65 protein-coding genes (1 of these 65 cut by a window edge) are annotated in these 56489 nt (G+C 49.0%); 41 read left to right on the top strand and 24 right to left on the bottom strand.

Features of this window, described 5'->3' with window-relative positions:
- Positions 1–234, bottom strand: the start of a protein-coding gene (locus DHAF_RS24240) for a LysR family transcriptional regulator (protein WP_005815333.1). 681 nt of this gene lie to the left of the window's left edge; the window shows 234 of its 915 coding nt (coding positions 1–234); it begins with the start codon at positions 232–234; its stop codon lies beyond the left edge, outside the window.
- Between the two features lie 232 nt (positions 235–466).
- Here DHAF_RS24240 and DHAF_RS24235 point away from each other — a divergent pair, with 232 nt between their 5' ends.
- From DHAF_RS24235 to pylSn, 12 genes are all read left to right on the top strand, one after another.
- Complete coding sequence (locus tag DHAF_RS24235) at positions 467–910, top strand: EutP/PduV family microcompartment system protein (RefSeq protein ID WP_011462276.1); 444 nt, start codon at positions 467–469, stop codon at positions 908–910.
- 43 nt (positions 911–953) lie between these two features.
- Positions 954–1601 carry an ethanolamine utilization microcompartment protein EutL gene (gene eutL / locus DHAF_RS24230; RefSeq protein ID WP_011462275.1) on the top strand — a complete coding sequence of 216 codons (648 nt, stop codon included), beginning with the start codon at positions 954–956 and terminating at the stop codon, positions 1599–1601.
- 12 nt (positions 1602–1613) lie between these two features.
- Positions 1614–2315: an ATP-binding protein gene (locus DHAF_RS24225; protein ID WP_011462274.1), complete on the top strand. Its 702-nt coding sequence runs from the start codon at positions 1614–1616 to the stop codon at positions 2313–2315.
- A 15-nt stretch (positions 2316–2330) separates the two neighbouring features.
- Positions 2331–2624 carry a EutN/CcmL family microcompartment protein gene (locus DHAF_RS24220; RefSeq protein WP_005815339.1) on the top strand — a complete coding sequence of 98 codons (294 nt, stop codon included), beginning with the start codon at positions 2331–2333 and terminating at the stop codon, positions 2622–2624.
- Between the two features lie 64 nt (positions 2625–2688).
- Positions 2689–4053, top strand: a complete 1365-nt coding sequence (locus DHAF_RS24215; protein WP_011462273.1) for an ethanolamine ammonia-lyase subunit EutB — start codon at positions 2689–2691, stop codon at positions 4051–4053.
- A gap of 15 nt (positions 4054–4068) precedes the next feature.
- On the top strand, positions 4069–4995 hold the full coding sequence (eutC, locus tag DHAF_RS24210) for an ethanolamine ammonia-lyase subunit EutC (RefSeq protein WP_011462272.1): 927 nt from the start codon (positions 4069–4071) through the stop codon (positions 4993–4995).
- A 15-nt stretch (positions 4996–5010) separates the two neighbouring features.
- The gene (locus DHAF_RS24205) at positions 5011–6495 is read left to right on the top strand and encodes an ethanolamine ammonia-lyase reactivating factor EutA (protein ID WP_015945509.1); all 1485 of its coding nucleotides are present in this window, start codon (positions 5011–5013) and stop codon (positions 6493–6495) included.
- Between the two features lie 294 nt (positions 6496–6789).
- On the top strand, positions 6790–7728 hold the full coding sequence (gene pylSc / locus DHAF_RS24200) for a pyrrolysine--tRNA(Pyl) ligase large subunit (protein ID WP_011462270.1): 939 nt from the start codon (positions 6790–6792) through the stop codon (positions 7726–7728).
- Positions 7729–7830: 102 nt separating this feature from the next.
- Complete coding sequence (gene pylB / locus DHAF_RS24195) at positions 7831–8928, top strand: methylornithine synthase PylB (RefSeq protein ID WP_015945507.1); 1098 nt, start codon at positions 7831–7833, stop codon at positions 8926–8928.
- Positions 8919–10109: a 3-methylornithine--L-lysine ligase PylC gene (pylC, locus tag DHAF_RS24190; RefSeq protein ID WP_011462268.1), complete on the top strand. Its 1191-nt coding sequence runs from the start codon at positions 8919–8921 to the stop codon at positions 10107–10109. Before pylB ends, pylC begins: the two co-directional genes overlap by 10 nt.
- 2 nt (positions 10110–10111) lie before the next feature.
- Entirely contained in the window at positions 10112–10951 is an 840-nt protein-coding gene (pylD, locus tag DHAF_RS24185; protein WP_011462267.1) for a 3-methylornithyl-N6-L-lysine dehydrogenase PylD, read from the top strand.
- A gap of 30 nt (positions 10952–10981) precedes the next feature.
- A complete protein-coding gene (pylSn, locus tag DHAF_RS24180) occupies positions 10982–11314 on the top strand; it encodes a pyrrolysine--tRNA(Pyl) ligase small subunit (RefSeq protein WP_011462266.1) in 333 nt (110 codons plus the stop codon).
- A gap of 72 nt (positions 11315–11386) precedes the next feature.
- Here the strand turns inward: pylSn and DHAF_RS24175 are convergent, their stop codons facing one another.
- Together DHAF_RS24175 and gdhA are read right to left on the bottom strand one after the other, a co-directional pair.
- Positions 11387–12292 carry a DUF3102 domain-containing protein gene (locus DHAF_RS24175; RefSeq protein ID WP_015945506.1) on the bottom strand — a complete coding sequence of 302 codons (906 nt, stop codon included), beginning with the start codon at positions 12290–12292 and terminating at the stop codon, positions 11387–11389.
- Between the two features lie 220 nt (positions 12293–12512).
- Complete coding sequence (gene gdhA, locus DHAF_RS24170; RefSeq protein ID WP_015945505.1) at positions 12513–13847, bottom strand: NADP-specific glutamate dehydrogenase; 1335 nt, start codon at positions 13845–13847, stop codon at positions 12513–12515.
- Positions 13848–14061: 214 nt separating this feature from the next.
- Here gdhA and asnS point away from each other — a divergent pair, with 214 nt between their 5' ends.
- The 29 genes from asnS (at position 14062) to wecB (ending at position 41827) form a co-directional block, all read left to right on the top strand.
- Positions 14062–15453 (top strand): asparagine--tRNA ligase, encoded by a 1392-nt coding sequence (gene asnS, locus DHAF_RS24165; protein ID WP_011462263.1) that lies wholly within the window; start codon positions 14062–14064, stop codon positions 15451–15453.
- A gap of 329 nt (positions 15454–15782) precedes the next feature.
- Positions 15783–16955, top strand: coding sequence for a pyridoxal-phosphate-dependent aminotransferase family protein (locus DHAF_RS24160; RefSeq protein ID WP_005815362.1), 1173 nt, complete (start codon positions 15783–15785; stop codon positions 16953–16955).
- Positions 16956–17146: 191 nt separating this feature from the next.
- Positions 17147–17833, top strand: a complete 687-nt coding sequence (gene sleB / locus DHAF_RS24155; RefSeq protein WP_005815363.1) for a spore cortex-lytic enzyme — start codon at positions 17147–17149, stop codon at positions 17831–17833.
- A gap of 11 nt (positions 17834–17844) precedes the next feature.
- The gene (locus tag DHAF_RS24150) at positions 17845–19209 is read left to right on the top strand and encodes a PepSY1/2 domain-containing protein (RefSeq protein ID WP_011462261.1); all 1365 of its coding nucleotides are present in this window, start codon (positions 17845–17847) and stop codon (positions 19207–19209) included.
- Positions 19210–19880: 671 nt separating this feature from the next.
- On the top strand, positions 19881–20048 hold the full coding sequence (locus DHAF_RS26235; RefSeq protein ID WP_162839784.1) for a hypothetical protein: 168 nt from the start codon (positions 19881–19883) through the stop codon (positions 20046–20048).
- 135 nt (positions 20049–20183) lie between these two features.
- Positions 20184–20615 carry a YwiB family protein gene (locus tag DHAF_RS24145; protein WP_015945504.1) on the top strand — a complete coding sequence of 144 codons (432 nt, stop codon included), beginning with the start codon at positions 20184–20186 and terminating at the stop codon, positions 20613–20615.
- Entirely contained in the window at positions 20612–22297 is a 1686-nt protein-coding gene (argS, locus tag DHAF_RS24140) for an arginine--tRNA ligase (protein WP_011462258.1), read from the top strand. Before DHAF_RS24145 ends, argS begins: the two co-directional genes overlap by 4 nt.
- A gap of 95 nt (positions 22298–22392) precedes the next feature.
- A complete protein-coding gene (gene rpoE / locus DHAF_RS24135) occupies positions 22393–22830 on the top strand; it encodes a DNA-directed RNA polymerase subunit delta (protein WP_015945503.1) in 438 nt (145 codons plus the stop codon).
- A 228-nt stretch (positions 22831–23058) separates the two neighbouring features.
- Entirely contained in the window at positions 23059–24657 is a 1599-nt protein-coding gene (locus tag DHAF_RS24130) for a CTP synthase (RefSeq protein WP_011462257.1), read from the top strand.
- A gap of 132 nt (positions 24658–24789) precedes the next feature.
- A complete protein-coding gene (locus DHAF_RS24125) occupies positions 24790–25872 on the top strand; it encodes a lipid II:glycine glycyltransferase FemX (RefSeq protein WP_015945502.1) in 1083 nt (360 codons plus the stop codon).
- Positions 25873–25907: 35 nt separating this feature from the next.
- Positions 25908–27092: an alanine racemase gene (gene alr, locus DHAF_RS24120; RefSeq protein ID WP_015945501.1), complete on the top strand. Its 1185-nt coding sequence runs from the start codon at positions 25908–25910 to the stop codon at positions 27090–27092.
- 39 nt (positions 27093–27131) lie between these two features.
- The gene (locus tag DHAF_RS24115) at positions 27132–27488 is read left to right on the top strand and encodes a response regulator (RefSeq protein WP_015945500.1); all 357 of its coding nucleotides are present in this window, start codon (positions 27132–27134) and stop codon (positions 27486–27488) included.
- 134 nt (positions 27489–27622) lie between these two features.
- On the top strand, positions 27623–28294 hold the full coding sequence (locus tag DHAF_RS24110) for a hypothetical protein (protein WP_011462253.1): 672 nt from the start codon (positions 27623–27625) through the stop codon (positions 28292–28294).
- Between the two features lie 2 nt (positions 28295–28296).
- A complete protein-coding gene (locus tag DHAF_RS24105; RefSeq protein WP_015945499.1) occupies positions 28297–29151 on the top strand; it encodes a class II fructose-1,6-bisphosphate aldolase in 855 nt (284 codons plus the stop codon).
- 11 nt (positions 29152–29162) lie between these two features.
- Positions 29163–29804 carry a fructose-6-phosphate aldolase gene (gene fsa, locus DHAF_RS24100; protein ID WP_011462251.1) on the top strand — a complete coding sequence of 214 codons (642 nt, stop codon included), beginning with the start codon at positions 29163–29165 and terminating at the stop codon, positions 29802–29804.
- Between the two features lie 255 nt (positions 29805–30059).
- Positions 30060–31034: a class II fructose-bisphosphatase gene (gene glpX, locus DHAF_RS24095; RefSeq protein WP_035214469.1), complete on the top strand. Its 975-nt coding sequence runs from the start codon at positions 30060–30062 to the stop codon at positions 31032–31034.
- 73 nt (positions 31035–31107) lie between these two features.
- Positions 31108–31800 carry a M23 family metallopeptidase gene (locus tag DHAF_RS24090; RefSeq protein WP_005815389.1) on the top strand — a complete coding sequence of 231 codons (693 nt, stop codon included), beginning with the start codon at positions 31108–31110 and terminating at the stop codon, positions 31798–31800.
- 146 nt (positions 31801–31946) lie between these two features.
- Complete coding sequence (rpmE, locus tag DHAF_RS24085; RefSeq protein ID WP_011462249.1) at positions 31947–32144, top strand: 50S ribosomal protein L31; 198 nt, start codon at positions 31947–31949, stop codon at positions 32142–32144.
- Positions 32145–32516: 372 nt separating this feature from the next.
- Positions 32517–33584, top strand: a complete 1068-nt coding sequence (prfA, locus tag DHAF_RS24080; RefSeq protein ID WP_005815392.1) for a peptide chain release factor 1 — start codon at positions 32517–32519, stop codon at positions 33582–33584.
- Positions 33584–34441: a peptide chain release factor N(5)-glutamine methyltransferase gene (gene prmC, locus DHAF_RS24075; protein WP_005815394.1), complete on the top strand. Its 858-nt coding sequence runs from the start codon at positions 33584–33586 to the stop codon at positions 34439–34441. Before prfA ends, prmC begins: the two co-directional genes overlap by 1 nt.
- Before the next feature lie 5 nt (positions 34442–34446).
- A complete protein-coding gene (locus DHAF_RS24070) occupies positions 34447–35493 on the top strand; it encodes an L-threonylcarbamoyladenylate synthase (RefSeq protein WP_015945497.1) in 1047 nt (348 codons plus the stop codon).
- Between the two features lie 72 nt (positions 35494–35565).
- Complete coding sequence (locus DHAF_RS24065) at positions 35566–36153, top strand: manganese efflux pump MntP (protein ID WP_015945496.1); 588 nt, start codon at positions 35566–35568, stop codon at positions 36151–36153.
- 12 nt (positions 36154–36165) lie between these two features.
- On the top strand, positions 36166–36612 hold the full coding sequence (locus DHAF_RS24060; protein ID WP_015945495.1) for a low molecular weight protein arginine phosphatase: 447 nt from the start codon (positions 36166–36168) through the stop codon (positions 36610–36612).
- Between the two features lie 177 nt (positions 36613–36789).
- The gene (gene rpiB, locus DHAF_RS24055) at positions 36790–37239 is read left to right on the top strand and encodes a ribose 5-phosphate isomerase B (RefSeq protein ID WP_015945494.1); all 450 of its coding nucleotides are present in this window, start codon (positions 36790–36792) and stop codon (positions 37237–37239) included.
- 24 nt (positions 37240–37263) lie between these two features.
- Positions 37264–37812 (top strand): TIGR01440 family protein, encoded by a 549-nt coding sequence (locus tag DHAF_RS24050; protein WP_005815404.1) that lies wholly within the window; start codon positions 37264–37266, stop codon positions 37810–37812.
- Between the two features lie 50 nt (positions 37813–37862).
- Positions 37863–39116 (top strand): serine hydroxymethyltransferase, encoded by a 1254-nt coding sequence (locus DHAF_RS24045; RefSeq protein ID WP_015945493.1) that lies wholly within the window; start codon positions 37863–37865, stop codon positions 39114–39116.
- Positions 39117–39128: 12 nt separating this feature from the next.
- Positions 39129–39758 (top strand): uracil phosphoribosyltransferase, encoded by a 630-nt coding sequence (upp, locus tag DHAF_RS24040; protein ID WP_005815407.1) that lies wholly within the window; start codon positions 39129–39131, stop codon positions 39756–39758.
- A complete protein-coding gene (locus tag DHAF_RS24035) occupies positions 39755–40222 on the top strand; it encodes a deoxycytidylate deaminase (RefSeq protein WP_005815410.1) in 468 nt (155 codons plus the stop codon). Before upp ends, DHAF_RS24035 begins: the two co-directional genes overlap by 4 nt.
- Positions 40223–40636: 414 nt before the next feature.
- Entirely contained in the window at positions 40637–41827 is a 1191-nt protein-coding gene (gene wecB, locus DHAF_RS24030; RefSeq protein WP_005815411.1) for a non-hydrolyzing UDP-N-acetylglucosamine 2-epimerase, read from the top strand.
- A gap of 81 nt (positions 41828–41908) precedes the next feature.
- Here the strand turns inward: wecB and DHAF_RS24025 are convergent, their stop codons facing one another.
- The 21 genes from DHAF_RS24025 to DHAF_RS23930 all read right to left on the bottom strand — a co-directional run bounded on the left by DHAF_RS24025 (position 41909) and on the right by DHAF_RS23930 (position 56404).
- Positions 41909–42271 carry a hypothetical protein gene (locus DHAF_RS24025; RefSeq protein WP_015945490.1) on the bottom strand — a complete coding sequence of 121 codons (363 nt, stop codon included), beginning with the start codon at positions 42269–42271 and terminating at the stop codon, positions 41909–41911.
- A 13-nt stretch (positions 42272–42284) separates the two neighbouring features.
- Positions 42285–42995, bottom strand: a complete 711-nt coding sequence (locus tag DHAF_RS24020; RefSeq protein WP_015945489.1) for an N-acetylmuramoyl-L-alanine amidase — start codon at positions 42993–42995, stop codon at positions 42285–42287.
- 2 nt (positions 42996–42997) lie between these two features.
- On the bottom strand, positions 42998–43294 hold the full coding sequence (locus tag DHAF_RS24015) for a hypothetical protein (protein ID WP_015945488.1): 297 nt from the start codon (positions 43292–43294) through the stop codon (positions 42998–43000).
- A 100-nt stretch (positions 43295–43394) separates the two neighbouring features.
- A complete protein-coding gene (locus DHAF_RS26230) occupies positions 43395–43538 on the bottom strand; it encodes a hypothetical protein (protein ID WP_005817277.1) in 144 nt (47 codons plus the stop codon).
- A gap of 1 nt (position 43539) precedes the next feature.
- A complete protein-coding gene (locus tag DHAF_RS24010; protein ID WP_015943418.1) occupies positions 43540–43812 on the bottom strand; it encodes a hypothetical protein in 273 nt (90 codons plus the stop codon).
- A 16-nt stretch (positions 43813–43828) separates the two neighbouring features.
- The gene (locus DHAF_RS24005; RefSeq protein ID WP_015945487.1) at positions 43829–44782 is read right to left on the bottom strand and encodes a hypothetical protein; all 954 of its coding nucleotides are present in this window, start codon (positions 44780–44782) and stop codon (positions 43829–43831) included.
- 12 nt (positions 44783–44794) lie between these two features.
- Positions 44795–45553: a hypothetical protein gene (locus tag DHAF_RS24000; protein ID WP_015945486.1), complete on the bottom strand. Its 759-nt coding sequence runs from the start codon at positions 45551–45553 to the stop codon at positions 44795–44797.
- A gap of 23 nt (positions 45554–45576) precedes the next feature.
- Positions 45577–45978 carry a hypothetical protein gene (locus DHAF_RS23995; RefSeq protein WP_015945485.1) on the bottom strand — a complete coding sequence of 134 codons (402 nt, stop codon included), beginning with the start codon at positions 45976–45978 and terminating at the stop codon, positions 45577–45579.
- Entirely contained in the window at positions 45978–46523 is a 546-nt protein-coding gene (locus tag DHAF_RS23990; protein ID WP_015945484.1) for a putative phage tail protein, read from the bottom strand. The genes DHAF_RS23995 and DHAF_RS23990 overlap by 1 nt, the downstream gene beginning before the upstream one ends.
- Entirely contained in the window at positions 46523–47563 is a 1041-nt protein-coding gene (locus DHAF_RS23985) for a baseplate J/gp47 family protein (RefSeq protein ID WP_015945483.1), read from the bottom strand. The genes DHAF_RS23990 and DHAF_RS23985 overlap by 1 nt, the downstream gene beginning before the upstream one ends.
- The gene (locus tag DHAF_RS23980; protein ID WP_015945482.1) at positions 47556–47972 is read right to left on the bottom strand and encodes a DUF2634 domain-containing protein; all 417 of its coding nucleotides are present in this window, start codon (positions 47970–47972) and stop codon (positions 47556–47558) included. Before DHAF_RS23980 ends, DHAF_RS23985 begins: the two co-directional genes overlap by 8 nt.
- On the bottom strand, positions 47969–48349 hold the full coding sequence (locus tag DHAF_RS23975) for a DUF2577 domain-containing protein (RefSeq protein WP_015945481.1): 381 nt from the start codon (positions 48347–48349) through the stop codon (positions 47969–47971). The genes DHAF_RS23980 and DHAF_RS23975 overlap by 4 nt, the downstream gene beginning before the upstream one ends.
- A 54-nt stretch (positions 48350–48403) precedes the next feature.
- On the bottom strand, positions 48404–49411 hold the full coding sequence (locus tag DHAF_RS23970) for an XkdQ/YqbQ family protein (protein ID WP_015945480.1): 1008 nt from the start codon (positions 49409–49411) through the stop codon (positions 48404–48406).
- A 9-nt stretch (positions 49412–49420) separates the two neighbouring features.
- Positions 49421–50059 (bottom strand): LysM peptidoglycan-binding domain-containing protein, encoded by a 639-nt coding sequence (locus DHAF_RS23965; RefSeq protein ID WP_041272030.1) that lies wholly within the window; start codon positions 50057–50059, stop codon positions 49421–49423.
- A gap of 196 nt (positions 50060–50255) precedes the next feature.
- Entirely contained in the window at positions 50256–52340 is a 2085-nt protein-coding gene (locus DHAF_RS23960; protein WP_015945478.1) for a tape measure protein, read from the bottom strand.
- Between the two features lie 197 nt (positions 52341–52537).
- Positions 52538–52906 (bottom strand): phage tail assembly chaperone, encoded by a 369-nt coding sequence (locus DHAF_RS23955; RefSeq protein WP_015945477.1) that lies wholly within the window; start codon positions 52904–52906, stop codon positions 52538–52540.
- The gene (locus DHAF_RS23950) at positions 52906–53304 is read right to left on the bottom strand and encodes a phage tail tube protein (RefSeq protein WP_015945476.1); all 399 of its coding nucleotides are present in this window, start codon (positions 53302–53304) and stop codon (positions 52906–52908) included. The genes DHAF_RS23955 and DHAF_RS23950 overlap by 1 nt, the downstream gene beginning before the upstream one ends.
- Before the next feature lie 201 nt (positions 53305–53505).
- Entirely contained in the window at positions 53506–54429 is a 924-nt protein-coding gene (locus tag DHAF_RS23945; protein WP_015945475.1) for a zinc-ribbon domain-containing protein, read from the bottom strand.
- A 243-nt stretch (positions 54430–54672) separates the two neighbouring features.
- Positions 54673–55743 carry a phage tail sheath C-terminal domain-containing protein gene (locus DHAF_RS23940; RefSeq protein WP_015945474.1) on the bottom strand — a complete coding sequence of 357 codons (1071 nt, stop codon included), beginning with the start codon at positions 55741–55743 and terminating at the stop codon, positions 54673–54675.
- Positions 55653–56165, bottom strand: coding sequence for a phage tail terminator family protein (locus DHAF_RS23935; RefSeq protein WP_338009693.1), 513 nt, complete (start codon positions 56163–56165; stop codon positions 55653–55655). Before DHAF_RS23935 ends, DHAF_RS23940 begins: the two co-directional genes overlap by 91 nt.
- Positions 56166–56179: 14 nt before the next feature.
- The gene (locus tag DHAF_RS23930; RefSeq protein WP_015945473.1) at positions 56180–56404 is read right to left on the bottom strand and encodes a hypothetical protein; all 225 of its coding nucleotides are present in this window, start codon (positions 56402–56404) and stop codon (positions 56180–56182) included.
- Positions 56405–56489: the final 85 nt, after the last annotated feature.

Genomic DNA, 56489 nt, shown 5'->3' with positions numbered 1-56489 from the left:
AATAAAATCGACTTTTTGCAGTATTTCTTCGGCAGCTTCAATAATGGTTTGGCCAATGTCCGTTGGGTAGGCCCCCTTGGTGGTCCGCTTAAATAAGAGGACTCCCAATTCATCTTCAAGCTTGCTGATGGATGCACTAACCGCAGGCTGAGTGATATAGATGCGTTCTGCCGCTATGGATATGGAATTATATTTGGCAACTTCAACGAGATGATAGAGTTGTTCCAATCTCATATAATATCACACTACCTTAATGTATTGAGCTAAAAGCAATAGCATGCGCCAGTGGTCTGTAACACCTAAGAATTTGGTTCCCGCCGGATCACCTAAACCTTTAGATATTACAGACCACTAGTATATCAAAAATAATTATATCAGGACTAAAAGTGACTTGCAAGAATAGTTGTATATTTCAGTAATTTCCAAAAGATATGTTTAGAAATGCAGGGAAAGTGACGAGAAGCTAATGCATGATTCAAAAATATTGCTGATCGGCGGCGTTGGAACAGGCAAAACGACCCTTAAACAAGCTTTAAGCGATCTGCCCCTGATCTATCAAAAAACCCAAGCACTGAACTTTAGTGAAGTTTTTATCGATTGTCCTGGGGAGTATCTGGAGATTCCCCGTTACTATCATGTGATTATCGATCTCAGCCATCAAGTTTCGGAAATTTGGGCGCTGCAGGATGCTACGAAGACTTACTTAACTTATCCTCCGAAGTTTGTCCGCGTTTTTCGTAAACCGGTCATCGGCGTGATCACTAAGATCGATTTACCCCAGGCCAATTTAGAAGCTGCCCGCTCTTTCTTGAACAATGCAGGGATTGCTCAGCCCTTTTATGAGATCTCGGCTCTCCATAAAAAGAATATCCAGATCCTAAGAACTAGGATTGAGTGTTTAACTAAGTAATGCGAATGAGCGATTAAGCACTGTAGAGAAAGGAGGATTTTAGATGATAGAGGCTGTTAAACCCAAGGTATTAGCGACCCGTTTAATTCCCAATGTAGCACCGGAACTGGCCGGCCAGCTCGGTTTAGCTCAATATCAAAGATCCATAGGCATGATCACTTGCAACATAGACGATTCGACTTATGTTGCTTTGGATGAGGCCACGAAAAAGGCCGATGTCGCCGTGGTTTATGCCAAGAGCTTTTATGCGGGGGCGGCCCATGCCTCCGGACCCCGCTCCGGAGAAGTCATCGGCATCCTGGCAGCTGCCAATCCTGCCGATGTGCGGGCAGGGATTGACGCATGCATTGCTTATTTGGAAAATGAAGCTTTTTTCTATAGCCATGATGGGGGGAAAACCGCGTGGTTTCCTCATACAATCTCCAGTACGGGGAGCTATCTTTCCCAAATAGCCGGGATTCCTGAAGGTGAACCCCTTGCCTATTTGATCGCCCCTCCCCTGGAGGCTATCTATGGTATAGATGCCGCCCTCAAAGCGGCTGATGTGGCGATGAAGGTGCTTTATGGTCCGCCCACCGAAACGAACTTCGGCGGTGCCTTGCTGACGGGTACGCAAAGCGCCTGCCGGGCTGCCTGTGAGGATTTCCAACGAGCGGTCATCGATGTAGCCGAAAACGGAATGAAATATTAAAGGGGTGGCGGCATGATCATCACAGAAAGGGAGCTGCGGGAAATCTGGCAAAAGACCAAAGGGACAATCATCACACTTCCGGAGGGGAGTGTGCTCACACCTTTAGCACGGGATTTTGTCCGCTCCAAACAAATACAGATTCAACTGGAAGACAAGGCAGGAACAGCAGTTAAAAAGGCTTTACCCCAAAAAACTAATTTAAAAGGCGGCAAGCCGGAACAAATGACCCATTTATATCAAAATGAACTGGTCAGCAAAAATCATCCGGTCATTGCTCTGCGTGGACAACTGGATCTTTTTCAAACCCTGCTGATCGATACCCAAATAGGCCTTCAGGCCATGGGGGAGTTGGAATTGGTCAGAAAGTTAGAGGAAGTGGCAGTATTTGCCCGGAATATTATGGCGGCCGAAGTCAAAAGGCAGCCCTTTGAATTTAAAACCCTTTGGGGACTGACAGCAGACGAGATCAGGGAACGTTCTCATTATCCCCATCAATATTATGGCGTGTCACATTCCCCCCTGAGCTATAAGCAGGGCGGGACTGTCATCAAGCTCCACCAACTCAGGGCTAAAATCCGCGAAGTAGAACTGTACGCTAACCGGGCCTTTACGGATACGAATGGAGAGTGCAGCCGGGTTGATCTTGTTCAGGCGCTTAATCGCCTGTCAAGCGCATTCTATGTCTTGGCGTGTGAGCAACAAATTAAGGCGTAAGACGGAGGAGCAGTCATGATCTTGGCCTATGTTTTGGGGAATGTCTGGTCAACACGAAAAGAAGAAGCTTTAAAAGGGTTTAAATTCCTTGTAGTACAACCGGTGACCTTAACTTATGAAGAGAGCGGGAGACCCCGCTTTGAGAAATACGGAAATACCCTGATTGCAGCCGATCGCATCGGAGCAGGAGAAACGGAAATTGTCATGATCGCCAGCGGCTCATCGGCTCGGCAAAGCCTGGAGGATCAGCGCGCTCCCATCGATGCTGTGGTTATCGGGATCATTGACAAAGAAACGTTCCAAGGGTGAGCCGGCTGGATGACTGTTGGCTATATAATCCTGACGATTAAAGGAGAGATGGGAGGAAGGCTTCGTGATTTTGAAGGCGAAGGTATATCATAAGGTCTTTGCTTTTAAAGACCTTAAAGAAGTTCTGGCTAAAGCAAATGAGGAGAAATCCGGTGATGTTTTGGCTGGCATAGGAGCAACGTCCGCTTCGGAACGAGTGGCCGCTAAACTGGTCTTAAGCAACCTTACCCTCGAAGATCTTTATAACCATCCGGTTCTGCCTTATGAAGAGGATGAAGTAACCCGGGTGATTTATGATGGGCTTAACTTAAGGATCTATCAGGAAATGAAGGGTTGGACAGTGGGTCAGCTTCGGGAGTATATTCTCGATCATGGCACCACAGGCAGCCATCTCAATCACATCAGCCGCGGTTTAACCAGCGAAATGATTGCCGCCGTTGCCAAACTGATGTCCAACATGGATCTGGTCTATGGTTCGAAAAAAATGCGGCATCAGGCCCATTGCAATACCACCATCGGCATTCCGGGAACTTTAGCCTTCCGCTGCCAGCCCAATCATCCCACTGATTCAGTGGAAGGGGTGATGGCGTCCTTAAAAGAAGGGCTATCCTATGGCTCGGGGGATGCCGTAATTGGGATTAATCCTGTGGAAGATAATGTGGACACTCTGTCCCGGCTCCTGGAAACGGTCAAAGAATTTATGCAGCAATGGGAGATTCCAACTCAAAATTGTGTCCTTGCTCATATTACCACCCAAATGAAAGCGATCACTAAAGGGGTGCCCATTGATCTTGTTTTTCAGAGTATAGCAGGAACCCAAAAGGCCAATGAGGCTTTTGGAATCTCCAAGGAGCTTATTGATGAAGCCTTTGCCCTTATCCAGCGCAACGGAACAGCCACCGGGCCGAATTTAATGTACTTCGAGACAGGTCAGGGATCGGAGATTTCCCTGGCTGCCCACCATGGTGTGGATATGATGACCTTAGAGTCCAGAACCTATGGATTTGGGCGCCATTACCGGCCTTTCCTGCTCAATAATGTATCGGGATTTATCGGACCGGAGACGATTTACTCGGGCCGGGAAGTCATCCGGGCCGATCTGGAGGATTTGTTTATGGGTAAGCTCCATGGTTTGCCTATGGGGATCGCTCCCTGTTACACCAATCACATGAAAGCGGATCAAAATGATCAGGAAATTGCCACGCTGCTCTGCGCTATGGCGGGCGCTAATTATTTTATGGGTCTTCCCGGAGGGGACGATGTTATGCTCAGCTATCAGGATACAAGCTATCATGATGATGCCGCAACCCGTGAAATTCTTGGCCTGCGTCCCTTGCCTGAGTTCGAGAAGTGGCTGGAGAAGATGGGAATCATGGAGAATGGACAGCTTACAGAACGGGCGGGGGATCCGTCTGTTTTCGATAAGTAGAAGGGAGGTAGAATGATGCATACAGCTGAAAAGGAGTTAGAAAGAATACTACAAGGCATTCTGGATGAGTTGTTAAAAGAAGGGTCATCTTTTTCTGCAAAGAATCTTCCTGGGGAAAAGGAGACCCTGATATCCAAGGGCTTAAAGGATACTCCTGCCCATGAGCTTGGGCAGGAAGACATGGTCACGCTTATGTCGGCCGATGAAGTGTTGGTGTCTAAACCGGCTAATTTAGAGGCGATTAAGGCCATGAAAGCAACGACCCCGGCCCGGATTGGCATTGGCAGAGCAGGGGCGAGAATGAAAACCGCTTCCTTATTAAAATTTCTGGCCGACCATGCAGTTGCCCAGGATGCTGTGTTTGCGGATGTTTCTCCTGAATTTTTAAGCCGGATGAATCTCTTTGCCGTGCAAAGTTCAGCGCGGAATAAAGAAGAATTTCTTACCCACCCTGAATTGGGCAGACGGCTTTCCGAGGAATCGCTCCAAATCATCACCCAGAAGTGTGAAAAAAATATTCAGGTGCAGATTATTGTCGTTGACGGATTAAGTTCCAGCGCTATTGAAGCCAATATTCCCGACCTCCTGCCTGCCTTAACCCAAGGGCTTGCCGTCTCAGGCATAAAGACAGGCGACCCCTTTTTTGTCAGATATGGCCGGGTTTGGGTTGAAGATCAGGTGGCTAGCCTTGTGAATGCGGATGTGGTGGTTTCCCTAATCGGAGAACGCCCTGGTCTGGGAACAGCCGAGAGTCTCAGCGCTTACATGATCTATCGTCCTGATGAAACAACTGTGGAAGCGGACAGAACCGTAATATCCAACATTCATAAAGGTGGAATTCCGCCGGCCGAGGCCGGTGCCCATCTGGCGGATGTGATTAAGCAGATTCTTAAAGCAAGGGCAAGCGGGGTGCGTCTTAACAGGCAGATTGTTGTATCCTAAGGAGAACGTAGGTGTGTGCTGATGAGCCGGTCAGATAGTCAAATCATAACGAGTGTGGGAATCGATATTGGGACCACAACCACTCAATTGGTCTTAAGTCGCCTCACCATTGAAAATACCGCCAGCGTTACCCTGGTTCCACGTGTGTCGATCACCGCTAAAGAAGTGATTCATCGGAGTCGAATCCATTTAACGCCGCTTTTGGAGCATCACCTTATCAATGGGGAGGAGATTTCCCGCCTGGTTGAAGAGGAATATCGGTTAGCGGCCGTGACCCCCCGGGACATTGACAGCGGGGCGGTCATTATTACAGGGGAAACCGCCAAAAAGGAAAATGCCAAAGCGCTGTTAGACGTATTGGCTGGCTTTGCCGGAGATTTTGTGGTCGCTGCCGCCGGTCCCAACCTGGAGTCGATCTATGCGGGCAAAGGATCGGGTGCCGCGGCATATTCGGCTGAAAAGCATCAGGAGATTGTCAATATCGATGTGGGCGGCGGAACTTCGAATTTCGCCGTATTCCGGGAGGGCCAGGCGATTGATACCACGTGTCTGAATATAGGGGGCCGTCTGCTGGAAATTGAGCCTGGGGGAGATAGGGTTACTTATATTGCCCAGCCGATGCAAGCTGTACTCAAAGCTATGGGCCGCTGGATCAGGGTGGGGGAAGTTATTCAACTGGAGCATCTAAGGGAAATTGCTGCCTTGATGGCCCAGTCCATTGTCGAGGTTATCCTGAGCAAAAACCTTTCTTCATTAACGGGAGAACTTCTGATGGCACCTCCATTGTCTTTAAATTATCCCCTGAACAGCATCATGGTATCCGGGGGAGTGGCGGATTACGTCTACAAGGACTCACCGCCCTGTTCTGTGGAAGAGGTCAGTGCTTTCGGCGATATGGGTCCGTTACTGGGCTGGATGTTAAGAGAAAAAATAATTGCCGCAGGCTTCGCCCTGATAAAGCCCCTGGAAACGGTCAGAGCCACGGTGATTGGAACCGGTACACAGTCCATCAGCCTGAGTGGTAGTACGATCCATGTGCAAGGACAAACAAGTTTGCCCCTTAGAAATATCTTAGTGGCTAAGCCCTTTCCGGAGGGGTCTGCTGGAATCCCCGCTGCTGCTGAAGAAATAGGGGATTTTGTGAGAAAGAGCGTTTCCCTTCTCTACACGGAAGGACAAACGCAGCACCTTGCCCTGGCTTTTCAAGGCCCGAGAACCCTTTCCTTTCTGGACATCCAAACCTTAGCCAAAGGCATTGTGCTGGGGGTAGATGAATTTATCGCTGGGGATAAGCCTTTAATTCTGATTATTGAAAAGGACTGCGGCAAGATTCTTGGTCAATGTCTGACGGCCCTGTGCGGGAAACACAGAGAATTGATTTGTATCGACCAGCTCTGCCTGGAGAATTGCGATTATATTGATATTGGCAAACCCCTTATGGGAGGGCGCATTATCCCTGTGGTCATGAAGACCCTTGTCTTCGATACCAAGAAACTGTAAAGAGTGCATTGAGTCAATTATGCTTAGAGGAAGTAGTAGTGACTTAACGGATGTAAAAAATGACTCGTGGCGGCCTGGCTCTCCTGATGAGCCAGGCCTGCTGTGTTCCTTGGAGCCTTTGGCATAAAAATTGCAGTATTGTATAGAAAACCCGGTTTCGCTACGAAGACACTGTCTTCGCACTTGTTGCCTTAAACCGATGCTTGCAAATGAGGCGAAATCGCTGGTTGCACTTATGCTTAGAAAGTATATAGCGCAAGCTTATACTTTCTGTAGTATAAAAAGTCCTGGGGGGTGGATCGAATAGATCACACGGACTCTAAATTCGTGCAGGCGGGTGAAACTCCCGTACTCCCCGCCACATTTATGTTTTTAACAAGGAGGGACCCACCCTTGAGCAGCTTTTGGACAAAGGTTCAATATCAACGCCTGAAAGAACTCAATGCTTCCGGGGAGCAGCTGGAAATGGGTTTTTCCGATGCACTAAGCCGTGACCGCGCTTTTCAGGGGATTGAACATCAACTGATGAGCCAGGGAAAACGCCATTTGGAACAGCTGCGCACGGTGAAGCATCGTCCCGCCTTGCTCGAGCTTGAAGAGGGATTAGCGAAGGCATTGCACCAACAGGGATTTGTTCAGGTGGTGACCCCGACGATTATTACGAAGTCGGCCTTGGCTAAGATGACCATAGGGGAGGACCATCCTTTGTTTTCCCAGGTTTTTTGGTTGGATGGGAAGAAATGTTTGCGGCCGATGCTGGCTCCCAATCTATACACTTTGTGGAGAGAGCTTGAGCGCCTGTGGGATAAGCCGATCCGGATTTTCGAGATTGGAACCTGTTACCGGAAAGAGTCCCAGGGGGCACAACATCTCAATGAATTTACCATGCTGAATCTCACAGAACTGGGGACTCCGCTGGAAGAGCGGCATCAACGTCTTGAAGACATGGCCCGTTGGGTGCTGGAGGCTGCGGGAATAAGGGAGTTTGAGCTGGTTACGGAATCCTCGGTAGTTTACGGGGATACGGTAGATGTGATGAAGGGCGATCTGGAGCTGGCTTCGGGGGCCATGGGGCCCCACTTCCTTGATGAAAAATGGGAGATAGTTGATCCCTGGGTAGGCCTGGGCTTTGGTCTGGAAAGGCTTCTGATGATTCGCGAAGGAACACAACATGTTCAGAGTATGGCCAGAAGCCTGAGCTATCTTGATGGAGTACGCTTAAATATCAATTGATAATATAAACTGAAGCTTCTTCTTTCTTTAATAAAGCAATCAGGCGCAAAAAGATTCAAGAGATTTGGGAGGAGATTGCAGGGGCAGGAGGCAGAAAATGATATGCAGAATTTAAAGCTGGCAGAGATTTTAGAAAAGGCAAAAGCGGAGTCTATGCTTAGTCATGAAGATATTTTGAGGTTATTGGAAACAACTGAGGACCAATTCGGGTGTGTCGCTCAGGTTGCGCGGGAACTGCGTGAGAAGTACTTCCAGAACAAAATATTTCTTTATGGCTTTTTATATTTTTCCACGTTTTGCAAGAATGACTGTACCTTTTGTCTCTACCGCAAATCAAACCATAGCTATCGGCGCTATCGCAAAGACCGTGCTGAAATCATCGCGGCAGCCCGTGCGCTGGCGGATTCCGGGGTGCACCTTCTGGATCTGACCATGGGAGAAGATCCGTTGTACCATAATACTCCCCAAGGATTCAACGAACTTTTGCAGACAGTCCGGGAAATTAAGCGGGAAACCCAAACGCCGGTGATGCTATCGCCGGGGATCGTATCCCCAGATGTTCTGCAGAAATTCAAAGCTGCGGGTGTCGATTGGTACGCATGTTATCAGGAAACCCATAATCGGACCCTCTATAACCGCTTGCGGATTGGACAGAGCTATGATGAGCGGATGGGGCAAAAAAGCCTGGCCAAGGCCATGGGGTATCTTATCGAAGAAGGAATTCTGACAGGCGTCGGGGACACCCATGAAGATATTGCGGCTTCGATCCTCACCATGAAAAGGATGGAAGCGGCCCAGGTCCGGGTTATGAGCTTTGTTCCTCAGGAAAACACCCCTTTAGCCGGGTGGAAAACGGGGTCTCATTTCCGTGAACTCTTGATTATTGCCATCATGCGCTTGGTTATGCCTGACCGTCTGATCCCGGCTTCCCTTGATGTGGATGGCTTAAGGGGGCTGGAACAGCGTTTGAATTCGGGGGCCAATGTGGTCACTTCGATTATTCCGCCTGCGGCGGGCCTGGCGGGAGTATCCCAGAGCAGCCGTGACATTGCCGACGGCAACCGTTCCCTGGAGAAGATTATCCCCATCCTCAACAGAATGCATTTAGAGCCGGCTACCCGCCTGGAATACCAAGCCTGGCTGGAATCATGGCCTGCTCATCCTGCTTGTTCAGCGAAAGGAGCCGTTCAATGCGGGTAGGGATCATTGGCGGCAAGCTCCAGGGTGTTGAAGCTGCTTATTTAGCGAAAAAGGCCGGTTGGGATGTTGTTCTTTTTGATCGCAGGAAAAAAGCCCAAGGGGCTCAGCTGGCGGATGTATTCCACTGTATGGACATACTCCGGTCAAGGGAAGAATTTGTGGCCGAGCTTAAAGGGGTGAATCTAATTTTGCCGGCCATTGAAGATCTGGAGGTTTTGACAGCCCTTGCAGACATTGGGCAGAGAACCCACATCCCTTGTGTTTTGGATCTGGACGCCTATAGGATCTCGTCGTCCAAGCAGCGTTCCAATCAGCTGTTCGCGGCAATGGGGGTTCCGGCCCCGCGGCCGTGGCCCGACTGTCATTTCCCAATGCTGCTCAAGCCTTCGGATGGTAGTGGCAGTGAGGGGGTCCAGGTTATTCCCTGCCGGGAGAAATTGGAGCGCCTTCTCCATCAGGAGTCTCGGGACAATTGGGTTTTGGAGGAGTATCTGGAGGGACCGTCTTATTCCATCGAGGTGATGGGTTTCTCCGGAAACTATCAAGTGTTTCAGATCACGGAGTTAGAGATGGATGCCCAGTATGATTGCAAAAGGGTGCTTGCACCTGCCCGGCTGGACCTGGGGCTTAAGCGTGAATTCGAAGAGATGGCTTTAAAACTGGCAGGAGAGCTTTCTCTGCAGGGAATCATGGATGTCGAGGTTATTCTTCACGCCGGAAAGCTTAAAGTGCTGGAGATTGATGCCAGGTTGCCCAGTCAGACCCCAATAGCTGTGTTTCATTCCACCGGCTTTAATATGGTTGAGTACCTGGGCAAAGCCTTTGTGCAGGGAAAGATGCCCGGCCCCAGGCTGAAGCGGGCTAGACAAAAAGGGGCGGAGAAGCCTGTAATCCTGGAGCATTTCCTGGTAACTCCGGAGAAAATAGAAGCTTGTGGCGAACATATTTTAGGGGAAGCCGGCCCGCTGCATGTTTTAAGAGATTTTTTTGGAGCGGATGAGGTGTTAACCGATTATACCTGGGGCAAAAAGGAATGGGTCCTCACTTTAATGACTTGGGGATCAAGCCCTGTGGAGGTTTGGGCCAAAAGAGATCAGGTCCTTAAACGAATTCAGGAGGAATTGCAGATTCCGGAGGTGCTCGATCCTTATCCGCCAAGTTGGTATGAGGGAGCTGAATAGGTATGACTCGTCTTCAGGTAAGGGATATCGAATCAATCCTCCGGCAGATGAACATATATGATGCGGAACTATTGGCCAAAACCGGGTATAGGCTTGCCCATATTGCCGCCCATGCCGTTGGCAGGCTTTCGGCAGATATTCCTGATCCGGGGTTAATTGCCGTAGTGCCGATGACCTGCGGCCTGGGTGTGATCAGTGGTTTTGCGGAGACGGTTGCCGGAATTCTGGGTTTCCTGGGCATGAGGGCCTTTGTGCCGGTCTCTCCCGATGTCAAGGGATTCGCTGAAGCGCTGGAACGCGGAGCGGAAATTATCTTTATGGCCGATGAAGAGCGTTTTATTGGGGTCCATTTGAAAACGGGGCAGATCTCGGACAACAGCGAGGCAACAGGCCGGGGCTTTGCGGCTGCTCTTGATTGCTTGACCGGCGGCCTTAAAGAGCGGGATGTTCTGGTCATAGGCACCGGTCCGGTGGGGCGGGCTGCCGCTTTCGCCGTCCTTGATTTCGGGGGCCATGTCCATGTCCTTGATAAGGAGTTGACCGTGAGCGAAAAATTAGCTCAGGACATCCTCTGTCAACGCAGCTGCTCTATTGGCATTGAGAGGGAATTGGATTCGGCGATGCACAAGCATCGGGCCATTGTGGTGGCCTGTCCTGAAGGGGGATTGATCAGAGCGGATCATCTTCATACGGATACCTGCATAGCTGCGCCGGGGGTGCCGTTGGGTATTCAGGCTCAAGCCATCAAGAAGGTTGAGGGGCGTTTGGTGCATGATCCTCTGCAATTAGGTGTGGCGACAATGCTCTATGAGATTCTTGCCAAAATATCACCGCCGGCATAAAGCTTCCTTGATAGACAGCAGGCAAAGGAGATGAGAGGAGTGTCCCAGGCTTCTGAGGAAAAGAAAAGGTATTACCGAAAAAACGTTGATTTTTTTAATTTGGTGGAAAAAATCAAACTTTGGCCATCCCGCAGCGGCACTCTGCATGGGATCAAAGCCATGACCAGAAGGGGAAATACGGCGGAAATTGTCACCCATTGCAACCGACGCTTTATTATCTATAATTCCAAACATAGCCGGGCGGCACGCTGGCTTCGCAACAAGCTGCATTTTGGGGTGTGTCCGCACTGCCGGATACCGGAATGGAAGCTTCAGAAGTATTCTTCCACAGTCATGAGCCAGCATTATGGCTCACATCTTTAAGGGGATTGTGCATCCGCAAAAAACAACAGTAAGGGCTTATGGCTGCGTAGAGCAGGTCATAAGCCCCTTGAGCTAGTTCGATGGTTTCTGAGCACTCAGCAAGGTGGTCGTATGGGTCCTGATTTTTAGATTGGTTTGGATCTCAGGGGGGTATACTTTCAGCCGCTTCGCCATGGTTTCCACAATGCCATGGGCCGTTTCCCGGTATTCTTCCTTAAGTTTCGGATCTGTGGGGGCTAAGGCGGCAAGAGTTTTCAGCAGCTCGTTATAGGCGCTGAGCATGTTGTCACGGTGAATAGTAAATTGGACGTCGGTGATTTTCCGGGCGGAGGCGGTTTCTTCTGGGGCTTTCTCCGGTTCTTTTTGTTGTGGTGTGACATTTCTTTGCCCATTCTCATAGTTCTGCTTGTAGTCTGAAACCTGGCTCTCCAGTTCTGTGTTCTGCGTAATTAATTCGGTGATTTTGCTGTCTTTCTCATCCAGCTCTTTTTGGAGGTCGTTTTTCTCCTCGATGGCCTGATCCCGTTCCTTATTGGCCTCATCCTTTTCCTGAAGGGCTTGTTTCTTTTCCTGGACAGCCTCTTGCAGTTCCTTTCTGGTCATGCTGCCCACATCATTGTCCAGGACAAATTGCTCTCTTTCCTCTTCCGGAATTCCAAGCAGAATAAGCGCTTTGGTATAGCCCAAATTCGCCTCCGGGGGCGAATTTGGGCTGCTATCATCGCCGGATAAGGCAGGCAGCTTATGCCCATATTCATCAAAGAGCTGCATCAGCTTATCAGCGGTCCGCTGGGAATAATTGACCGATTCTTCCAGCCATTTACCCCATTCCCCGTGAGGAACAAGGGCCTTGGCTTCCTTCAGGCGCTTGCCGATCTCAACAGCACCGGTCAGAAGGGCTTTTTTGGTTTGCTGGTTAATCATATTGATTTCAGCCGCGATAATCAGCGGCGTGCGTTCGACGCTCAATTTGGTCATAGTGGTACCCATCCTTTTGACAGCTTTAGTATAGAATATGTAGCTGTACTGACCAAAGTGAGAGGACTCGTACGCAGAATAACTATTTATATCTTACAAGAGTCCTCAAATTCGATTGAGGAAAAAACAAGAGAAAGGCGCTATCCCCTGCGGGACAACGCCTTCTCTTGTTTTTTTCGTACCGGTTAAAGATAACTCTATGCTTCGGTAAGCTTCCTGATTACACCGTTCCCTGAGCCTTCATAGCTTCGGCTACCTTAAGGAAGCCGGCGATATTGGCCCCTGCCACCAAATTCCCCTCAAAGCCGAACTCTTGAGCGGCTTTGCTGGCATTGTGGTAGATATTGACCATAATATTTTTGAGCTTGGCATCCACTTCTTCAAAAGTCCATGAATAGCGCATGCTGTTTTGGGACATCTCCAGAGCGGATACGGCCACACCTCCGGCATTGGCTGCTTTGCCCGGACCATAGATGATTTTGTGCTGGAGGAACACATCCACAGCTTCCGGAGTGGAAGGCATATTGGCTCCTTCACCGACAGCGTAGCAGCCGTTTTTAACAAGAACTTCGGCCGCTTCCCCGTCCAATTCGTTTTGAGTGGCACAGGGGAGTGCGATAGCGCAGGGGATGGTCCAGATGCCTGCACAGCCTTCATAATATTCGGCAGTGGGATGAATGCTGACGTAGTCTTTAAGGCGCTTCCGCTCAACCTCTTTCAACTGGCGGACTGTATCGAGATTAATACCGTCTTTATCATAGATATAGCCGTTGGAATCGCTCATGGCCACGACTGTGCCCCCTAGCTGGGTGGCCTTTTGGGTCGCGTAAATGGCAACGTTTCCGGAGCCGGAAACAACGACAGTAGCGCCGCTGAAGGATTTGCCCACGGCTTTAAGGGCTTCTTCCATAAAATAAACCAATCCATAGCCGGTTGCTTCCGTACGGCCCAGGCTGCCGCCAAAGGTTAAGCCTTTGCCGGTGAGAACACCTTCATATCTATTGGTAATCCGCTTATATTGACCGAACATATAGCCCACTTCCCGTCCGCCGACACCGATATCCCCTGCCGGGACGTCTGTATCGGCACCAAGGTAGCGATAAAGTTCTGTAATGAAGCTTTGGCAGAACCGCATGATTTCTCCTTCGGATTTTCCTTTCGGATCAAAATCACTGCCCCCTTTACCGCCGCCAATGGGCAAACCGGTCAGGGAGTTTTTAAAGATCTGTTCGAAGCCTAAGAATTTTATGATACCTAAATACACCGAAGGATGGAAACGCAGGCCCCCTTTATAAGGTCCGATGGCACTGTTGTATTCCACACGGAAACCACGGTTCACCTGGACCTTGCCCTGGTCGTCAACCCAAGGGACCCGGAAGAGAATCTGCCGTTCAGGCTCGACGATGCGCTCGAGAATTCCTGCTTCCTTAAGATCGGGACGTTTTTCCAACACGGGTTCGAGAGATTCCAAGACCTCTCTCAGTGCCTGGTGAAATTCAGCTTCACCGGGATTGCGCTTAACGGCTTGTTCCAGAACTTCTTGAACATAGGTCATATTCAGTTTTCCCCCTAAACGTCTTTGTTTAAGTTTTCCGTCTTCTGTCCCAATTAATGTAACAGAAGTAACGTAGAAATATTCTCTGTTATAGGTCAAAACCCTTTTTGTTTTGGGAGTGTGTATTGTATTCATGAAGATAGAGGATTATTTAACAAAAATGTAGAATTAAAATCATCAGCAAGCCAAAAATATGAAGGGAGATTGTCCAGTAATGGAAAACACCTTGATCAAGTCGATTTATCGCGATACTCCAGCTTACCTCAACCAAGAGCTGCAGATTTCCGGATGGGTCCGTACCCTGAGGGTATCTAAATCCTTTGGTTTTATTGAAATCAACGATGGGTCTTTTTTTAAGGGTATCCAGGTGGTTTTTGAAGAAGATTTAAATAACTTCGAGGAGATTGCCAAAGTCGCCACAGGGAGCTCATTGATCATAAAAGGCCTGCTGGTAGAGTCCCCGGGTGCAAAGCAGCCCTTTGAGCTGAAGGCGCAGTCCATCATGATCGAGGGAGCCTGCAGCGGGGATTATCCTCTGCAGAAAAAACGCCACTCCTTTGAATATCTGCGGACTATCGCTCACCTTAGACCTAGGACCAACACTTTTGCGGCGGTATTCCGTGTTCGCTCCCTGGTGGCCTATGCTATACATAAGTTTTTCCAGGATAAAGGGTTTGTCTATATTCATACTCCGATCATTACGGGCAGTGATGCTGAAGGAGCCGGAGAAATGTTCCGGGTTACCACCTTGGATTTGGATGCTCTGCCCAGGACTGAGGAGGGTCGAATCGATTATGCCAAAGATTTCTTTGGCAAAGAAACCAACCTGACGGTAAGCGGCCAGCTCAATGCCGAAACCTATTGCATGGCTTTTCGCAATGTCTATACCTTTGGTCCCACCTTCCGGGCTGAGAACTCCAATACAGCCCGCCATGCCGCGGAATTCTGGATGATTGAACCGGAGATTGCTTTTGCCGACTTGCAGGATGATATGGAACTTGCCGAAGAAATGATGAAATACTTGATCAGCTATGTCTTGGAACATGCTCCGGAAGAAATGGCTTTTTTCAATGAATTCGTGGATAAAACCTTGTTTGATCGTTTGGACAACATTGTCAACTCAGATTTTGGCCGCCTTACCTATACGGAAGCCATTGAGATTCTGCAAAAAGAGAAAGAGCGCTTTGAATTTCCCGTGGAATGGGGAGCAGATCTCCAGACTGAGCATGAACGCTTCTTGACGGAACAAATCTTCAAGAAACCGGTGTTTGTTGTCGATTATCCCAAGGATATCAAAGCTTTCTACATGCGCTTGAATGACGATCAGAAAACTGTGGCAGCTATGGATCTGCTCGTTCCCGGAGTAGGGGAAATCATCGGCGGCAGTCAGCGTGAAGAGCGTTTAGACTATCTGGAGAAGAGGATGGCTGAGCTGGGGCTGCATAAGGAAGACTACAGCTGGTACCTGGATCTCCGTAAATACGGCGGAACCCGTCATGCGGGCTATGGACTGGGCTTTGAACGGGTGATTATGTATTTAACCGGAATATCCAATATCCGCGATGTGGTGGCTTTCCCAAGAACGGTTAAAAATGCGGACTTCTAAATAGTCGCTGCACTATTATTGAATGTTTAGGAAGAGCAATTAAATTATAATATAAAGCAGAATTTGGAGCGCTTAGTGGTTTAACCTATAAGCGCTTTATCTGTCTCAATAAGTCGGCTGAATTCCCTTGAATTGCATCTCAATTCAGGAAATAGCGTCACAATTTGAGAAATAGCCGCATTTTTCACCATGTATACAATGTTTTTATTGGAAGAGGCAGGAAAAGTGAATCTGCTATAGAACACTTATTGATTCCTGTAAATATCATAAAATGATAATTTTCTATGGATTAGGAATAATATTGTCGTAAATAAAAGGAGGATGACCCTATGCCTAATAAAGAAATGCTTCTCATACCCGGGCCGACACCGGTTGTGGATGAAATATATGAAGCATTAGCCCAAGAGACCTATTCCCATACGGATCCCAGGCTGGTTAAGAGATTTAAGAACAGCCTGGACATGACCAAGCGCTTGTTCAATACCGACGGCGAAGTCTTTGTGGTTGCCGGTTCCGGGACCTTATCCATGGAGATGGCCATCGTCAACACTGTGGCCCCCGGAGAAAAGATTCTGGTCATTAGTCATGGCTATTTCGGCGATCGCTTCATCCCATTGGCTCAAGCCCATGGTATTCAGGTTGAAGTGCTTCAATCCCAGTGGGGAAAACATGTTGAAATCTCTGCCGTTGAGGAAAAGCTTGCTGAAGGAGGCTTCAAAGCCGTCACGGTGACCCATGCGGATACCTCCACCGGGGTCATGTCCAATCTGGAAGAACTGGTGCCGGCAGTGAAAAAATATGGTCCTCTCTTCATTTTGGATGGAGTCTGTGCCTCAGCTGCGATTGAAGAAAATATGCAAAAAGAATACGGCCATCCCGACTATAGAATCGATCTGGTGCTTACCGGTTCCCAAAAAGCCATCGGTGTTCCTCCGGGTTTAGCTATCGTAGCCTTTGGGCCTAAAGCTTTAAAAGCAAGGGAAGCTATGGATAAGGTGGCCGCCTACTATATGGATATCCTGCGCTGGCTGCCGACGATGCAGGATCCCGGAAAATACTATGCCACCCATCCCGTCAATATGATCTATGCCTATGAAAAAGGAATGGAGCTCGTGATGGCTGAAGGCCTGGAAGCCCGTTATAAGCGCCATGCCGCCCTGGGAAAGGCGGTTCGGGCGGGGTTGGCCCAGTACGGTATGCGGGCCTTGGCTCCTGAGGAGATCGCTGCCCCCACTCTGAGCTGCATCCTCTATCCGGAGGGTGTAAATGACGCCGAATTCCGCTCCAAGCTGGCGGAAAAAGGTATGGTCATTGCCGGTTCGCTGGCGAATCTCGCCGGGAAAGCTTTCCGGATCGGTCATATGGGCAACGCTACTGAAGAGATGTTTATTAAGGCCATGGAACTTGTGGGTGAAACCCTCAACGAGATGGGCTTGCGGGCCGATCCCGCCAAGGCTGTGGAAACCTTTAAAAACGTTTATCATGAAGGATTAGGGAAGTAATACAGCGGCTCAAAAAGGCCATGGATAATCTTCATCAACGGATACGGAGACAGCCCTCCCCAGGGGCTGTCTTTTTATGGTATCCCTACGGATTGGGTTCGTTGCTATGAAAAATCCACGAATCTCTGGATAATAATTCATTTCCTCAGCCACACTAAGAAGGATCTAAATCTAGGTGTGAGGTGAGTGTGATGATCACAAAAAAGAGAGTGTGGGTAGGGGTAATAACGTTGGGTATTGCCTTGATCCTTGCCAGCGGGGCTTATGGCGCTTTGGGTGATCGAGCCTTGAGTCAAGGCTCAAGAGGCTCTGAGGTCACTGAGCTCCAGAAAAAACTTGCCTCTTTGGGCTATGTGGTCGGAAAGGTTGACGGCGTCTACGGCTCAAAGACTAAGGCTGCCGTGACCCGCTTTCAGAAAGAGCGGGGCTTAAAGGTGGATGGAATAGCCGGGGCTCAGACCATCAAGGAGCTCAAGCTTCTGACGGGGGACAGCACGAACGCTTCAGGAAAATCCGTTGGACCAAAGAATGTGGATATTAACCTGTTGGCACGTTGCGTCAGTGCAGAGGCCAGAGGAGAGCCCTATGTAGGACAGGTAGCTGTGGCCGCGGTCCTTCTCAACCGGATGTCGGATCCGGCCTTTCCCAATACCATAGCAGATATAATCTACCAACCCCTGGCTTTTTCCAGTGTGGCTGATGGGCAGATCAATATGGCACCTACAGCTTCAGCACTTAAAGCGGCTCAGGAAGCGGTATCGGGAGTGGATCCCACGGGAGGGGCACTTTTCTTCTTCAACCCGGCCAAGACCAAGAATAAATTCATCTGGTCCAGGCCCCAAATTATGCAAATCGGTAATCATATTTTCACTCGTTAGGAGGGGATGGCATGCGCAGAAACGTTTGGATTGGAATTTTAGGAACCGCTTTAATCCTCTCCCTGGCTTGGGGATTTACTGAGTATCGGCAAGCGGAACAACTGGAAAAAGTCAGCATAAATCAATATCAGCGTTCTTTACGGGATTTCGCCAGCCATCTGGACCAATTGGAAACAGATTTGGCTAAAGGCCGTGTGGCTGCCGCTTCCAGCCAAAGAGTACTCTACCTAAGCCAGGCGGGAAGCATCAGTGAATCGGCGGTTAAAGATTTAGCTCAGCTTCCGGCTGAGGAAAGCGGCCTGAGTTATATCAGTGAGTTTTTGAATCGCACAGGGGATTTAACACGAAGCCTGGCCTATCAAATCTCAGTGGGTCACACACCCACTGCAGAAGATGATAAAAATCTGACCGATGTCCACGAACGCCTTTTGGCCGTCAATCAAAAGGTGCAGGATCTGGTGCAGCGAGTGGATACGGAAGGGCTGGCCTGGCTGGATAATCAGTCATTATGGAATCGTATGGTAGGCTTTTGGCGGACAGGAACGGCGGAAGCTGCGGCGGAATCGGCCGATGGTCCTGCCAGCTCAGTGCGCTCCGGCCTGGATCAATTGAATGCCAGCCTGCAAAAACTTCCGCCCTTTTCCTATGTGGGCGAATATGAATCCCGCTCTGTAAAAGAACCTCTGGGCCTGCCCCGGGATGAGGTGGATAAGGAGACAGCCTTAAAGGCCGCCAAGGATTTCTTAAGCAAGGTAGGATACCCGGAAAGCAATCCGGAGTTTTCCGGCGTCAGTCAGGGTGCTTTAGGAGTTTACATCTTTAAACAAAACGATCTCTTCATGACCGTCAGCAAACGGGGCGGTAAAGTGCTGATCTATCGCGATCAACGGGAATTCAACGAGCGGACCATGAGTGCGGAACAGGCCAAGGAAAAAGTGGCCCAGACCCTTAAGGCCTTAGAATGGAATCTCGTGTTGACCTCGACTGAAGACTTCGGTGGCTATCTGCAGCTGGAGTATGTCTGGGAGGAAAGCGGTACACGTTATTACCCAGATAAACTCCGAGTCACAGTGGCTCTGGATAACGGGCAGATTATCGGCTACGATTCCACCCCTTACTATGCCTATCACCAGAAACGCAATTTCACTAAAAAGCTGACCATGGAACAGGCAAGAGCCAAGCTCAGACAGGGCTTCCAAATCAAAGAGACCCGGACGGCTGTAATTCCGGTCATGGGCAACAAGGAAGTTATGGCTTACGAGTTCAGGGGCGTCTATCAGGATGAGGAATATCTCGTTTATATCAATGCCGAGACTGGAATCGAGGAAAGGATTCAGCGCATTATTAAAACTCCTCGCGGGGAGTACCTGCAATAGTTATGTTGCAATAGGCAGGGAAGCGCAGCCTGAAATAGGGTATACTAGGAGCAAGGTGGTAATGGATGAGACATTGCCATCTTGCTTTTGTGTTAGGTCTTTTTTGGGATAGCGGGTCATGCCGGCTTCGTGCTCTGGGAAGGCGTCGGCAGTAGGTGAAAAAGCGTTGTCCGGGTCGCGTAGCTTTACGCACAACGCGTACTCCATAGCTCCGGGGCTGGTTCACTCGCTTTCTTAACAGCTACGCCAAACCTCTGGGTAATACCTGATGTGAACCAGTGGCTACGCTATGTTAAGAAAGCTTCGCTCACCCGACCACCCCTCCGCTAAATCCGTCCGCTTTTGTACGCAAAGCAACGTCTTGCAGGTCTCTTCCAGCTTTTCTTTGGGAGCCCCTGGAGTTTGGGAAGCCTGAGTCTGAGACTCTTTATGGGGCATTCCCGGGCAGTTCAGGTCTTCTCAGAGCCTTTCCGAAGTCGCCGACCTTGCCGCCTCAAGTGGCGTCGGTAAAGACGGAAAAAGCGGCTTGGGCCGGATGTCTTGCCCTACATCTCCCACAACGCCCCGCTTGCTCAGACCCGAAAAGCAGCCCAAGGATTTTGCTTTACACCAGGGAGCGAATTTAAGCGAGCGGGAACAAAACTTCGCGAAAGACCCTCTGCGGAGAAAGGTTGGAAACAGGACGTTTCCAACCCGCCATTGAGCAGGAGCGATTTGGCGGACGAAACCCGGGCGAGGGTTTCGCCCAAGCCGCCACGCCACAGAGAACAACTTGGCGGCGCAGGTCACCTTTCGGAGCGGAGAGCTTGAGCGTTAGTTTTGTCCGCGCAGCTTATTGAGCGACCGGGAGTAAAGCAAAATCCTGGAGAATAACTTTCGGGACAGAAGCGCACCTTTCTTTTCACTTTCCCTCCCACAAAAGGCCAGCCATGCTATATAATAATACCTGCAGACCAAAGCGAAAGGAGACTCCCATGGCCAAAGAAGTGCTGATTCAGATCGCAAGTACCCAAAGCTATGAAGAAGGGTCCGAGGAACGACTAGAGTTTTCCGCAGCGGGAACCTTACATAAGAGGGAAGGCAGTTATTATATCGTATATCGCGATTCGGCAACCGCCGGGACGGCTGAGGTAACCACCAGCCTTAAGGTGGAACCGGCTAAAGTGACCCTTAACCGCATGGGAGCCATTGACCAAAAGCAGATTTTCGAACAGGGGGTCCGCCACAGCTCAACCTATGTCACACCTCAAGGCTCATTATTTCTGCAGGTCCTGACTGAGGAGATGAAGATTGACTTGACAGAGCAGGGCGGAAATATTACTCTAAAATATAATCTTTTTTTTAATGAGCAATGGGTCAGCCATAATTCACTGCGGATTAATATAAAGGAGGACGCTCCTCAATGAGTTTATACATTAATATTAAAGACACTATCTATGCCAATCTGGCCAAAGCTGCCCTGGAGGCCCAAAAGGCAGGTGAGCTTAGCTTTGAGAGCTTGCCTAATTATGTCTTGGAAGAGCCCCGGGAAAAGCAGCATGGTGATTGGGCAACCAATTTAGCCATGGTCCTGACCAAGCAAGCCCGCAAAGCCCCCAGGGATATCGCCACGATTCTGATTAAGCATCTGGACACTGAAGGAACCTTCATTACCGCCAGCGAAATCGCCGGTCCCGGATTCATTAATTTCCGTTTGGATCCCAACTGGCTCACAGGAGTCATTCCCGAAGTGTTAAACCTGGAAGCAGACTATGGAAAAGTAAACCTGGGCCAAGGGAAAAAAGTCCAGGTGGAATTCGTCAGCGCCAATCCCACCGGACTGCTCCATATGGGCAATGCCCGGGGTGCAGCCTTAGGGGATAGCTTAGCCGCTTTGCTGGCCATGGCCGGTTACGAAGTCAGCCGGGAATTCTACATTAACGATGCGGGCAACCAAATTTATAACTTTGCCCTTTCCCTGGAAGCCCGTTACCTTCAGCTCATGGGTCAGGATGTTCCTTTCCCTGAGGGAGGATACCACGGTGAAGATCTTATCGACACCGTCAAAGGCTTAATCGAAAAAGTGGGGAATAAATACCTCAATGTCGATCAGGATCTGCGCCGGGAATTTCTCGTCCGCTATGCGCTGGAGGAGAAGCTGACCAGTATCCGTGAAACCCTCACCGATATGGGTGTTCACTATGATTGTTGGTTCAGTGAGCAATCCTTGCATGACTCCGGATTTGTTAAGGACACCATGGAAAAGCTGGAGCAGCAGGGTTATATCTATGAAAAAGAAGGGGCGCAATGGCTGAAATCCACCTTGTTCGGGGATGAAAAGGATGAAGTTGTGGTCCGTGGCAATGGGACTCCCACCTATTTTGCCGCCGATATTGCTTACCATCGCAATAAATTTGAACGGGGTTTTGACCGGGTCATCAATATTTGGGGCGCCGACCACCATGGGCATGTGGCCCGTATGAAGGGAGCCATGTCCGCCTTGGGATATGATCCTGAGAACCTCCAAATCATTTTGATGCAGCTGGTTCGCCTCATTCAGAATGGCGAAGTGGTCCGTATGTCCAAGCGTTCCGGCCAATACATTACACTAAGAGAACTGATGGATGAAGTCGGCAAGGATGCCGCCCGCTTCTTCTTTATCATGCGGGATCCCGACTCTACCGTAGAATTCGATTTGGATCTGGCTAAAGCAGAGTCTTCCGATAATCCTGTCTACTATGTCCAATACGCCCATGCGCGGCTGTGCAGCATTTTACGCCAGGCTGCCGAGCAGGGCTACAATACAGCGGGAATACCCCAGGAAGGGGAGCTGAAGAGACTTCAGAGCAACGAAGAACGGGAGCTTCTGAAGAAGATTGCCGAATTGCCTAACGAGATCGAAGTAGCTGCCCGTCTGACAGAACCACATCGTCTGGCCCGTTATGTGCTGGATCTGGCAGGGCTTTTCCACTCCTTCTATAACAGCCAAAGAGTTTTGGTGGATGAGGAAGGATTGCGGGAAGCGCGTTTGGGCCTGGTTCGTTCTACCAAGCAGGTCCTGGCTAATGTTTTAGGCATCCTTGGCGTGACTGCTCCGGAAAGAATGTAGTAAGAAATTAATGTAAGTTTTGAGTGTTGCAGAGTACCAGGCAGGAAATAATTAGGGATGGGTCGAATATACTGTCTAAATATTCGGAGATGAACATGAAGGGCGGTGTAAAATTGACCCATTCCTTAACACAGAACGTAAAGCTCTCTGATGAAGATATGGCTTACGAGATTCTTGCCTCCCAAGGGCGAGCCATGCATTACCAGGATTTGATCATGGAGGTGCTCACCCGGCAGGAACGCCCGCAAGATGCGGCTGCCATCTCGGGCGTATTGACCCATATCAATTTAGATGCCCGCTTTGCCTATGCAGGCAATGGAGAGTGGGGACTTAAAGTCTGGGTTCCCAGCAAAAGTTCACGGAAACTGCCAACCATCACCTTATTGAATAAAGGATTGCCCTATGATGATGATAACCAGGAACTGGAGTTGGATTTGGAGGGCAAGGATGTCCTTTTCGATGACGGTGAAGATGGCGGGGAAGAAGATGCAGAGCTCGAAGAGGGCTCCTTTAACAACGAAGAATCCTGGTAAGTCTTGATGATTTTAAGCTTGCGGAAAGAATCTCAGAATCGCCTTGACAGCTCATCGAAATCTGGCTAGAATAAGTATAAATGGTAAAAATAAAGCTAGTGCGTCTTGCGGACTAGCTTTTTTTATGTGCATGCGTTCGGCTTTTCAATGATCATGATCATTATACTGCTGTGCGGAATTCTGAATACAAAGTGATATTAGAAATTGGTCGAGAAAGGATAGGGAAAGATGACGAAGTTTATTTTTGTCACAGGTGGTGTAGTATCCTCCTTGGGAAAGGGGATCACGGCATCCGCTCTGGGGTGCCTGCTCAAAAATAGGGGATTAAGTGTTGCCATTCAAAAATTTGATCCTTATATTAACATTGACCCAGGGACCATGAGCCCATACCAGCATGGTGAAGTTTTTGTCACCGATGATGGAGCGGAGACGGATTTAGACCTTGGGCATTATGAGCGTTTTATTGATGTGCCTGTGTCTAAAAATAGCAATGTGACCACGGGAAAAATCTACTGGTCCGTCCTCAACAAAGAAAGACGGGGGGACTACTTAGGGGGAACGGTACAGGTCATCCCTCATATTACCAACGAAATCAAAGAACGCATCTATCGGGTGGCCCGGGAAAATCACCCGGATATTGTGATCACGGAGATTGGCGGTACCGTTGGCGATATTGAATCCCTGCCTTACTTAGAAGCGATTCGTCAAATGCGCAGTGATATCGGCCGGGAGAATGTCCTTTATCTGCATGTGACCCTTATTCCCTATCTGAATGCTTCAGGTGAGCTGAAGACAAAGCCTACCCAGCACTCTGTTAAAGAGCTGCGGGGAATCGGTATTCAGCCGAATATTCTGGTTTGCCGCACCGAACATGCCATTTCCGAGGATATGAAGGAAAAACTGGCCCTCTTCTGCGATATCGATCGTGAAGCCATTATTCAAATGGTGGATGCCAAGAGTATTTATGAAGTTCCTTTAAATATTTTAGAAGAAGGCATGGATGATATCGTCCTTAAGATTCTGGGCCTTGAAGCGCCTCCTGCGGATATGACTGACTGGAGGGCTATGGTCGATCGGATCAATAATCCTCAGAGTGAAACGGAAATTGCCATCGTCGGCAAATATGTGGAGCTTCCCGATGCTTATTTGAGTGTGGCCGAAGCCTTGCGTCATGCCGGAATTGAACATCTGGCGAAAGTTAAGATACGCTGGGTCAACTCGGAAGAGATTGAAGGCTCTTCAGCCGCAGAGCTGCTTAAGGGTGTATCCGGGATTCTGGTTCCCGGCGGTTTTGGCAACCGGGGCATCGAAGGTAAGATTGAAGCCATTCGCTATGCCCGGGAAAATAAAATCCCCTTCTTAGGGATTTGCTTAGGCATGCAGACGGCGGTCATTGAATTTGCCCGGAATGTGTGCGGCATGACCAATGCCAACAGCTCTGAATTCGATGTGGACGCGCCTTATCCGGTCATTGACCTCCTCCCTGAACAGAAGGAGATTGAAGATAAGGGAGGAACCATGCGCTTAGGAATCTCTCCTGTCAAGCTTATCGAGAGCACGTTGGTCAGCTCTATTTACCAGGATGAAGTGATCTATGAGCGCCATCGTCATCGCTATGAAGTAAATAATCAATTCCGCGCAGAATTGGAAAAGGGCGGCCTGAAATTCTCAGGAACCTCCCCCGACGGGCGCCTTGTCGAAATCACCGAATATCCGGATCATCCCTGGTTTGTGGCGTCACAGTTCCATCCGGAATTCAAATCCCGTCCTTATCGTTCCCATCCTCTTTTCAGAGAGTTTGTCAAAGCCACATTGGCCAATAGATAAGGTGATACAAAGGCAATTCCATGGCTCCCCGAGCCATGGAATCGTTTTAGGCAAACTAAAAGCCGTTTGGGCTTGCTTGTTTATGGCAAAAATTAACATAAGAAGTATACTATATAACGGGAGGCTGTTGGGATGCCTTATACTGCAAGGTTAATAGATGACGCTGCAAAAGAGCGTTTTGATCAATTTATGGCTCGTCACGCCAAGGGTCATGTACTGCAGACCTGGGGCTGGGGAGAGCTCAAAAGCAAAACCGGCTGGAAACCGTGGCGCTTAGTCCTGGAAGATCGTGGCGAAATCGTCGCCGCTATCTCCATTCTCGAGCGCAAGATACCTGTGGTGGGAATTCCGATCTTTTATGCTTCCCGGGGACCTGTTCTCGATTGGACTGATCATGAATTGTTTGATGCCCTGCTTGTGGAGATTAAAAAGCTGGCCAAAAAGCGAGGGGCTATTTTTCTGAAAATCGACCCGGATATTCCTTCTGCAGATCAAGATTTAGAAGGTTACCTGAAAAGCCGGGGGTTCCGCAGTGCAGAAACCGGCAAAGGTTTTGAAGGAGTCCAGCCTAAATACGTCTTTCGTCTGGATATCTCTCCTGATGAGGAGACGCTTATGGCGCAAATGCACCAGAAGACCCGCTATAATGTTAAATTGGCCACGAAAAAAGGCGTCGCCATCCGCGTCGGCACGAAAGAAGATTTGCCCGCTTTTTATCGAGTGCTTAAAGAAACGACGGAGCGGGATAAGTTCCTGGTTCGGAACTACTCCTATTTTGAGGATATGTATGATGAGCTTCATGCTGCCGGCATGGCGGAGCTGTTTATCGCCGAATATGAAGGACAGATCATCGCAGGCACCCTGGCTCTGATTATCGGAGAAAAGGCCTGGTATCTCTATGGCGCCTCCTCCAATTCCCATCGAAATGTTATGCCCAATTATCTGATTCAATGGGAAATGATCCGCTGGGCCAAAGCCAAAGGCTGCACCCTCTACGATTTTCGCGGGGTACCCGGCCATCTCACCGAGGACAATCCTCTCTACGGCCTTTACCGGTTCAAAAAAGGCTTCAACGGCGAGTATACCGAATTCATCGGCGAATGGGATTTGGTCTATCGTCCGGTGGTCTACTTTCTCTGGAACACTCTCGAACCGGTGTACTCCGATCTGGTTAAGGGGATGATCGGGAAGCTGCGGCGAAGAAATAAGGGATAAGAAATGAACAAACTCACTAAAGGTGGCGATATCCTATGAGTGACGCATGGATCGATATCAACCTGGACGCCATAGCGAATAATTACCGGGAAGTAACTCAGCAGCTCAGCCCGGCTGCCCGGGTCATGGCCGTCGTTAAAGCCGACGCCTATGGCTTAGGGGCTGTTCCCGTCGCCCAAACCCTTCAAAAGCTGGGCTGCCCGGCTTTTGCGGTGACCACTGTGGAAGAAGGTCTTATTCTGCGCCAACACGGGGTAGAGGGCATTATATTGGTGTTAGGGCCGGTGTCTGCGGAGCAAATGGCGGAGGCTCTCACAGGAGATTTGCAGCTGACTCTGTCGGATTTTCATATGCTGAGGGAATGGGAAACTGTTGCTGCCGGGCTGGGCATAGAGGCTAAGGTCCACCTTAAGCTGGAGACAGGAATGGGCAGGACCGGCTTCTTCGAGAAAGAATGGGGAGAGCTTGCCGCACAGTTGAAGAAATCTCCCCACATCACTCCGGTGGGTGTCTATACCCACCTGGCCCGGGCTGCCCAACGGGATCGGGCTTATACCCGGCAGCAAGTGGAAAGCTTTCAGAGAGGGGTAAACCTTCTTGAGGAACAAGGCTTTGCCGGCTTGTGGAAACATGTGTGCAACAGTGCTGCTTTTTTGGACTATCCCGATTGGCATTATGATTTTATTCGGACAGGAACTCTTTTAATCGGTCACATCCCCGCCCCAGCCTTTGCCGGCAAGCTTAAACTGCAGGATCCCTGGGTCGCCAAGGCTCGCATTGTCAGTCTGCGCCGGGTGCCCATAGGAACTTTTGTCGGCTACCAGAGCATTTATCGAACCAAGGCAGAGACCCAGTTGGCGGTGATTCCTGTGGGCTATGCCGACGGGTTCGGTGTTCAGCCTCATTTTGTTCCCCAAGGAGTATGGGACTTTATTAAGATTGTCATTAAGAATTTTTTAGCCCTTTGCAGAATCTATATCGGCCAAGAGAGCGTAATTTTACAGGGACACAGGGTTCCTGTGGCCGGAAAAATCGGCATGCAGTTAACGGTTCTTGACGTAGGAAACCTGCCTTGTGAAACTGGAGATGAAGTGATTCTGCCTCTGCGCAGGACCCAAGCCAATCCGCGATTATTGCGACAATATTGGTCTGAAAAAAGATTAATCGCGAAACGTCATATAAAAGAAGGATTTTTACAATCTTATCCAGAATATCCATAAATAATAGCAGTGGGGACCACTGGCGAAAGGGGGCAATTTATGGCTAATATTTTGGTTGTAGATGACCAAATGGGGGTACGAAGACTCCTCTTTGAAACCTTCAAAGAAGAAGGTCATCTAGTTAAAATGGCAGAGAATGGCAACGAAGCCCTGCGTGTACTTGAGGGCTACAAGCCGGACTTAATTATTATGGATATGAAAATGCCGGAAATGAATGGGATCGATACCCTTAAGGAGATCCGTACCTTTAATCAGGATGTTCAGGTTATCATGATGACTGCTTATGGTGATGCACAGACGATGGAAAGAGCACAGGAGCAAGGGGTAAGGCATTACATCAGCAAGCCTTTCGACCTGTTTGAGCTGCGGGATGTGGTTCGTGATCTGCTTAAATAAATAATAATGGAGAATTTTTGAGGGAACAACGCATAAATTATTGCAAGGTTTCCTCTTATTTTTTTAGATAAAGGATGGAGGAAAAACCCCCCCACTTGCCGAAGTATAGTTTCGAGTAGAAAGAGGTGGGAAAATTGATCCTGACAACCCATACATCCGTTGCCATACAGTGTCCCAAATGTGGAGAATTAGAGTTTCACGCCCTTTCACTTTTTGCGTTTTCAGGTAAGGGACGGGAAAGTTTATATTGCCGCTGCGGCGAAGTGTTGATGTCTGTGACCAGCAGAGATCGCAAACATTTCAATGTATCTTTTAATTGTGCTTTTTGCGGCAAAATGCACTACCTGCGTTTAAAAAGGGGTGCTTTTTGGGGCAAGAACGCCCTCCCTTTGCTCTGTCCGGAAGTGGAGGCGTCCACAGGCTTTGTCGGTCCCAAACAGAAAGTAGCCCAAGCTTGTCAGGAGCGGGAGAAGTCCATCGCTGAGCTGGCTTCGGAACTCGGTTATGAAGATGAGTTTGAGAACCCCGAGGTTATGCTGAAGCTCTTGGATCATCTCCATAATTTAGCCAGAGACGGAGCCTTAGGCTGCAAATGCGGCAACCATAATCTTACTTTTGAGCTTTTGCCGGACCGTATCGAGCTTTATTGTGAGATTTGTGATGCGGTAGGCGTGATTTATGGAGAAAACACGGAGAACATTCGGATCTTTGAGGGAATGGCGTCTGTAAATTTGGACGAAAATAAAACCGTACTGTTAAATTGTACACAGCACGGACATTTTTGTAAGGCAATTGAGGAGGAATAAGAATGAGTTTAGTATCAATGGCTCAACTTTTGCTTGACGCCCAGCAAGGGCAATATGCCGTGGGGGCATTTAACTGCAATAATATGGAGATTGTGCAAGCCATTGTCAGTGCGGCGGAAGCGGAAAAATCCCCGGTTATTGTTCAAGCGAGCCAGGGAGCTATTAAATATGCGGGAATTGAATATATTGCCGCCATGACCCGCTTAGCGGCTGAACAAGCCAGTGTTCCTGTGGCCCTCCATCTTGATCATGGAACCAGCTTCGCTCAAATTATGAGCTGTGTAAGAAACTCCTTTACTTCCGTGATGATTGACGGTTCGAAGCTTCCTTTGGAAGAGAATATAGCCTTAACCAATAAAGTCATCGAAGCAGTCCGGCCCCTTGGCATCTCCGTTGAGGCCGAATTGGGCAAAATCGGCGGAACAGAAGACGATATCACCGTCAGTGAGAAAGAAGCTCTCTTTACGGATCCCGCTGAAGCAGAGCGCTTTGTCAGTGAGACAAAAGTGGATGCTCTGGCTATTGCCATCGGTACTGCCCATGGCCAATATAAAGGGATTCCTAAGCTTGATTTCCAACGCCTGACTGAGATTCGCAAGAGAGTTAATGTTCCCATCGTACTCCATGGCTCGTCGGGAGTGCCGGACGAAGCCATCCAAAAAGCCATTTCCCTGGGGGTATGCAAAGTCAATATCGATACCAACATCCGGGAGGCCTTCGTAGCTGCTGCCCGTAAGGTAATGGTTGATCATCCCCAAGAGATTGATCCCAGAAAAATGCTCGGACCGGCTCGTGAAGCCACCGTCGCGATCATCAGGGAGAAGATCCGGCTCTTCGGGAGCAGCGGGAAAGCCTAAGGAGGGATATCATGGAGTTTTTATTGGATTCAGCCAACCCGGAGGAGATCAGGCAGGCGTGGGCCATGGGAGTTATCGGAGGAATAACCACCAATCCCAGCTTGGTGGCCAAAGAAGGCAGGGATTTTCACCAGCTTCTGCAGGAACTTGTGCAGATTGTTAACGGCCCCATCAGTGCTGAAGTAATTGCTTTAGATACCGAAGGAATGCTGGGGGAGGCCCGGGAACTTGCCGCCATGCACCCCAATATCGTCGTCAAAATTCCTATGACGGAAGAGGGGCTCAAAGCGGTCAAGGTCCTGAAGGCCGAAGGCATTAAAACTAATGTGACCTTAGTTTTTTCAGCGGTGCAGGCTTTGCTGGCCGCTCGGGCGGGAGCCACTTATGTCAGCCCCTTTCTGGGCAGACTGGATGATATCGGTGAAAATGGACTGCTTTTACTGGCTGACATTTGTGAGGTATTTGGAGTCCATGGACTGGAGACGAAAGTCATCGCCGCCAGCATCCGCAACCCCGTTCATGTGACGGAAGCAGCCAAGATCGGTGCGGATTATGCCACCGTGCCCTTCAATGTTTTGTGCCAGCTCTTTAAGCATCCCTTGACTGAGGCAGGCATTAAGAAGTTTTTAGCCGATTGGCAAAAGCTTAAATAGCGGGATGATAAGTGGCGGTTGGCCATGAACCCACCTTGGGATGAAAGCTCTGACAGACGATTTTCGGCTGATAGGGCTTTTCTTATTCGACTTTATACTCTGCCTTGCATCCGCAAAAAAAGTATGGGACAATTAAAGATAGTGCTTATGAATAGCGAAATCGCTGTTTGTATATAACTCATGTCTCATTGAATTAGGATTAGGTTAGGAATTCAATTAAAATTTGGAGGGATCATTATGAATAATGAAATGGCCATGGAAAGGGAACTCACCATGGAGTTTGCCCGGGTTACAGAGGCAGCAGCGCTGGCTTCGGCCCGCTGGGTTGGCCGCGGGAATAAAGAAGCCGCAGATGATGCGGCAGTACAAGCCATGCGCTCCGTCTTTGACACCATTCGTATGCAGGGAACGGTGGTCATTGGCGAAGGGGAAATGGATGAAGCCCCCATGCTCTATATCGGTGAAAAAGTGGGAAGCGGCGAAGCTCCGGAATTGGATGTGGCCGTGGATCCCCTGGAAGGAACGAATAGTGTCGCCAAGGGCTTAGCCGGTGCTATTGCTGTGGTTGCTATTGCCAGAAAAGGCGGTCTCCTGCATGCCCCGGATATGTATATGGACAAAATCGCCGTCGGCCCCCTGGCCAAAGGCAAAATACACTTGGATGCCCCTGTCCAGGAGAATTTGGCCAATGTAGCCCGGGCTCTGGGCAAGAGTATGGATGACCTTACCGTAGTTATTCTGGACCGTCCCCGTCATGAGAAGATCATTCATGACGTCCGGGAGGCGGGCGCCCGGATTCGCCTGATCACGGATGGTGATGTATCTCCGGCGGTGGCTTGTGCTATTGAAGGAACCGGGGTCGATGTGATGATGGGAATCGGAGGAGCCCCGGAAGGGGTACTGGCTGCAGCTGCGCTGCGGTGTCTGGGCGGAGAGATGCAGGGAAGGCTTTGGCCGGAGAATGAAGAGGATGTTCTGCGGGCCCAGAAGCTGGGCGTCAGTGATGTCGCTAAATTGTTAACGATGGATGATCTGGTCTGCTCTGATGATGTCTTCTTTGCAGCCACCGGTATCACCGAAGGCCCGCTGCTCAAAGGGGTGCATTTTACTTCCCAGGGAGCTCTGACCCATACTGTGGTGATGCGTGGAAAAACGGGGACAGTGCGCTTTATTGAGGCGCGGCATCGTTTTGACAAAAAGCCCGCCTATGCCATGAAGGGTGCTGTGTAGCGGCCTGTTCAGCTTCAGCAGGTATTTTTTACCTGGACATGGGTAAAGCTACCCTTGAGGTGATTATTTAAAAATGAATCATGAAGGACATGAGCGGAGAGGCTTTTGTCGTAAAGGGTGTGCTCTCCTGTTCATGTGTTGTTTCTGGGTTAATGCCTGGTCCTTGCCTGCTTTTGCTCAGGAGGAAGAACGGGTTACCTATTCCGTGGTCACGCTCCAGGCGGGGCAAAGCCTTGATGATTTGGCTCAAAAGTATCAGACGACCAGGTCTCAGATTCTGCTGGATAATCCGGCAGTCGTCATAGCTCCCGGGGCGACACTGACCATTCGGGAAAAGACTGTTCAGGGAACTCATGAGGCAGCTGAAGTATTATCCAGGGGAACAGCGCTCATCTGGAGTTGGCCGGCTTATGGCTCCATCAGTTCGGATTACGGCTGGAGAAAGGGAGAATTTCATCATGGCATCGATTTGGCAATCTCCCATGGAACGGAAATCCTCGCCGCTCGGGCGGGCAAGGTAGTCAAGGCTCAATGGCATGATATTTATGGATTGACTGTGCTTTTGGAACATGGCAATGGGGTGCAAAGCCTCTATGCCCATAATCAAAAAATCCTGGTGAGTCCGGGAGAGTGGGTTGAGCAGGGAGATTGCATCGCCCTGGCGGGAGATACGGGAAGAAGTACGGGCCCTCATCTTCATTTTGAGATTCGCCTGCATGGGAAAGCCGTGGACCCCAAGCCCTATTTGCCCCAAAACCCAATCTAAAACTATAATCGGATTCTTTAGGAATCTTTATGAAAAAATATTTGAGAACATTTAAGGCATTCCCTGTTTTTTTGTCTTGACCTGCATGAAGCCGACGTGCTACAATGTTTAGAGTTGACGACTCGGTTGGGAAAGAAGGTGACGACATGAAAGAAAAGACACACCCTAAATATGAACAAACCACTATCACTTGTGTCTGTGGAGAAGTTATTCCTACCGGCAGCACAAAGAAAGATATTAAGGTGGAAATTTGTTCTAAGTGCCATCCCTTCTATACCGGTGTTCAACGTTTTGTAGATGCTGGTGGACGAGTGGATCGCTTTAAGAAAAAATACGGCATGTAATATGAACAACGGCCTGCGGTCGTTGCTGGAGAAAAAGCAGAGCGCATGCTCTGCTTTTTCTTTACAGTTGCTGGCTGCGCAGAGCAGTAATAAGTGAGCTGATAGGCTTGGAACTCAATGCAGAGGGTAGATTGGTTGCAGACACCTAAGCTATGCAATACAAGAAGCCTAGTACTCTGTAACACCTAAATCCTTACCTTTCCGGCGGTTAAATTTCCGTATGACTGCGTTGTCGTCAATCGCCATACGACCGGTATTGCTCATTCCTCCGCCTTGTCCTACGAAAATTTTCCTCGCCGGGCAATGCAAGTTTTAAGTGTCACAGAGTACTAGGAAATACTAAATTTAAATGGCTACTTGAGGTGTGAATTAATGCAAAGAAAATTAATTGAAATTGAAAGGCGCTATGACGAGCTGACCCAGCTCTTAAGCGATCCTGAGGTCATCGGCAACCAGAGCGAATGGCAAAAATATGCCAAAGCTCAAGCGGGAATGACGGATATTGTGGAAGCCTTCCGTGAGTATTCTGAAGTTGTGAAACATCTGGAAGAGACACAGGGACTGCTTGAGGAAAAGTTAGACCCTGAATTTAAGGAAATGGCTGAGCTGGAGCTTGAGGAACTCACCGAAAAGCGGGATGAGCTGGAAGAGAAAATGAGAATTCTGCTCTTGCCCAAAGACCCTAATGATGATAAAAACGTCATTATGGAAATCCGTGCCGGTGCGGGGGGCGAAGAGGCGGCGCTTTTTGCCGGGGATCTCTATCGCATGTACACCAAATACGCTGAACACCAAGGCTGGCGCACAGAGCTTTTAAGCGCCAGTTACACCGATATCGGGGGCTTTAAAGAAATTATTTTCCTTATCGAAGGACAAGGAGCTTATAGCAAGCTGAAGTTTGAAAGCGGCGTTCATCGGGTGCAGCGGGTACCCACGACAGAGTCCGGCGGCCGGATTCATACCTCCACCACCACGGTGGCGGTGCTTCCCGAGGCGGAAGAAGTGGATGTTGCCATCAACCCCAACGATTTGCGCATTGATATCTTCTGCTCCAGCGGTCCCGGGGGACAGTCGGTCAATACCACTCAATCCGCGGTTCGCATCACCCACGTTCCCACAGGTACTGTTGTCTCCTGCCAAGACGAGAAGTCTCAGCTGAAGAACAAAGAAAAAGCCCTGCGGGTTCTGCGGGCCCGTCTCCTGGAGCGTGCTCAGGAAGAGGCTATGGGCGAATTGGCCAGTGAGCGCCGCAGTCAGGTGGGAACCGGGGATCGCAGTGAGCGAATCCGCACCTATAACTTCCCTCAAGGCCGGGTGACAGACCACCGTATCGGCTTGACCCTCCATCGCCTGGATTCCATCTTGTTAGGAGAGCTGGATGAGGTGATCAATGCCTTGATTACAACGGATCAAGCCGAGCGTCTGAAATCGGAGGCATAATGCGGATCATTGATGCTCTTTTATGGGGAGAGCAGGAATTAAACCTTGCCCAAGTGGACAATCCGCGCTGGGATGCGGATCTCCTGCTTGGGCATATTCTCAGCTTAAGGCGGGAACAACTTTATTTGGAGAGAGAGCAAACCCTTGGCCCTGAGCAGGAGGCTGCTTATCAACAGATGATTAGCCGCAGGGCCAGGCGGGAACCTCTTCAATACATTGTAAAGCACCAGGAATTTATGGGGCTTGATTTTTATGTGGATGAAAGAGTTCTGATTCCCAGGGCAGACACAGAGATCCTCGTGGAAAAGGTCCTGGAATTAAAAAAGGAATGGCAGCATTCAGCGGATAGGGGAGGTAGCGAGGAATCCCCCCACATCGCGGATCTCTGCACAGGCAGCGGAGCTTTGGCGATCAGTATTGCTCACTTTTGGCCTCAGGCTGAAGTTGTTGGGACAGACTTATCCAGGGATGCCCTGGATGTGGCACGGTTCAATGGCGAGCGGCTTGGGGTGCGGATCCAATGGCGTCAAGGGGATTTTTTAGAACCCCTTCGCGGGGATAGCTGGGATCTTATCGTAAGCAATCCGCCCTATGTAACCCAGGCAGAATATGGGGAACTGGCCCCGGAACTAGCTAAAGAACCGCGGATGGCTTTTCTGGGCGGAGCAGACGGCCTGGATTTTTATCGGGAGCTGGCCCGGGAAGGCCGTTCCCTGCTCAGGGAGAAGGGTATAATCCTGATGGAGATCGGTTGGCAGCAAGGAAATTCGGTGGCAGAACTTTTTCAGCAACAGGGCTTCCAGACTCAGATCCTTCAGGATTTGGGGGGAAGAGATCGGGTAGTTTTCGCGAGGTGAGAATTTTGCAAACAAAACGGGTGACGATCGATGCACAGCATCCTCAGACAGAGTGGATTAAAGAGGCAGCCCAGCTGATTCGCGAAGGGCAATTGGTGGCCTTGCCCACGGAGACGGTCTATGGTTTAGGGGCTAATGCCATGGATGCCCATGCCTGCCAGGAGATTTTTAAAGTCAAGGGCAGACCTCAGGATAATCCTCTGATCGTTCATATCTCAGACTTGGCAATGGTCAAAAGGCTGGTGGAGGAATGGACCCCTCAAGCAGCCCTTTGTGCAGATAAGTTTTGGCCGGGTCCCTTGACCCTGGTCCTGGAAAAGACCGCCTTTGTACCGGATGTGGTCAGCGGGGGCTTAGGAACTGTGGCCATTCGGATGCCCCAACACCCGGTGGCTCTGGAGCTCATTAAGGAGGCCGGGGTTCCCATCGCTGCCCCCAGTGCCAATCTTTCCGGGAAGCCCAGCCCTACCCGGGGAATTCACGTCTGGAAGGATTTAAAGGGCAAGATTCCCCTGATCTTGGATGGGGGACCTTGCGCCGTGGGTGTTGAATCCACAGTCCTGGATTTGACAGGTGAAGTGCCGACCATCCTTCGTCCGGGAGGCATCACCAAAGAGCAGCTGGAGGAAGTCTTGGGAGAAGTGGCGGTGGATCGCCCTGCACCGGATCAGGCACCGAAGGCTCCCGGCATGAAATACCGCCATTATGCCCCCAAGGGGGAGCTGACCTTGCTTATTGGTGAGAGGAAAAACGTGATCCGCAAAATAAAAGACGAGCTTCGCAAGGGGCATTCCCGGTTGAAGAAGGTAGGCATTCTCTGCACCCTGGAAAGTGCGCCAGAGCTGCACAGCCAGCTTCCGGATCTGCTCTTTGTCTTAGGATCGGAGCATCATCCTGAAGAGGTAGCCGGGAACCTCTACCAGGGTTTAAGGCTCTGTGATGAGCAGGGCATGGATATGATCCTGGCCGAAGGAGTTTCCGAAAAGGGTCTGGGTTTCGCCATCATGAACCGGCTGCAGAAGGCTTCCGGACAGAGGGTTATGCGGGTGTAAGCATGCAACCTCCCCCCATGGCATAGAATTACAGAGATATTGTATTCTACCTTCGAACAGGAGGAATGGGGATTGAATCTTGCATGGATCTTGGCTCTGTCCGTTGCTTTAGGGGCGGATGCCTTTTCTCTGGCCTTGGCTATCGGCCTGGTAGGAGTCGGAAAAAGGATGACCTTAAGGCTTTCTCTGTTGGTGGCTGTCTTTCATGTTTTTATGCCCTTAGGGGGGCTGTTTTTAGGACAGACTCTGGGAATGTTTCTCGGTCATTTAGCCAAAGGGATAGGTGCCCTGGTGCTCCTCTGGTTAGGGGGACGGATGATTTTCCATGTCTGGAGACCGGAGGCGGAATATATTCCTCTTTCGAAAGCCAGAGCAAATCTTAATCGCCGGCAATTGCCCACCGGGGTTTCCCTGAGCGGCATCGGTATGTATGCTTTGGCAGCCAGTGTAAGCCTGGACGCCCTTAGTGTAGGATTTTCTTTAGGGACAGTGGACAGCCGCATCGGGCTTACGGTTCTGGTTATGGGTACTGTAGCGGGAATCATGATGGGGGGCGGTTTGGTCCTCGGCCGCTATGTAGGTTCCTGGCTGGGAAAACGGGCTGAAATCGTCGGGGGCTTTGTTCTCGTGATCATTGGTCTAAGGATGTTATTGGGATAGGAGTAGTCGGGCGTGCGAATTGTATTTGTTTGTACCGGCAATACATGCCGGAGCCCCATGGCTGAAGGTTTAGCCAGGGAGATTTTGGGAGCGGATATCCAGGTGGAGTCCGCAGGTTTAGCAGCTTGGGAGGGAGAGCCTGCCGCTGCCCAGGCGGTTCAGGTCTTAAAGGAAAAAGGCATCGATCTCACGTCACATCAAGCTCGCTTGGCTCGCAGGGAAATCCTGGCTTCTGCAGATTGGATTATTCCCATGACCGGTGCTCACGAGGTGCAGCTTAAGGGGGCCTTCCCTGAGTTTGCCGCGAAAATCAAGAGGTTGGGGCGCTGGGCCGGAGACGGAAAAGATCAGGATATTCCGGATCCCTGGGGCGGAAGTGTGGAGCGGTACCGCCGGTGTGCGGAAGACATGGAGGTTTTGCTCCATAAGGTCAAAGCAAGCCTGGAGGGGCGGCATTGAACGAGGCTGCTTTCAGTAATCATAGCTTGGGAAAATCATGGACAAACTAAGGCGCGATGGCTATTATGTGCGAAAATTTTCCTCGCCGGGCAAGGCAAGTTTTAAGTATTACAGAGTATTAGGCAGGGATTGGCTGATTAATGTAGAAAACTGCTATAGATATTGGAGGTGTCCCTTTTGAAAATTGCACTAGGAGCAGATCATGGGGGGTACGAACTTAAAAATGAGATTCGTGCCCATTTAGAAGAACAAGGGATTGAGATTCTGGATTTCGGCACCAACACTAAAGATTCTGTGGAGTATCCCAGGTATGGTTTCTATGTAGGTGATGCAGTGACTAAAGGCAAAGCAGACTTAGGAATTGTGGTCTGTGGTACGGGCTTAGGGATCTCCATCGCTGCCAATAAAGTACCAGGGGTTCGTGCTGCAGTCTGCACTGAGACCTATTCCGCACGTATGGCGCGGGAACATAATAATGCCAATATCCTGGCTCTCGGAGGCAGAGTCACCGGTTTGGGCTTGGCCTTGGATATCGTGGATATGTTTGTTAAAACTCCTTTTGCCGGTGGACGACATGCTTGTCGGGTCGATCTCATCGAGGCCATTGAAAAAGGAGATACTCTCTAATTCCCTGTACGGAGGCAATCATCAATGAATTTTGAGGATATGGATAAAGCCTGGAATCAAGCTTTAGAAGAATTCTTTGCCCAAGCTGGTTTAAAACCCAGGCAAATCGTCGTGCTTGGCTGCAGTACCAGTGAGGTTATGGGACAACATATCGGGAAGGCAAGCAGCGAAGAGGTGGCAGAGGCCCTTCTTCCCCCTTTATTAGCCAAAGTCAGGGCGCGGGAGCTCTATTTGGCTATTCAGGCCTGTGAACATTTGAACCGCGCTCTGGTGGTGGAAGAAGCTTGTGTGGACCAGTACGGCCTTGATGCCGTAACCGTGGTCCCTTCCCTGCTGGCCGGAGGCTCCATGGCGGTTAAAGCTTGGCAGAACTATCAAGCACCGATGATGGTGGAAACCATCCGCGGGCATGCCGGAATTGATGTAGGAGATACCTTTATCGGGATGCACCTGCGGCCGGTGGTTGTACCCATACGCCCTTCCATTAAGTCAATCGGCCATGCCCACCTTACCATGGCCAGAACCCGGCCGCGGCTGATCGGCGGCCCGAGGGCGATGTACCCCGTAGTATGATGATTTTCAATAAGTCTCGTTTAATCTTTAGAGGCAGGAGTGTGGGTAATATGGATTATATTAAGGAATGGATTCTCCCTCAGGATCCCGAAGTGGCGGAGGCTATTGCCCAGGAGGAACAAAGGCAGCGCTATAAAATCGAGCTGATTGCCTCAGAGAATTTTGTGAGCCGAGCGGTCATGGCCGCCCAGGGTTCCGTTCTTACCAATAAGTATGCGGAAGGATATCCGGGAAAACGCTATTATGGCGGCTGTGAGTATGTGGATATCGTTGAGGATCTGGCCCGGGAGCGGGTGAAAAAGCTTTTTGGTGCGGAACATGCCAATGTCCAGCCTCATTCCGGCGCCCAGGCTAATACCGCTGTATATTTTGCCATGCTTAAACCCGGGGATACGGTTCTCGGCATGAATCTTTCCCATGGGGGTCATTTAACCCACGGCAGCCCGGTGAATATCTCCGGGATGTATTATAACTTTGTCGCCTATGGGGTGGATCAAGTCACCGAACGCATTGATTATGATGTGGTGCGCCAATTAGCCCTTGAGCATCGCCCTAAGCTGATTGTAGCGGGAGCCAGTGCCTATCCCAGACAAATCGACTTTGCCCGCTTAAGAGAAATTGCCGATGAGGCAGACTCTTACTTCATGGTGGATATGGCCCATATTGCGGGCCTGGTGGCAGCCGGGCTTCATCAAAACCCTGTTCCCTACGCACATTTTGTAACCACCACCACTCATAAAACCCTGCGGGGCCCCCGGGGGGGACTGATTCTATGCCAAGAAGAATTTGCCAAAGCTATCGATAAAGCCATCTTCCCCGGCATTCAGGGCGGCCCGCTGATGCATGTGATCGCGGCTAAGGCTGTTGCCTTCGGCGAGGCTTTAAAGCCGGAATTCGTGGAATATCAAAAACGCATTGTGGAGAATGCTAAAGTATTATCGGAAACTCTGGCGGAAAAAGGCTTCCGCATCGTTTCCGGAGGTACGGACAACCATTTGATGCTTGTGGATGTACGGTCTAAAGGCTTGACAGGGAAAGAAGCAGAGTATATTTTAGATGAGGTCGGTATTACGGTGAATAAGAACACCATCCCCTATGATCCGGCCAGCCCTATGGTAACCAGCGGCATCCGCATCGGCACCCCTGCCGTGACCAGCCGCGGTATGGATACCCTGGCGATGAAAAAGATTGCCGCAGCCATCGACATTGCTTTATCAGAACCCAATGAAGCGGGGGCTGCCAAAGCCCGGGATATGGTTGCAGCACTCTGCGCGGAATACCCGCTCTACCCAAATCTAGATTAGGAGTTGACACCCATGGCAAAAGTTCATATTCTGGATCATCCTTTGATACAGCATAAATTATCCTTAATCCGAGACGAAAATACAGGGTCCAAAGACTTTCGTGAACTGGTAGAAGAAGTTTCCATGCTTATGGCCTATGAAGTGACCCGGGATTTTCCTCTGCAGGATGTGGAAGTAAAGACCCCGGTGGCTACGATGACAGCCAAGGCAATAGCCGGACGCAAAGTCGGGTTGATTCCGATCTTAAGAGCCGGTCTGGGCATGGTGGATGGCATGCTGAGATTAATCCCCACCGCCAAAGTTGGCCATGTGGGGCTTTATCGGGATCCGGAAACACTGAAGCCGGTGGAATACTACTGCAAACTCCCTACCGATGTGGAAGAGCGTGATTTGATCGTCATTGATCCTATGCTGGCTACGGGGGGATCGGCTACGGCAGCCATCACCTTTCTGAAAGACAGGGGAGCAAAAAGCATCAAGCTGATGTGCCTGATCGCTGCTCCGGAAGGGATCAAAGAAGTTCAGAACTACCATGACGATGTGGATATTTTTGTGGCGGCAGTGGACGATTATTTAAACGACCACGGCTATATCATTCCGGGTCTCGGTGATGCCGGGGATCGGTTGTTTGGTACCAAATGAAAGAGTTAGAACGGCCCAGTTGGGATGAATATTTTATGCAGATGGCACAAGTTGTAGCCGGACGCTCCACCTGCCTGCGCCGTCAAGTGGGCGCTGTGATCGTCAAGGATAAGCAGATCCTCAGCACCGGTTATAACGGCAGTCCTACAGGATTGAGTCACTGTGCCCAAAAAGGCTGCCTCAGACAGCAGCTGGGTATTCCTTCCGGAGAACGGACAGAGATTTGCCGGGCGGTCCATGCGGAGCAAAATGCTTTGGTTCAGGCAGCCAAGCATGGGGTTTCTATTAATGGAGCGGATATCTATACCACATTTCAGCCCTGTGTGCTTTGCACGAAGCTCCTCATTAATGCCGGGATAAAGCGGGTCTTTTTCCTGTATCCCTACCCGGATTCACTGGCTTTGGAGATGGCGGCCGAGGCTGAGCTGGAACTTATTCAGCTGGAATTTCCCAACTCAATATAATGCAGAAAAGGGCTAGGGATTTCCCTAGCCCTGTCAGCATATTATTGAAAGGATCTGAAAGCTGATTCTCCAGGATTTTGTTTTACACCGGTCGCTTCATAAGCTGCGCGGACAAAACTACCGCTCAAGTCCTCCGCTCCGAAAGGTACCCCGCCAAATCGCTCCTGCTCAATGGCGGGTTGGAAACGTCCTGTTTCCAACCTTTCTCCGCTGCGTGCTTTTCGCGAAGTTTTGTTTCCGCTCGCTTAAAGTCGCTTCCCTTGTGTAAAACAAAATCCTTGGGCTGGTTTTCGAGTTTAAGCGGTACGGATGCTAGGCAGTTATCTGACCTAGCTCTGGAGCTATTGAGTACGTGAGATCTGATGTTAGAAAGCCTCCGGTGGAGGGTTTCAGGATCTCACGTCCGAAGGTACGTTGTCTGCAAAGCTACAAGACCCAGATATAAAGAAAGATACATTAATGGCAAAGGAGCGTATTCAAGTGGAAGGTAAAAAGGTTATGGTAGTCTTCGGGACACGGCCTGAAGCGATTAAGATGGCTCCCGTTGTTCAAGCGCTGAAAAGAACGTCTCTGCACTGTGAGATTGCTGTGACTGCCCAGCATCGGGAAATGCTGGATCAGGTGTTGGAGCTGTTTCAGATTAAGCCGGATTATGACTTGAATCTTATGCAGGCGGGACAGACTTTAACGGACATTACAACCCGCGCCCTCCAAGGACTGAAGGATGTGCTGGAACAAGCCAGGCCTGATCTGGTTCTGGTCCACGGAGATACCACAACCACCTTTGTGGCGGCTTTAGCAGCCTTTTATGCTCAAATTCCCGTAGGTCATGTGGAAGCGGGGTTGCGCACAGGCCATAAATATTCTCCTTTCCCGGAGGAAATGAACCGCAAACTGGCTGGAGTTTTAACGGATTTGCATTTTTCGCCTACGGAAACATCGAAAAGAAATTTATTGGCTGAAGGGGTCCCGGAAGAGAAAATATATGTCACAGGCAATACAGTGATCGACGCCTTGCTGACCACTGTAAAAAAGGATTATACCTTCTCTGATGCCGCCTTAAGGGAAATATTGGGTCAGAGTGCAGGACAGCGCATGATTCTTGTCACCACTCATCGCCGGGAAAACCTCGGTGAGCCTATGCGGCAGATCTATCGGGCTTTAGCAGAGGTTTTGGAGCATTATCCGGATACTTATGTGGTGTTCCCTGTGCATAAGAACCCCTCTGTCCGCCAAGTAGTCAATGAAGTTCTGGGTCATAATCCCCGGGTCCATATGATTGAGCCTCTGGACTATGAACCCTTTGTCAACCTTCAGGCTCAAGCCAATATCATTCTGACCGATTCCGGAGGAATTCAGGAAGAAGCCCCTTCCCTGGGAATCCCCGTGCTGGTGGTTCGGGATACCACCGAGCGGCCCGAAGCGGTGGAGGCCGGGACCGTATCTTTAGTGGGAACAAGCTATGAAAAAGTTCTTCAGGAACTGAGCCGCCTCCTGGGTAATCAGGAAGCTTATGAACAGATGGCTCATGCGGTTAACCCCTATGGTGACGGCCGGGCGGCAAGCCGGATCGCGAAGATTACTGAAGATTTTCTTCAAGCATAGAGGGCTTGGGAAAAGACGGCCAGAGAGTGTCAGAGAGTATCAGAGGATGTTAGAGACTGTTGAAGCTTGTTGTGGGCTGTGTTATTCGGGTGTGGCCTTCTCGCTTTCCTTAACTGGTGCGGCGAGGGCCTTTTCCTCCAGGCTTGATAAATAGTTCTTTGCTTCATCGTAGAGTCTGCTTGCCAGTTCAACGAACATGTTATAGCTAAAGACTAATCGCACATATTTGGGCAAAAGCTGATACCCTTTTTCCACCACGAAACCGAATTTCTCTTCCCCGGTCTGCAGCGCATACTCCTCAGCCTGCTTCTCCAGTCTCAGCATCAGCGAGAGCACAATCTTCCCCGCCTTGGTCCTTCCCTGGCTGATCAGATAAATAATAAAGACTGCCACAACAAGCAGCAGCCCCCAAAAGTTCTGGATATAACCTAATGCGGTTTCCATGGCCGATCTCTCCTTACAATCCTAATTTCGCAGTCTCTATCCGGTCACTTCCGGCATAGTAGTAATTTCTGTTGCCGTTTGTTCCCTGCACTCCAACCCAGTGCTTATGCTTGGCCTGGATATTCTCTGCAAAGGCTTTATGGACCATCGGGCATTTCAGCTTAAAGCTGAGCAAAAGCGCAGCTCCGACATCTCCATCGGCATAGATTACGAGGTGATCCACGTCATGCTCTCCTTTCAAATCAGCAAATAACTCTGCCCAGGGAAACTTAGCCCCTGGGCAGTTTGGTCTGTTGATACTGTCAATTCTATAGTGGCCAATGATATGCCGGCTATCAATGGTGATCGCTGGGTACTTGGTGATGAGCTGCTTGTGGAGCCATAGGGTGGCCTGATACTGAGCTTCTGTCAGCTCATCTCCAGGCATTCCTTCGTGTTCAATGCCGATGGTATAGTAGTTGGGATTTGTTCCATCATACAGGCTCCAATCGGGTTTGTTCACTATGCCTGCATGCCAGGCTGTGTTTTCATCTTTGACCAGCTGCAGTATGCGGCCGTTTCTCAAAACCAAATAATGTGCACTTGCCTGGGAGCCAGAACGCTGCATCCAGTCTAAACAGCCCGGATAATAGCCGGCGGTGATATGATTGACAATGGCCAAGGGCTGGAGACCGTTGCGGCCATACCTAAAGTTGGGGGTACCTACCCATTCTATTTGCGGCATGATTACTCTTCTTTCTGCTCGATGCGGTCAATCCGCTTGTGAGCTTGTTTTGATGATTCTTCAACCCGGGTAAGGCGTTCACCCATGGCATCTACGCGCTGCCCGTGGGTACGCTGTTCAAGTCGGATATCATCTACTCCGCGCTTAAGATACTCCATATCTGTGCGGAGGGCGGTGTCGACCTCGGCATCTTTTCTGACGTCCTTCTCTGCTTCCTTAGCTCTTGCCGACCAGCCTAAGATGATTCCGGACAAAGCAGCCGATACCCCAAGGAGGGCAGTGATGAGTGTAAAGTCCAAAGGTGATCACCTGCCTTTTCTTGAGTGGAAGAGCCAAGCCTTGGATTTGGGGATAAAAAATACGCCCTGTGTTGGCGTTGTGGTATTGCGTAAAATAGGGCTATTGCGCAGTAAGCAACTCTTCTGCAGCTTCCCGATACTCAGGAATTTTAATGTCAGTTAAAACAAAAGGCAGACCAGTCTGAATATTGACTGCTCCGTTCTTAATCCAGTCTGCAAGCCACTTCACATATAACTCAACCATGTTAAATTACCCCCTGTGCAATTAACAATTGTTGTTGTAGCTCTTCGTATGTCAGCGTGTGCTCTCTGTAAGAGTCAACAACTACTGTCCTAGTTTGGACATCAACATGATATGCGTCTACGTCCCTTAAAGTAGTGTCTCCATAAGGTAAATCTATAAAATCAATAGATTCTGGCCTTAATCCTTCTTGGAGATTACCAGACATTTCCTCCAAGCAGTAATTCAAAACCCTGCCATTGCTCGGGTCAAAGATAATTCTTTTACCATATTCCATATTTAACACCTCGATATTATTCAATTGCAATCCAATTCATGGTTTTTGCATTATACGAGTTAAAAACGAAGTAACCATTTCCTACGCTTAAAATATTGCCTGTGTTTATATAGGTTGCATTTACTCCTTGGGCAAATGAAATCCAGTATACTTTCGAGTTATTACCCACATCGCGCATAAGTATCCAGTGAGGGGTAAAGTCTAAGCCGCTTATTGTCTGATCGTTGCCTGTTGCTGCTACAGTTCCAGTAGCTACCTTTTTCATCCCCGCCCCATTTATAGCTGTTCCAGCCAACCCCAAAATGCTTTTACCAGCCAAGATATTTGCAGCTGCCCAATTCGGGTCATAGACACGAACATAAGCAACAGACCCATCATAGTATCCAGCAGGCGGTCTAAGCCAAATCTCATTTTCAACATATACACCGGTAGCTCCTGTTGCCCACTGAGTATTATCTGTGAAATTTGGTATAGAACCGTTTACCAACCCGCCTTCTGTTCCTACCGTATACCCAGCCAATACTTGCCCTGCTCCTGCTGTTCCGTATTCACCCCCTTCACCCTGTAAGATGAAAACCGGTCCTTCGGCATTATATCTAAAAGTATAAATACCGCCAGCTTTCAATTTTCCAGATGTAATTAAGTTCAAATCAGCTTTAAGTATATTTTTTGCCCCTAATCCATTGATGTTTAAAGTAGATGACCCTGTGTTAGTCACGTTTATTTTTACTGAAATAGCCATACCATCCACATATGATGTAGGAGCAGGGTTTAATGTTACTGCATAGGCATTTGCCGCGCCTGTGGCTACAGCATATGGTATATGTTGCACTTTATCCGCCAAATGCGTAGCAAGAGTATCACCTTCGGCGTTAACCAATACATTCTCGGCAGTGGTAATAGGCAAAACGGAATCCCAGCCATTGTTCGTTGCATTGCGCTTCTTTATAACTGTATTGTATGTTGTCATCTTTAGCCCTCCCTATACAATTGCATACCATAAATCGCCAGCAGCGGGACTACTTGGCTCATTGGCGTTTACTATCACTCTGGGTAACGCATCAAGTTTTGATTTATCCACACCGCTCATCAGACCGGCATTACCGCCTGCTATGGCACCCGGAATTACGTCGGCACCACCCGTGATATGTGTTGCTCCGTGGGCAGAGGGTGTACCTGACGCGTGTGAGTGTGAAGATATCACTCCTGTAAGTTTGGCCTCAATCTCGGCTTTGATGATGTCACTATTTTTCTGAGCATTAGCTGGAGCGTGGGCGGATTGGCTATGATCGTAAGCTGTTTTTCCACGATCACCGCGATAGGCTGTACTTGAAGTTTCACCCAAGGCCAGTGAAGCACTTATTTCAACATAACCAGTACCACCCCAGCGATAGGTTTTATTCGTATCTATTGCGATGTAGATTTTCCCAGTTTCGCCGGTCGAGGGAAATGCGGCCTGATTTGTGTATTCTAAAACATCGTCTACATAGGATGGCAACTGCGATGCAGGCACTTTGCCGCTTGCATCGAGTTCAGCATACCCGTTAGCCGTTCCTTTTTTACTCACATTTTCCGGCGTAAAACCCAGAGCAGTTTGCTTACCATTCCATGATGCTTTTTCAGTATCTGACACAAACCTTTTAGCCGCGGACTCAGTTACGTTCTCAGCTTTTGTCTTCGGGTAGAGATTATCCCAAATTTCTCCGTTTCTTTGTTTGATTTGGACGTTTATATCAGCCATGGTATTGTCCACCTCTTCCTTTATTAACTTTTAATAGGCTCAAACCAATAACCATCGATTTCCGGTGGAGTAGTGCTGGTTTGAGCATTTGCAATATTTACTCCACCGCCATCAAAATTTGCTTCAGATCCTATTGCGAACCACAGTGTTTTATGGTTCGCTGCTGATGGTTCCTCTTCTTGCAAATATATACTTTCCGCCTTATGCGCAGCAAGTGCGCTCGCCACGGCTCCGGCTGCAGAGCCTGCGGCACTATCCGCGTAGGACTTGGCAGCAGCCTCCGCCGCATCGGCTTTGGCTTGAGCTCCGGGGATAGTTTCCGCATGCTCATCCACAGCCTGAAGCATTTCTCTGATGGCTTGCCTTGAAACATTTTCGTTTCCCAAGGGTAAGGGTATTCCTAATCGTGCTGATTGTTCTGGCATCAGCTAAGCACCTCCAATTCATTCCAGGTAAGATCTTGAGCATCCAACTGATCCCAAGTCCAGTTTTTTGCATCAAGTTCATACCACACCAGATAAGTAAATTCATAGATGGCTTTCAGATGAGCCGGTTTTATCTCCTCAACTGCATCTTTAAGATCGTCCAGATTGGGTGGTATTCCTTTGGCCCCTATAAATTTCACAGTAAATTGATAATTGGCGTTATCTTCGGCAATTTCTACTTCCCCATTGCTGAAGCTTTCCGCAGCATTTTTAATCATCGCGTTTGTCGTTGAACCTTGGCCGCGCATCTTGCTTAATAGTCTGGTTCTGCGGTAATCATAAGATTTTAAGATATCTGTTTTAATTCCATAGGCCTGCTCCCAGTAGCTTAGTCCCCAGGTAGCTGTGTTGACATCCAGCTGCTTAAACACATCGGCTTTAGCCGCCGTTGCAGCCGCGATGTGATTTCCCAAAGCCTCCTGCAGTTCCACGACTTCCTGACTGTTCTTGTAATTGGCCGGCAATAACTCAATCAGCTCCGCCATTAACTGATCACCACCATTCCTGCTACAGGGACCTCATTAGCGGCGATGGTAATATTTGATGTTCCGCCATTGACGGTTAGATCCTCATAGTCAATGACACCTTCGATATCCAGGAGCATAAAAGCAAGGCGATTGTAAATCAATTCGTACTTTTCAAAAGCAATGCTCTGCAAATAAGCGTTCAAGCTGTTCGCGAAAGCTTCCTTCACCGCGGACTTGGTGGTTGTACTTTCAATAGTAATTGTTGCCTCTACGTTAATCATAAGTGCCGAGGCGCTTTCTACTGTCACCGCCGCTCCAATGGGCCTATTCTGTTGGATATGGTCAGCGCAACGGGTCACAACCTCTTGATCCACAGGAGCTTTAGCAGGGCTTACGATCAGGACCTTAACCGTGCCCGGTCCATTCCAGAGGGGAGCTACCTTTACCCCTCCCACACCATCAACAGCCAAAGCCCATTGTTCATAATGGTAAACATTGCCGCTGGTTGCCGGCTTGCGAAGATAGGCATAGAGCCTTTCGACCAGGCTTTTATCGCTTTCCGGGTCTGTGCCCCCGACAGCAGCATCATTGGTTACGCCGGTAAGTCCCGAGATACTGACAATCTGCTGAGTAATGCTGCCGCCGGGAACATTGTAGGCTTCGCCTGCTTCAGCCGCTATGGCTGTGGTGCGGGCTGCTCCGGCGGTGATCGTAACCGCCGACTCAGTCACAAATTCCAGGCCGTCACCTGTTAGAAAAACCGTCCCTTTAGGAACCACCTTACCGTCAACTCCTGTGAAGTGCAGCACTGCGGTAGCCTTTGTACCGGATTTTCTGGTGATCCCATAATGGGCAGCCTTTTTGTCAATATATACTCCGGAGGTCTCATCCACATAGACCATGGGAATAAGAGCATTCAAGCTGTCGTAAAGCTTCCAGATTGCTAAAGCAGTCGGGCTGACAAGATTATTCGTATAGCTTCCTTCCCGGACATCTACCAGCGCAAGTTCATTTAGGATATTTTCTTTGATACTTTCAGGAGTAATCGTTTCAAACATTGAGATTCACCTCCCCATAAACTGTGATTATTCTGCAGCTAACCTTTACTGTTTCATTGGCAAAATTAACTGTTATATCGGCTACATCTGTAATATATGGATTGATTAACAGGCATTCCCTTACAAATCGGGTTACCTCAGAACGCTTGAGGTCATCCGTAAAAGGCTGGCCAATCAACTGCTCCACTTCGTTGCCATAATTCCAAGTGTAGATCTCATGCCGGTACCTGGGGGTATGGAGAGCGTTCCATGCCCAAACCAAAACGGCCCGTGCCCCGGTGACAAAAGAGGGTGAGCCGTTTTTATAGATCGGTATATCCAGTTCAAAGTCCCAGTCCACTTCCCGGCAGAGGGGTAACGCTGTTTCAACCCTTGCCGCCCCCGGCTGAATCATCGGGAAAAGGCTCATAGGCTCACCACCTTGCAGAGTACGATAAATTTTTGATTATCCTCAAGAGAGATCAGCAGGACAGTGTCGCCTTCAGCCAAACTGCCCTCTATGCCGGCGGTAGCCGACATACTGCCGCCACTGACCGCCAGATTCCCTGTATCACCATGAAAAGTTCCGGTAAGATTTCCGGATAGTTCCGACATGGATAGGGCTTCAGTACGCCGCGCAATTCCCCCATTGATCAGCAGATCGTCCCCGGACAAAATGATGCCTGATGTACTTACTTTAAGGGGATTAACGTTAACGACTTTCCCTAAGCGATAAGATGTGGGCAGTTGTTCTTTAGCTTCACCGCGCATAGTCTCCAAAAGTCTAGTGTAAGGGTTATCTTCCATAGTTAAGTGTCATTCCTTTCGCTGCACTCAAGACCCAGAATTGAATGAAGGTCTTCAACCGGCTGCCTTTTCGCCGCTTTGGTTCGGCAATGTGCCCACTTCCTTTTCGTCCATGATGTTCTTAAAATTGATAACCAGCTTGTTGAGATAAAGACCATTCTTCCAGGTATGAGTGTCACTATCAATGTAAAACAGTCCGTAAAGCCCGGTGTAGGGTTCCCGGACCACTACGGTGCCCCCGGAGACATTGGCCGCATTGCCGAGATTATTGATGGTAATCTTCTGTTGCAGGCCATTGTCATCCAGCATGTCCTGAGCTCTCTTTCCGGCATTCTCATCATCTGACTGCCGGATATAGTCTTGCAGCAATCCGTACAGCCCAATGGATTCATCATTTTTGACACGGCGGATCAAATTGTCATCTTTATCGTAGATCGCAATTTGGTTGATCAGGCTCCTTATACTTTCTGAGGTGCTGGCCTCTATGAGATTGGAGCCGCCCTCAATCACCTGAGTCTCATCGGTAACCTTTTTTTCCAGGACATAAAGCTTTGGCCCTTTAAAGACCAGGTAGTATTTCTTCTTGGTCTGGTAAGAGGCCAGGGTGTAGGCAGTTTGGATGATATCATACAGTGTCGAACCAAGGAAATTACGGCTGATTTTAACTCCTGTATCAATGATTTCCCCGATTTCGATGTCAAAATCGGCACAGATCCTTTTGGCAATCGCCTCCGGAGCTTGATTTGTGAATTTATATGAGATTTTGTTGCGTTTGAGATAGATTCCCCGGTCAAAGCAGGTAATATCAATAGTACTGCTTCCTGTATTCTTGGTGCGCTCAAATATATAGCCTTCGAATAATGTGTTGTTGTCCTGTATGAGCAGGATAGAATGGCCCAGCTCGCATTGGAGCTCGGGTATATGCTTGTCAAGAGGAGAGGACAAGAGACTGAAATCCAAGGTTCTGGCACATTGCTGATAGTCTCCGGACCACGTTATCTGGGGGACCAGCTGGCTTATATCGAATGTTCCCTCCGTGTTTTTCAAAAGCAGTTTAACCACTCTGACTGGTCACCTCCCCGATACCAATTGGCTTTTATCCGGCATGCTGAGTATTTGTTCGGGAAATATCAAATGCGGATTTGTTAGGCCATTAGCGTCAGCCACTTTGGGATAGAGATTGGCGTCCCCATAAAGCTTTCGGCAGATGGAGCTCAGAGTATCTCCGCTTTCGACTGTATACGCTGTGGGCTTGTCGATGGCTGCGGCGGCAGGTCGGGGTTGGTTCTCAGTTCCGCTTTGCTCAACTTTTACGGCATTTAATTGCCGGTATTCGCGCAGAGTAAGGGTAGCGTAAACATCATGGGTCCCGTCCCGCTCTGAGTAAGCAATGGACTCAACTAAAACAGGGAGATTGACGGGGGTGTCCGGGATAACAAAGCGAATCACTTTGCGTTTATCGCAGAATTTTTGAAAGGTCTTCACATAGGTATAAGGATTCTCATCGGTAAGGGCAAAGGGGTAGGGCTGGGCAGGGAAGAGACAGTCTATTTTGATGGCGGCAAGGGTCCCATAGCCCGCTATATTAACATCACCAAGAGTATGAATATGGATGGTCTCTATCTTTATACCATGGGTAATCGTAAAGGACGGGGGCGTAACGGGAAGCAGGAGTTCCCGGTTTCCATCCTTGAAGATGAATTTTCGCAAACAATTCGCCTCCTTTTTGGGGTAGAAAAAAAGCACCCCCATTGTAGAGCGCTTGTAGGATAAGGACATTCACCTGTTCCTGAAAAGTGGCATAGACTATGGTGTATGTTTATGCGGACTCAAGGTAATTTCTCTCAGTAGGATTGGTGAAATTCCCAAACGTTTGGGAATTTGGAATAAGAAAAGTATCTAAAAATCAAATGGCCAGTGCTGAGGCCCTCGTCAGGTTCCTGGCCAGCTCACGGGCTACTTTGCCGATATCCGCCTCCTCCCTGATAATGAAGCTGTTGCCGGTGATGCTTATAGTGCTTGACCCGGAACCTTTTAAGGCCCGTGCCTCGCTGGCGGTCAGAACCCGCTCCCCTTCGTGGAGCAGCGCCGGGAAATTATTGTAAGGCACATAGCTTAGGCCATAGGCTTGCTTGCGTCCCCCTCTCATTGATCCGCCGTATTGCTTGTATAATTCCTTCTCTTCATCGGTAAGGCTATCCAACTTCACCACTGAGTTTTCGGCAATTGCCGATGCGGCCCCCATTGAAAAAACTAACCCCATCTCATACCCGGCATTATGATATTCATCTCTTAAGGCCGCATCGTTTCTGATTCTGCCTACAAGCTTTTTATTCGAATCTATCATTAATTGCGCCCCATCGCTGGCGTTATACTCATCCTGTGCTATTGCCTGGGCTTCGGCAAGCAGCCCTCCCATCTTAGCTCCGGCTTCTTCAGAGTTGCTTGAGGCATATTCGGTGTATTCTTCATACAAGCCCATAAGCCTGTTTTTAACGTCGTCGCTAAAAATAGAGCTAATATTACCTGTCATAACTGCAGTTACAGCATCTCTTTCATATTGTTCAGATAGATTTTCTAATGACGCCCGCCACTCCCCAATCATGCGGTTAGCTTCTTTTAATTTCTCACCACTCTCCCCCTCAAAGTAATCCGTCTGGGCTTGTAAACCTTTTTTGCGTTCCTCTGCAAACCCCTCCCCCATGGATGCATCCATATTATCTCGGGCATTCTCTAAGTTACTCGTAAGTCCTTGGTAGCTTTGATTCAGTTTGTCCATATTCCCGGCATACTCTGCGCCCATATAATCGGCGATTGCTTTAGCGGCCTCGACACCGGAGATTTTCCCTGTGGAGACCATTTCCTGTACCTCAGCTTCGGTTACAGTTTCGGTTACACTGAATGCCTTGGCGAGGGATTCCCAAACCGGGATACGTCTTTCAAGCAAGGGATTCAGGAGCGCCTGTGTGGTTTGCTCGCTGGACCTCAGACGCCCCAAACTGGCGGCTACGTAGTTCATGTCCTCACTGCTCATACCCAAAGCCGTTCCGGCATCTCCGATTTTGGTAAGTTCCTCAAATAATTCGTCTTGCTTATAGCCGTTCTCGATCATCGTCTTGCTTATAGTGGCGAGCTGATCATAGTCAAAGGGTGTGGCTACGGCAAAGCCCGCCATCTCCGCCAGGAAATCCTTAGCAGCCGCATCACTGCCTAAGAGGGTTCCAAAGGATAGCTGTTTTTGTTCGCGGTTTCCTGCAATGCTTATTCCATGGGCCAGTGTATCTTCCTGGGATTGCTTGATGGTATTATACTGTTCCTGCACATAATCTTTAAAGGCATCGTCCTTTTTGTTATTGATGGATGTTGTACCATTTATCAGACCTAATCCTAAACCTGCAGCTATTCCGACGACTGTTCCAATAACCGGGGGACCAACCGCTGATCCTATCGCCGCGCCTGAAATCACTCCACTCAGCGCATTTTGAAACATAGTACCTGCATCTGAGCCATATGCGCTGGTGACATGCGCATTCGCAATTTGTGTCACGGTATCTTCCAAAAGCTTTCCCGCCCCTGCTGTTGCCAGCTCGCCCAGCAAACTTTTGCCGGTGCTCCATCCGGCCCCTGCCCGGTGTTCGCTTTTGCTTATTGCTCCGGTCAAGCTAAGGATATCTTTCTCCGCTTGATGAGCACTATCTGAGACTAAATCGAAGTTTCTTCTGACATTCTCATAATTCGCATTGCTTAATTCCATAAACATCTTATCAAAAGCATCTCCGGTTGAGGCAAACTGCTTTTCTGCTTTTTGTAACGTTTGTTGTGCCTTGTCCATGTCGACCTTAAGACTGATTTTTGTTTTATTTAAAGCATCCAGTTTAGACGAAAGACCCGTAAGATCCTTACTAAAGGACTGGTTAGCATTGCGTATCGTGGTAATCGCCTGAGTATAGTTATCCTGAGCCGAAATGTTTATACTAATATCACGAGACATATTTGGTATCCCCCTATTGCTTTACGTAGATGGGAAAATGGTACAATAAATTTATTTCTCTGACCGTTGTTCCATGTGTTTTTCAAAGAAGGCTCTTATCATCACCTTTTCTCCTGGAGGCAGGTTGTAATAAGAGCCTGGTGTTATGTTCTTCTCGATAAATAAATAATACATAAGCTGGATCTCAGGATCTGACTCTATTTTTTTTTAACCTCTTCTACCGTAGTAACCCGATAGCCGCTCAGTTTCTCGATTTCCCGGGAAATATCCTCGATTTCGCCTGGAAGAAGCATGGTTTTGATCATTTCCAAGGGCGTAACCGCATTATATTTTTGCTTAAGATCCTCGGACTTCAGATCGGGGGAGATCACACCGGCCAAGAGAATGTGAACTTCCATATCGCCGCCGGCATGACTGTTTTTAATCTCAGCCACCCGGTTGAAGCTGAGGGCCCGTAACCGGAAGATGATATCCCCGCCGCAGGCTTTGCTCAACCGCTTTAACTTAATCTCTTTCTCCGGCATATTGGGCCGCTCCCCTTTAAGCAACAGCTCTAAGGTATCCATTATCTCGCCTCCACAGCGTCAAGAAGTTCATAATCCGTAAAGGTAAAGGGAGCCTCGATCTTTCCGTTGGTGGCTACTTCCCAATCGGCCAGAGTCAGATCGTCGAAGCTTACATTTTTCAGTACAACCCGCTCAGCGCCATAGGCATCCGGATCATTCAGCTTGGAGATCACCACAAAACGCAAATCTTTGCCGTTGCGGATCGAGGCGCCAATAGCGTTAGCCATCCGGCTGGAGACCTTGTGCATCCGCAAGGAGCCTGTGCAGCTGATACTGGAGACTTTCTTATCCGTAGCCATCCGACCGCAAATTTGCACATCTTCTTTATTAAAGCTTACTTTAGCCTGCATACCATAGCATTCGCCCACATAGGCGTTATCCAGCCAAACTTCCAACATGTTATCCTGCGGGCTGTTTTATCCCACAGTTCTATATGTTTCCACATAGTTCAGACTATATCTTCACCCCTTAAGGGTGGCGGGTACTCGTGTTGGGTTTATTGGTTGCCTTCCTCACCCATTAGTCGTTGCACCTTCCAGGCTACTTTCGGGCTTCGCCTGACTCGGCTCAGAGTTGCCATAGCATAACAAAAGAAGTGCTCATAAAGCACTCCTTAGAATCAAATTAATCTCATCAATTTGAGTGTATGGTATTCTTAATAATGCAATGCCGTAACGAGAGCAGAATTCGTCCTTTATTTTCTCACTTCTTTTAATTGATGCAAGTTTTTCTTGGGCATTGACCCATCTTCCAACTTTATAATGCAATTCTCCATCGTATTCTATTAACAGTTTCAGTTCTCCCTTATCATTGAATACGGCGAAGTCAAAAGGTAAATAACTTTTATGTTTGCAACGTTCATCTCGATATTCTCTTACAAAGTTATAACTATGTTCGACTAAAAAGTCATAAATTCTTTTTTCACCTTTTGATTCAGCGCAGTGTGGGCATCTTACTCCTTGCAGAAAGTTGCCAGCTCGCATACTAAATTCTCGACCACAAAAGACATGTTCAAACTCAATGTGCACGGCATCACCTTTATATTTCCCCAAGACCTTATATTCATCTTCGACCAAGGATTTAACCTCTTCAACATATTGCTCGTGGGTCTTTTTCCTTAGGTCTCCAATTCGGCCATATCCACATATCGGACAGGTATGACCAGCTAAAACGTGTTTTGGTGAAGCTTCAAAAGTATGTCCGCAGTTTATATTCCTAAATAGCACCTTTTTACTGTTGTTTACATAGTCGCTTAAAGCCACACAGGCACCGTTTGTTTTATCTTTTAACCGGTTAACAAACTCCCTGTGCGAGTTAGCATTACATCTACCGATATGCTGGTGCGCGCAAATAAAGCATCTTCTCCCCCTTTGGAATGAATTCCATGTGGCTTGATAGATATGCCCTTTATTGCATTTAATGTCGAGCTTAGTATGCGCATTGATGTAATCCGCAGAGAGTAATTCGTACCCTTCAAGATGGAAATAGGCACACAACTCTGCTACATTTTTCTTTTTTGACATTGAAACAGCACCTCCGAAAGTGCGTTCGATAATTAAATTGTAGGAAGAAGGCTCGGAAAACCTTCTTGTTCAATGGGATTCGCGATTCCTATATGTTTATAATACCATACTTTTGTTGCTATACCTTAGGTTTTCTCTGAATTCTCCCGCTTTATTACCTGATTATTACTAATCAGGAGGGCAAAGTTTCACCCCATGTACCAGACATTACTCTTTTCGCACTATCCATTTGTCCATTCCTCCTTAAATCACAATATCCAGATCGATATCCTCAATAGCATCCAGGATCTTAATGCTGGCTTTGAGATAGACCTTATCTCCGGTGTTGGCCTCTTTGATCTCCTGTTCGGACAGAGCGGAGGTATCCACGCCCGCGGCCTGCAAATAAGCCTCCTGAGCTTCGGTATCGATACCTACCGAGCTGGTTCCTGGCTGCAGGATTCCGTCCAGCTCCAATTGAGCGAAATAGCCGCTGATCGCTGTGATCAGCAGGCATTTGTTATCGTAGCTATTGGCATATTTGCCGATATAGTTATCCTGAGCGGTCATCTTAATATCGTTGCGGATCATATCCACAGCTTCCACAATCTTGATCTTCTTAAATATTTCGCCTTTGTCAGGGTTAGACGTTTGCAGGCTATTCACTCCCCGCCCGACTTTAACTTTCTCACTATCGTGGAAAATAATAAACTCACCACGGTCAATTGCTGTATCCATGTCCGCTTTGGCCAGCCTGGCCACATCGGTAACCTCAGGCAGTGGAGCATAAGTGCAGCTGATGGTCAGGGGAGTACCGGCAATCAGCCCGGCAATCCGGGAGCAGTAGCCCGAGGCGTCATAAGTAGCTGTTCCCACTTGAATGCCGGAAGTTGTGAAGTTTACAACTGCTTCACTATCTTCAGCCTTGTGGGGCAGCACGGTTTTAGGTGTCAATCCATTGGCACGTTGAGCGGCTACCCATGAGGCAATCTCTGTCGCTTCGGCAGCATCACAGTCCAGGGGACCGACGACATAATCGAAAGTCTGCGTAGCTAAATAGCTTAAAGCGGTGGCAAGGTTCTCAGCCGTATCAGGCAGTACATAGACAACCACCTTGCGCGGCGGGTGCACATAGCCCAAAAACGTGCGACTGATATAATCCTTATTCAGTGTTCCCAGAGCTGCGGGGATCTGGGTCACATTGGTCAGTACATGCGCCCCTTGAGCGGTCGTAGCAGCGTCCTTTAAAATAATGGCAACGGTTCCCTTTTGCGAACGTTTAATAGCTGCAGCAGCAGTTGTCTTAAATTCAATATTGATATTTGGGAGTCCCAATGTTTATTCCTCCTCGTATAGACCTCTTTCATTAATGGCGTGATATCTTGCCCATCTGAACGATCTTCAAAATATTCAAACTGCAGATCCACATAGGCTTGATCAGCGTTGTGGCCTCCTGGGCTGGCCGTGACAGAGATTTTTCTGTCTTGAATGGTTAGATGCCCAGCACGAAAAAGATCAAGTACACCTTGCTGGGTCAATAAGAGATTGGTTATATTGCCAGGCTCATCATCCGTGATATCAAAGCAGGTAATAGTAAAATAGACTGTCTCTTGGACGGTTCTGCAGCTCACCGGGGAACGGTTCGCCGTCACAAGTTCAATCATGAAGCTGGGGTGCGCCAAGGGCTCAGGGGGCAGATCCACGTAAATCGTATGGTCAGGGTAATTCTCCGTCAAAAGTTGCCGGATTCCAGTCATAAGTTGAATGTTATTTAAAATGTTGATCCCCCCTCAATGCGTTTTCCTATATTCTCCGCAAATTTTTGAGCTAAACGGAGCGCTTTGGCTTCGATAATGATTGGGGAGGTGTATTTGCTTGCTTCTTCCGTCAGCTTCTCCAGATCTTTAAGAAGCTTATGGTGAGCTTGGGGCAATTCCCTGTGTAACTGATATAGGTCATTTGTGAAAGCGGCAAATTCTTTCTCATTCACGCTCACACCTTGTCTCGCCTCCTTTTTTGATCTCTGAAATATTATTCAGCCGTCTTTCTCTACCTTGGGCCCCTTGGCCGGCGTCATGCCG

The sequence above is a fragment of the Desulfitobacterium hafniense DCB-2 genome, assembly GCF_000021925.1.
In the GTDB taxonomy this organism is placed as follows: domain Bacteria; phylum Bacillota; class Desulfitobacteriia; order Desulfitobacteriales; family Desulfitobacteriaceae; genus Desulfitobacterium; species Desulfitobacterium hafniense.
Note: the sequence above shows the minus strand (reverse complement) of the source record. Positions and strands in the feature narration are given on the sequence as shown.

What these genes read in the sequence shown, in the direction of transcription:
- DHAF_RS24235 (WP_011462276.1), top strand. Translation starts at nt 467, where the DNA reads ATGCATGATTCAAAAATATTGCTGATCGGCGGCGTTGGAACAGGCAAA.
- eutL (WP_011462275.1), top strand. Translation starts at nt 954, where the DNA reads ATGATAGAGGCTGTTAAACCCAAGGTATTAGCGACCCGTTTAATTCCC.
- DHAF_RS24225 (WP_011462274.1), top strand. Translation starts at nt 1,614, where the DNA reads ATGATCATCACAGAAAGGGAGCTGCGGGAAATCTGGCAAAAGACCAAA.
- DHAF_RS24220 (WP_005815339.1), top strand. Translation starts at nt 2,331, where the DNA reads ATGATCTTGGCCTATGTTTTGGGGAATGTCTGGTCAACACGAAAAGAA.
- eutC (WP_011462272.1), top strand. Translation starts at nt 4,069, where the DNA reads ATGCATACAGCTGAAAAGGAGTTAGAAAGAATACTACAAGGCATTCTG.
- pylB (WP_015945507.1), top strand. Translation starts at nt 7,831, where the DNA reads ATGCAGAATTTAAAGCTGGCAGAGATTTTAGAAAAGGCAAAAGCGGAG.
- pylC (WP_011462268.1), top strand. Translation starts at nt 8,919, where the DNA reads ATGCGGGTAGGGATCATTGGCGGCAAGCTCCAGGGTGTTGAAGCTGCT.
- pylD (WP_011462267.1), top strand. Translation starts at nt 10,112, where the DNA reads ATGACTCGTCTTCAGGTAAGGGATATCGAATCAATCCTCCGGCAGATG.
- pylSn (WP_011462266.1), top strand. Translation starts at nt 10,982, where the DNA reads ATGAGAGGAGTGTCCCAGGCTTCTGAGGAAAAGAAAAGGTATTACCGA.
- DHAF_RS24175 (WP_015945506.1), bottom strand. Translation starts at nt 12,292, where the DNA reads ATGACCAAATTGAGCGTCGAACGCACGCCGCTGATTATCGCGGCTGAA.
- gdhA (WP_015945505.1), bottom strand. Translation starts at nt 13,847, where the DNA reads ATGACCTATGTTCAAGAAGTTCTGGAACAAGCCGTTAAGCGCAATCCC.
- asnS (WP_011462263.1), top strand. Translation starts at nt 14,062, where the DNA reads ATGGAAAACACCTTGATCAAGTCGATTTATCGCGATACTCCAGCTTAC.
- DHAF_RS24160 (WP_005815362.1), top strand. Translation starts at nt 15,783, where the DNA reads ATGCCTAATAAAGAAATGCTTCTCATACCCGGGCCGACACCGGTTGTG.
- sleB (WP_005815363.1), top strand. Translation starts at nt 17,147, where the DNA reads ATGATCACAAAAAAGAGAGTGTGGGTAGGGGTAATAACGTTGGGTATT.
- DHAF_RS24150 (WP_011462261.1), top strand. Translation starts at nt 17,845, where the DNA reads ATGCGCAGAAACGTTTGGATTGGAATTTTAGGAACCGCTTTAATCCTC.
- DHAF_RS24145 (WP_015945504.1), top strand. Translation starts at nt 20,184, where the DNA reads ATGGCCAAAGAAGTGCTGATTCAGATCGCAAGTACCCAAAGCTATGAA.
- argS (WP_011462258.1), top strand. Translation starts at nt 20,612, where the DNA reads ATGAGTTTATACATTAATATTAAAGACACTATCTATGCCAATCTGGCC.
- rpoE (WP_015945503.1), top strand. Translation starts at nt 22,393, where the DNA reads ATGAAGGGCGGTGTAAAATTGACCCATTCCTTAACACAGAACGTAAAG.
- DHAF_RS24130 (WP_011462257.1), top strand. Translation starts at nt 23,059, where the DNA reads ATGACGAAGTTTATTTTTGTCACAGGTGGTGTAGTATCCTCCTTGGGA.
- DHAF_RS24125 (WP_015945502.1), top strand. Translation starts at nt 24,790, where the DNA reads ATGCCTTATACTGCAAGGTTAATAGATGACGCTGCAAAAGAGCGTTTT.
- alr (WP_015945501.1), top strand. Translation starts at nt 25,908, where the DNA reads ATGAGTGACGCATGGATCGATATCAACCTGGACGCCATAGCGAATAAT.
- DHAF_RS24115 (WP_015945500.1), top strand. Translation starts at nt 27,132, where the DNA reads ATGGCTAATATTTTGGTTGTAGATGACCAAATGGGGGTACGAAGACTC.
- DHAF_RS24105 (WP_015945499.1), top strand. Translation starts at nt 28,297, where the DNA reads ATGAGTTTAGTATCAATGGCTCAACTTTTGCTTGACGCCCAGCAAGGG.
- fsa (WP_011462251.1), top strand. Translation starts at nt 29,163, where the DNA reads ATGGAGTTTTTATTGGATTCAGCCAACCCGGAGGAGATCAGGCAGGCG.
- glpX (WP_035214469.1), top strand. Translation starts at nt 30,060, where the DNA reads ATGGAAAGGGAACTCACCATGGAGTTTGCCCGGGTTACAGAGGCAGCA.
- DHAF_RS24090 (WP_005815389.1), top strand. Translation starts at nt 31,108, where the DNA reads ATGAATCATGAAGGACATGAGCGGAGAGGCTTTTGTCGTAAAGGGTGT.
- rpmE (WP_011462249.1), top strand. Translation starts at nt 31,947, where the DNA reads ATGAAAGAAAAGACACACCCTAAATATGAACAAACCACTATCACTTGT.
- prfA (WP_005815392.1), top strand. Translation starts at nt 32,517, where the DNA reads ATGCAAAGAAAATTAATTGAAATTGAAAGGCGCTATGACGAGCTGACC.
- prmC (WP_005815394.1), top strand. Translation starts at nt 33,584, where the DNA reads ATGCGGATCATTGATGCTCTTTTATGGGGAGAGCAGGAATTAAACCTT.
- DHAF_RS24050 (WP_005815404.1), top strand. Translation starts at nt 37,264, where the DNA reads ATGAATTTTGAGGATATGGATAAAGCCTGGAATCAAGCTTTAGAAGAA.
- DHAF_RS24045 (WP_015945493.1), top strand. Translation starts at nt 37,863, where the DNA reads ATGGATTATATTAAGGAATGGATTCTCCCTCAGGATCCCGAAGTGGCG.
- upp (WP_005815407.1), top strand. Translation starts at nt 39,129, where the DNA reads ATGGCAAAAGTTCATATTCTGGATCATCCTTTGATACAGCATAAATTA.
- DHAF_RS24035 (WP_005815410.1), top strand. Translation starts at nt 39,755, where the DNA reads ATGAAAGAGTTAGAACGGCCCAGTTGGGATGAATATTTTATGCAGATG.
- DHAF_RS24025 (WP_015945490.1), bottom strand. Translation starts at nt 42,271, where the DNA reads ATGGAAACCGCATTAGGTTATATCCAGAACTTTTGGGGGCTGCTGCTT.
- DHAF_RS24020 (WP_015945489.1), bottom strand. Translation starts at nt 42,995, where the DNA reads ATGCCGCAAATAGAATGGGTAGGTACCCCCAACTTTAGGTATGGCCGC.
- DHAF_RS26230 (WP_005817277.1), bottom strand. Translation starts at nt 43,538, where the DNA reads ATGGTTGAGTTATATGTGAAGTGGCTTGCAGACTGGATTAAGAACGGA.
- DHAF_RS24010 (WP_015943418.1), bottom strand. Translation starts at nt 43,812, where the DNA reads ATGGAATATGGTAAAAGAATTATCTTTGACCCGAGCAATGGCAGGGTT.
- DHAF_RS24005 (WP_015945487.1), bottom strand. Translation starts at nt 44,782, where the DNA reads ATGACAACATACAATACAGTTATAAAGAAGCGCAATGCAACGAACAAT.
- DHAF_RS24000 (WP_015945486.1), bottom strand. Translation starts at nt 45,553, where the DNA reads ATGGCTGATATAAACGTCCAAATCAAACAAAGAAACGGAGAAATTTGG.
- DHAF_RS23995 (WP_015945485.1), bottom strand. Translation starts at nt 45,978, where the DNA reads ATGCCAGAACAATCAGCACGATTAGGAATACCCTTACCCTTGGGAAAC.
- DHAF_RS23990 (WP_015945484.1), bottom strand. Translation starts at nt 46,523, where the DNA reads ATGGCGGAGCTGATTGAGTTATTGCCGGCCAATTACAAGAACAGTCAG.
- DHAF_RS23985 (WP_015945483.1), bottom strand. Translation starts at nt 47,563, where the DNA reads ATGTTTGAAACGATTACTCCTGAAAGTATCAAAGAAAATATCCTAAAT.
- DHAF_RS23980 (WP_015945482.1), bottom strand. Translation starts at nt 47,972, where the DNA reads ATGAGCCTTTTCCCGATGATTCAGCCGGGGGCGGCAAGGGTTGAAACA.
- DHAF_RS23975 (WP_015945481.1), bottom strand. Translation starts at nt 48,349, where the DNA reads ATGGAAGATAACCCTTACACTAGACTTTTGGAGACTATGCGCGGTGAA.
- DHAF_RS23960 (WP_015945478.1), bottom strand. Translation starts at nt 52,340, where the DNA reads ATGTCTCGTGATATTAGTATAAACATTTCGGCTCAGGATAACTATACT.
- DHAF_RS23955 (WP_015945477.1), bottom strand. Translation starts at nt 52,906, where the DNA reads ATGGATACCTTAGAGCTGTTGCTTAAAGGGGAGCGGCCCAATATGCCG.
- DHAF_RS23950 (WP_015945476.1), bottom strand. Translation starts at nt 53,304, where the DNA reads ATGTTGGAAGTTTGGCTGGATAACGCCTATGTGGGCGAATGCTATGGT.
- DHAF_RS23945 (WP_015945475.1), bottom strand. Translation starts at nt 54,429, where the DNA reads ATGTCAAAAAAGAAAAATGTAGCAGAGTTGTGTGCCTATTTCCATCTT.
- DHAF_RS23935 (WP_338009693.1), bottom strand. Translation starts at nt 56,165, where the DNA reads ATGACTGGAATCCGGCAACTTTTGACGGAGAATTACCCTGACCATACG.